General features: G+C 64.9%; 49 protein-coding genes (2 of these 49 only partly in view). 24 read left to right on the plus strand and 25 right to left on the minus strand.

Annotated features, from left to right (window positions below; all coding sequences use genetic code 11):
- Both K8U54_RS13190 and K8U54_RS13195 read right to left on the minus strand, forming a co-directional pair.
- On the minus strand, window positions 1-510 hold the 5' portion of the coding sequence (locus K8U54_RS13190; protein ID WP_070886109.1) for a response regulator. Its footprint begins 117 nt before the window's first position; only the first 510 of its 627 coding nucleotides appear in the window; it begins with the start codon at window positions 508-510; the stop codon falls past the left edge of the window.
- Window positions 507-1,880 carry a cache domain-containing protein gene (locus K8U54_RS13195; protein WP_249906292.1) on the minus strand — a complete coding sequence of 458 codons (1,374 nt, stop codon included), beginning with the start codon at window positions 1,878-1,880 and terminating at the stop codon, window positions 507-509. The genes K8U54_RS13190 and K8U54_RS13195 overlap by 4 nt, the downstream gene beginning before the upstream one ends.
- 248 nt (window positions 1,881-2,128) lie before the next feature.
- Between K8U54_RS13195 and K8U54_RS13200 the strand changes: the two genes are divergently transcribed.
- The 3 genes from K8U54_RS13200 (at window position 2,129) to yjiA (ending at window position 5,453) form a co-directional block, all read left to right on the plus strand.
- Entirely contained in the window at window positions 2,129-4,210 is a 2,082-nt protein-coding gene (locus K8U54_RS13200; RefSeq protein ID WP_249906293.1) for a carbon starvation CstA family protein, read from the plus strand.
- Entirely contained in the window at window positions 4,200-4,403 is a 204-nt protein-coding gene (locus K8U54_RS13205; RefSeq protein WP_249906294.1) for a YbdD/YjiX family protein, read from the plus strand. The genes K8U54_RS13200 and K8U54_RS13205 overlap by 11 nt, the downstream gene beginning before the upstream one ends.
- Window positions 4,404-4,487: 84 nt before the next feature.
- Entirely contained in the window at window positions 4,488-5,453 is a 966-nt protein-coding gene (gene yjiA / locus K8U54_RS13210; RefSeq protein ID WP_249906295.1) for a GTPase, read from the plus strand.
- A 212-nt stretch (window positions 5,454-5,665) separates the two neighbouring features.
- Here yjiA and rpoD read toward each other — a convergent pair whose 3' ends face one another.
- The 3 genes from rpoD to rpsU all read right to left on the minus strand — a co-directional run bounded on the left by rpoD (window position 5,666) and on the right by rpsU (window position 9,906).
- Window positions 5,666-7,513 carry an RNA polymerase sigma factor RpoD gene (gene rpoD, locus K8U54_RS13215; RefSeq protein ID WP_249906296.1) on the minus strand — a complete coding sequence of 616 codons (1,848 nt, stop codon included), beginning with the start codon at window positions 7,511-7,513 and terminating at the stop codon, window positions 5,666-5,668.
- Window positions 7,514-7,580: 67 nt separating this feature from the next.
- Window positions 7,581-9,560 (minus strand): DNA primase, encoded by a 1,980-nt coding sequence (gene dnaG / locus K8U54_RS13220; protein ID WP_249906297.1) that lies wholly within the window; start codon window positions 9,558-9,560, stop codon window positions 7,581-7,583.
- 130 nt (window positions 9,561-9,690) lie between these two features.
- Window positions 9,691-9,906, minus strand: coding sequence for a 30S ribosomal protein S21 (rpsU, locus tag K8U54_RS13225; protein WP_003290642.1), 216 nt, complete (start codon window positions 9,904-9,906; stop codon window positions 9,691-9,693).
- 203 nt (window positions 9,907-10,109) lie between these two features.
- Between rpsU and tsaD the strand changes: the two genes are divergently transcribed.
- The gene (gene tsaD, locus K8U54_RS13230) at window positions 10,110-11,135 is read left to right on the plus strand and encodes a tRNA (adenosine(37)-N6)-threonylcarbamoyltransferase complex transferase subunit TsaD (RefSeq protein ID WP_249906298.1); all 1,026 of its coding nucleotides are present in this window, start codon (window positions 10,110-10,112) and stop codon (window positions 11,133-11,135) included.
- A 217-nt stretch (window positions 11,136-11,352) separates the two neighbouring features.
- Here the strand turns inward: tsaD and plsY are convergent, their stop codons facing one another.
- Window positions 11,353-11,922 (minus strand): glycerol-3-phosphate 1-O-acyltransferase PlsY, encoded by a 570-nt coding sequence (plsY, locus tag K8U54_RS13235; RefSeq protein ID WP_249906299.1) that lies wholly within the window; start codon window positions 11,920-11,922, stop codon window positions 11,353-11,355.
- 74 nt (window positions 11,923-11,996) lie between these two features.
- Here plsY and folB point away from each other — a divergent pair, with 74 nt between their 5' ends.
- Together folB and folK are read left to right on the plus strand one after the other, a co-directional pair.
- Window positions 11,997-12,353, plus strand: a complete 357-nt coding sequence (folB, locus tag K8U54_RS13240; RefSeq protein ID WP_249906300.1) for a dihydroneopterin aldolase — start codon at window positions 11,997-11,999, stop codon at window positions 12,351-12,353.
- Entirely contained in the window at window positions 12,344-12,871 is a 528-nt protein-coding gene (folK, locus tag K8U54_RS13245) for a 2-amino-4-hydroxy-6-hydroxymethyldihydropteridine diphosphokinase (protein ID WP_249906301.1), read from the plus strand. The genes folB and folK overlap by 10 nt, the downstream gene beginning before the upstream one ends.
- Here the strand turns inward: folK and K8U54_RS13250 are convergent.
- The 11 genes from K8U54_RS13250 to K8U54_RS13300 all read right to left on the minus strand — a co-directional run bounded on the left by K8U54_RS13250 (window position 12,868) and on the right by K8U54_RS13300 (window position 27,379).
- Complete coding sequence (locus K8U54_RS13250) at window positions 12,868-14,103, minus strand: multifunctional CCA addition/repair protein (RefSeq protein ID WP_249906302.1); 1,236 nt, start codon at window positions 14,101-14,103, stop codon at window positions 12,868-12,870. The genes folK and K8U54_RS13250 overlap by 4 nt on opposite strands.
- A 70-nt stretch (window positions 14,104-14,173) precedes the next feature.
- Window positions 14,174-15,736 (minus strand): SpoVR family protein, encoded by a 1,563-nt coding sequence (locus K8U54_RS13255; RefSeq protein ID WP_249906303.1) that lies wholly within the window; start codon window positions 15,734-15,736, stop codon window positions 14,174-14,176.
- On the minus strand, window positions 15,733-17,004 hold the full coding sequence (locus K8U54_RS13260) for a YeaH/YhbH family protein (protein ID WP_070886121.1): 1,272 nt from the start codon (window positions 17,002-17,004) through the stop codon (window positions 15,733-15,735). Before K8U54_RS13260 ends, K8U54_RS13255 begins: the two co-directional genes overlap by 4 nt.
- Before the next feature lie 99 nt (window positions 17,005-17,103).
- Entirely contained in the window at window positions 17,104-19,026 is a 1,923-nt protein-coding gene (locus K8U54_RS13265; RefSeq protein ID WP_070886122.1) for a PrkA family serine protein kinase, read from the minus strand.
- A 454-nt stretch (window positions 19,027-19,480) separates the two neighbouring features.
- Complete coding sequence (gene glpE, locus K8U54_RS13270) at window positions 19,481-19,810, minus strand: thiosulfate sulfurtransferase GlpE (protein WP_249906304.1); 330 nt, start codon at window positions 19,808-19,810, stop codon at window positions 19,481-19,483.
- The gene (locus K8U54_RS13275; protein WP_249906305.1) at window positions 19,807-20,631 is read right to left on the minus strand and encodes a symmetrical bis(5'-nucleosyl)-tetraphosphatase; all 825 of its coding nucleotides are present in this window, start codon (window positions 20,629-20,631) and stop codon (window positions 19,807-19,809) included. Before K8U54_RS13275 ends, glpE begins: the two co-directional genes overlap by 4 nt.
- Before the next feature lie 267 nt (window positions 20,632-20,898).
- Entirely contained in the window at window positions 20,899-21,279 is a 381-nt protein-coding gene (apaG, locus tag K8U54_RS13280; RefSeq protein WP_249906306.1) for a Co2+/Mg2+ efflux protein ApaG, read from the minus strand.
- A gap of 14 nt (window positions 21,280-21,293) precedes the next feature.
- On the minus strand, window positions 21,294-22,106 hold the full coding sequence (gene rsmA, locus K8U54_RS13285) for a 16S rRNA (adenine(1518)-N(6)/adenine(1519)-N(6))-dimethyltransferase RsmA (RefSeq protein WP_249906307.1): 813 nt from the start codon (window positions 22,104-22,106) through the stop codon (window positions 21,294-21,296).
- Window positions 22,107-22,232: 126 nt separating this feature from the next.
- Entirely contained in the window at window positions 22,233-23,231 is a 999-nt protein-coding gene (gene pdxA, locus K8U54_RS13290; RefSeq protein WP_249906308.1) for a 4-hydroxythreonine-4-phosphate dehydrogenase PdxA, read from the minus strand.
- Window positions 23,232-23,325: 94 nt separating this feature from the next.
- Complete coding sequence (locus tag K8U54_RS13295) at window positions 23,326-24,627, minus strand: peptidylprolyl isomerase (RefSeq protein WP_249906309.1); 1,302 nt, start codon at window positions 24,625-24,627, stop codon at window positions 23,326-23,328.
- Window positions 24,602-27,379 carry an LPS-assembly protein LptD gene (locus K8U54_RS13300; protein ID WP_249906310.1) on the minus strand — a complete coding sequence of 926 codons (2,778 nt, stop codon included), beginning with the start codon at window positions 27,377-27,379 and terminating at the stop codon, window positions 24,602-24,604. Before K8U54_RS13300 ends, K8U54_RS13295 begins: the two co-directional genes overlap by 26 nt.
- Window positions 27,380-27,503: 124 nt before the next feature.
- On the opposite strand from K8U54_RS13300, the gene K8U54_RS13305 reads away from it, so the two are divergent.
- Genes K8U54_RS13305 through K8U54_RS13315 form a run of 3 tightly spaced genes read left to right on the plus strand, consistent with a single transcriptional unit; the run spans window position 27,504 to window position 29,955 of the window.
- Window positions 27,504-28,529, plus strand: a complete 1,026-nt coding sequence (locus K8U54_RS13305; RefSeq protein ID WP_249906311.1) for an aminoglycoside phosphotransferase family protein — start codon at window positions 27,504-27,506, stop codon at window positions 28,527-28,529.
- The gene (gene murU, locus K8U54_RS13310) at window positions 28,526-29,197 is read left to right on the plus strand and encodes an N-acetylmuramate alpha-1-phosphate uridylyltransferase MurU (RefSeq protein ID WP_249906312.1); all 672 of its coding nucleotides are present in this window, start codon (window positions 28,526-28,528) and stop codon (window positions 29,195-29,197) included. The genes K8U54_RS13305 and murU overlap by 4 nt, the downstream gene beginning before the upstream one ends.
- Window positions 29,197-29,955: a DnaJ domain-containing protein gene (locus K8U54_RS13315; RefSeq protein ID WP_249906313.1), complete on the plus strand. Its 759-nt coding sequence runs from the start codon at window positions 29,197-29,199 to the stop codon at window positions 29,953-29,955. The genes murU and K8U54_RS13315 overlap by 1 nt, the downstream gene beginning before the upstream one ends.
- Window positions 29,956-29,967: 12 nt before the next feature.
- Here K8U54_RS13315 and K8U54_RS13320 read toward each other — a convergent pair whose 3' ends face one another.
- Window positions 29,968-30,942 (minus strand): alpha/beta hydrolase family protein, encoded by a 975-nt coding sequence (locus tag K8U54_RS13320; protein ID WP_249906314.1) that lies wholly within the window; start codon window positions 30,940-30,942, stop codon window positions 29,968-29,970.
- A 136-nt stretch (window positions 30,943-31,078) separates the two neighbouring features.
- Here K8U54_RS13320 and K8U54_RS13325 point away from each other — a divergent pair, with 136 nt between their 5' ends.
- From K8U54_RS13325 to trpE, 13 genes are all read left to right on the plus strand, one after another.
- Window positions 31,079-33,481, plus strand: a complete 2,403-nt coding sequence (locus K8U54_RS13325; RefSeq protein ID WP_249906315.1) for a PAS domain-containing sensor histidine kinase — start codon at window positions 31,079-31,081, stop codon at window positions 33,479-33,481.
- Between the two features lie 12 nt (window positions 33,482-33,493).
- Window positions 33,494-34,123 (plus strand): response regulator, encoded by a 630-nt coding sequence (locus tag K8U54_RS13330; RefSeq protein WP_075932224.1) that lies wholly within the window; start codon window positions 33,494-33,496, stop codon window positions 34,121-34,123.
- A gap of 405 nt (window positions 34,124-34,528) precedes the next feature.
- Window positions 34,529-35,638, plus strand: coding sequence for an ABC transporter ATP-binding protein (locus K8U54_RS13335; protein WP_249906316.1), 1,110 nt, complete (start codon window positions 34,529-34,531; stop codon window positions 35,636-35,638).
- 44 nt (window positions 35,639-35,682) lie between these two features.
- Complete coding sequence (locus K8U54_RS13340) at window positions 35,683-36,717, plus strand: ABC transporter substrate-binding protein (RefSeq protein ID WP_249906317.1); 1,035 nt, start codon at window positions 35,683-35,685, stop codon at window positions 36,715-36,717.
- A 115-nt stretch (window positions 36,718-36,832) separates the two neighbouring features.
- Window positions 36,833-38,080 carry an ABC transporter permease gene (locus K8U54_RS13345; protein ID WP_249906318.1) on the plus strand — a complete coding sequence of 416 codons (1,248 nt, stop codon included), beginning with the start codon at window positions 36,833-36,835 and terminating at the stop codon, window positions 38,078-38,080.
- 17 nt (window positions 38,081-38,097) lie between these two features.
- Window positions 38,098-38,925, plus strand: coding sequence for an ABC transporter permease (locus tag K8U54_RS13350; protein WP_249906319.1), 828 nt, complete (start codon window positions 38,098-38,100; stop codon window positions 38,923-38,925).
- Between the two features lie 113 nt (window positions 38,926-39,038).
- Window positions 39,039-40,406 (plus strand): sigma-54 interaction domain-containing protein, encoded by a 1,368-nt coding sequence (locus K8U54_RS13355; protein WP_249906320.1) that lies wholly within the window; start codon window positions 39,039-39,041, stop codon window positions 40,404-40,406.
- A gap of 177 nt (window positions 40,407-40,583) precedes the next feature.
- Entirely contained in the window at window positions 40,584-41,732 is a 1,149-nt protein-coding gene (locus K8U54_RS13360; protein ID WP_249906321.1) for an iron-containing alcohol dehydrogenase, read from the plus strand.
- Window positions 41,733-41,817: 85 nt separating this feature from the next.
- Entirely contained in the window at window positions 41,818-43,191 is a 1,374-nt protein-coding gene (locus K8U54_RS13365) for a DUF3360 domain-containing protein (RefSeq protein ID WP_249906322.1), read from the plus strand.
- 59 nt (window positions 43,192-43,250) lie between these two features.
- Complete coding sequence (gene gabD, locus K8U54_RS13370) at window positions 43,251-44,705, plus strand: NADP-dependent succinate-semialdehyde dehydrogenase (protein ID WP_249906323.1); 1,455 nt, start codon at window positions 43,251-43,253, stop codon at window positions 44,703-44,705.
- A gap of 234 nt (window positions 44,706-44,939) precedes the next feature.
- A complete protein-coding gene (gene rpe / locus K8U54_RS13375; protein WP_070886142.1) occupies window positions 44,940-45,614 on the plus strand; it encodes a ribulose-phosphate 3-epimerase in 675 nt (224 codons plus the stop codon).
- On the plus strand, window positions 45,611-46,291 hold the full coding sequence (locus K8U54_RS13380) for a phosphoglycolate phosphatase (RefSeq protein ID WP_434059950.1): 681 nt from the start codon (window positions 45,611-45,613) through the stop codon (window positions 46,289-46,291). The genes rpe and K8U54_RS13380 overlap by 4 nt, the downstream gene beginning before the upstream one ends.
- Window positions 46,292-46,728: 437 nt before the next feature.
- The gene (gene trpE / locus K8U54_RS13390; RefSeq protein ID WP_249906324.1) at window positions 46,729-48,207 is read left to right on the plus strand and encodes an anthranilate synthase component I; all 1,479 of its coding nucleotides are present in this window, start codon (window positions 46,729-46,731) and stop codon (window positions 48,205-48,207) included.
- A gap of 297 nt (window positions 48,208-48,504) precedes the next feature.
- Here trpE and K8U54_RS13395 read toward each other — a convergent pair whose 3' ends face one another.
- Genes K8U54_RS13395 through K8U54_RS13415 form a run of 5 tightly spaced genes read right to left on the minus strand, consistent with a single transcriptional unit; the run spans window position 48,505 to window position 54,677 of the window.
- Complete coding sequence (locus tag K8U54_RS13395; protein WP_249906325.1) at window positions 48,505-50,238, minus strand: acetyl/propionyl/methylcrotonyl-CoA carboxylase subunit alpha; 1,734 nt, start codon at window positions 50,236-50,238, stop codon at window positions 48,505-48,507.
- Complete coding sequence (locus K8U54_RS13400; protein WP_249906326.1) at window positions 50,235-51,848, minus strand: 5-oxoprolinase/urea amidolyase family protein; 1,614 nt, start codon at window positions 51,846-51,848, stop codon at window positions 50,235-50,237. The genes K8U54_RS13395 and K8U54_RS13400 overlap by 4 nt, the downstream gene beginning before the upstream one ends.
- Before the next feature lie 9 nt (window positions 51,849-51,857).
- The gene (locus K8U54_RS13405; protein WP_249906327.1) at window positions 51,858-52,664 is read right to left on the minus strand and encodes a putative hydro-lyase; all 807 of its coding nucleotides are present in this window, start codon (window positions 52,662-52,664) and stop codon (window positions 51,858-51,860) included.
- Complete coding sequence (locus K8U54_RS13410) at window positions 52,661-53,431, minus strand: LamB/YcsF family protein (RefSeq protein WP_249906328.1); 771 nt, start codon at window positions 53,429-53,431, stop codon at window positions 52,661-52,663. Before K8U54_RS13410 ends, K8U54_RS13405 begins: the two co-directional genes overlap by 4 nt.
- A gap of 16 nt (window positions 53,432-53,447) precedes the next feature.
- Complete coding sequence (locus K8U54_RS13415; RefSeq protein WP_249906329.1) at window positions 53,448-54,677, minus strand: NRAMP family divalent metal transporter; 1,230 nt, start codon at window positions 54,675-54,677, stop codon at window positions 53,448-53,450.
- A gap of 282 nt (window positions 54,678-54,959) precedes the next feature.
- Between K8U54_RS13415 and K8U54_RS13420 the strand changes: the two genes are divergently transcribed.
- Window positions 54,960-55,622, plus strand: coding sequence for a GntR family transcriptional regulator (locus K8U54_RS13420; protein WP_249906330.1), 663 nt, complete (start codon window positions 54,960-54,962; stop codon window positions 55,620-55,622).
- Here the strand turns inward: K8U54_RS13420 and K8U54_RS13425 are convergent.
- Both K8U54_RS13425 and K8U54_RS13430 read right to left on the minus strand, forming a co-directional pair.
- Complete coding sequence (locus tag K8U54_RS13425; protein ID WP_249906331.1) at window positions 55,601-55,942, minus strand: pyocin activator PrtN family protein; 342 nt, start codon at window positions 55,940-55,942, stop codon at window positions 55,601-55,603. The two genes, K8U54_RS13420 and K8U54_RS13425, sit on opposite strands and share 22 nt — an antisense overlap.
- A 54-nt stretch (window positions 55,943-55,996) precedes the next feature.
- On the minus strand, window positions 55,997-56,653 hold the full coding sequence (locus K8U54_RS13430) for an XRE family transcriptional regulator (RefSeq protein ID WP_249910445.1): 657 nt from the start codon (window positions 56,651-56,653) through the stop codon (window positions 55,997-55,999).
- A 165-nt stretch (window positions 56,654-56,818) separates the two neighbouring features.
- Here K8U54_RS13430 and K8U54_RS13435 point away from each other — a divergent pair, with 165 nt between their 5' ends.
- Window positions 56,819-56,978, plus strand: the start of a protein-coding gene (locus tag K8U54_RS13435; protein WP_249906332.1) for a hypothetical protein. Its footprint extends 200 nt past the window's final position; the window shows 160 of its 360 coding nt (coding positions 1-160); its start codon is at window positions 56,819-56,821; the stop codon falls past the right edge of the window.

The following is a 56,978-nucleotide window of genomic DNA, read 5'->3' on the forward strand; positions in this document are numbered from 1 at the left end:
CGCCAGCTCGCGGGCCATGGCCTTGTTGTTCAGGCCCTGGGCCATCATCAGCAGCACCTGCCGTTCACGCGGGGTCAGCTCGCCTTCCTCGGTTTCTTCCTGGGCCAGTTTGTGGGCCACGTCGCCGCTGTAGAAGCGCCCGCCGACCGCCAGCACGTCGATCGCCGAGATGATGTCCTGGGACGGCGCCTCCTTGAGCACGTAGCCCGAGGCGCCCATGCGCAGCGAGCTGCTCACGTATTCCTGATTGTCGTACATGCTCAGGATCAGCACCTTGGTGGCCGGGTGGCGCTTCTTGATGATGCCGGTCAGCTCCAGGCCGTTGATGTCCTTGAGGCCGATGTCCATCAACAGGATGTCCGGCTGCTCGCGGGCCACCAGCTCCAGGGCTTCGCTGCCACTGCCGGCCTCGCCGGCGATCTCGAAATGCTCGACCATCGACAGCAGCGTGCGGATGCCTTCGCGCACCAGGATGTGGTCGTCGACGAGGGCGATGCGGATGGTCTTCATACAGGCTCGGTCCGGGATTGTGTCGCGTCCGTGGAGAGTAACAGGGCGACGCTCAGAACGGTGCCGGCCGATGTGGAGGTGATACCGAAGTCGCCGCCGAAGTGCTCGACCCGCTCGCGGATGTTACGCAGGCCGATGCCGCCGCTCTGCTCGGCCTGGCGTGGGCTGAAACCGCTGCCATCGTCGCTGATGCGCAGGTTCACCCGCCGCGGGTTGCCGGTCAGCTGGATGGTCACCTGGCCGGCGCCGGCGTGGCGCTCGATGTTGGTCAGCGCCTCCTGGAGGATGCGAAACAGCGCTACGTTCATGTCGTCGCTCAGGCGCGTGTCGCCCAGGCTGTTGTCGTAGGCGACGCGCAGCCCGCTGCGCTGCTCGAACTCGCTGGCCAGTTGGCCGATCGCCGAGGCCAGGCCCAGGGTGTCGAGCAGCGAGGGGTGCAGGTCATGGGAGATGCGCCGCACCTCGCCAATCGCCCCGGCCAGGCGCTCGATGCCCTGGCGCAGGGTCTGCGCGGCGCTGGCCTTGCCGGCTTCCAGCTCGTGGGCGGCCAGCTCGAACTTGAACTTGATCGACACCAACAGCTGGCTGATGCCGTCGTGCAGCTCTCGTGACAGCCGCGAGCGCTCCTCCTCCTGGGAGGTGATGATGCGCTGGGTCAGCTGCTGCTGCTTGCGGTCAGCCAGGCGGTGTTCGCTGACATTGAGGGTCAGGCCGCTGGCAGACACCAGCAGCACGGCGATCAGCGCAACGATGGCGATGGCCAGCATGGTGGTGCGGATGCCGCTGCCGACGTCGTGACGCACCTGGGCGATGGCGTTGTCGACGTCTTCCAGGTAGATACCGGTGCCGAGCATCCAGCCCCAGCGCTCGAGCATGGTCACGTAGGCGAGTTTTTCGGCGACCTGGCCGGTGGAGGGCTTCTGCCAGCCGTAGCGTTGGAACCCATCGCCTGCGGTGGCGCTGCGGATCAGGGCCTGGATCACCAGCAGGCCGTGGGGGTCGGTCATGTTCCACAGGTCCTTGCCCACCAGGGTGGCCTGGCGCGGGTGCATCAGGCTCTTGCCGCTGCGGTCGTAGACGAAGAAATAGCCATCGCTGCCGAAGTTGATGCGCTCGAGCAACGCCAGCACCTGGCGCTTGGTCTCGTCGTCGTCGCGGCCGCTTTCGTACAGCGGCGCGATGGTGCTCAGGGCCATTTCCACGTAGTGCTTGAGCTCGGCCTGCTTGCTGCCCAGGATGCTGTGTTCGATCAGCTGGGCCTGCTGGTTGCCCAGGCGCTGGTTCTGGATCAGCACCAGCAGGCACACCACGGCCACGGCCAGCAGCATCGGCAGCAGGCTCAGGGCGACGATCTTGTGCTTGAGTTGCATGGGTCCTCCGGGCGGCATTGCCGGGGCGGGCAGCCCCGTGGCGGGTGGACGGCGGGGCAGAGCATACACAAAGGCGCGGCGCCGGGTTGGCGAGAACCGCGCTCGTCTACGTAGTTCTACGTAGCGGACCGTGGGTAGTTTTGCGAATTACTGCAAAGCGTACTTATATGGATAGTTGCGGGGGCTCAACTGAGCACAACAATAACAATGAGTGTTGCAGGTCTTGACCTGCGACCGGAGATGTCCAAATGACCAGAATGACCAGTCATATCGCCTGGTTTGCGGTCGCGTTGCTGGGCGCCTTCGCGCTGGGCACCGTGGCGCTGAACCGCGGCGAATCGATCAATGCCTTGTGGATCGTCGTCGCTGCCGTGGCGATCTACCTCGTCGCGTACCGCTACTACAGCCTGTTCATCGCCACCAAGGTGATGCAGCTCGACCCCACCCGCGCCACACCCGCCGTGCTCAACAACGACGGCCTGGACTACGTTCCGACCAACAAGCACATCCTCTTCGGTCACCACTTCGCCGCCATCGCTGGCGCCGGCCCGCTGGTCGGCCCGGTACTCGCCGCGCAGATGGGCTACCTGCCGGGCACCCTCTGGCTGATTGCCGGGGTGGTACTGGCCGGTGCGGTACAGGACTTCATGGTGCTGTTCATTTCCACCCGCCGCAACGGCCGCTCCCTGGGCGAGCTGGTGCGCGAGGAAATGGGCCAGATCCCCGGCACCATCGCGCTGTTCGGCGCCTTCCTGATCATGATCATCATCCTCGCGGTGCTCTCGCTGATCGTCGTCAAGGCGCTGGCGGAAAGCCCGTGGGGCATGTTCACCGTGATGGCGACCATTCCCATCGCGATGTTCATGGGCATCTACATGCGCTACATCCGGCCCGGCCGTATCGGCGAGATTTCCCTGATCGGGGTGATCCTGCTGCTCGGCTCGATCTGGCTCGGTGGCGTGATCGCCGCTGACCCGGTATGGGGCCCGGCTTTCACCTTCACCGGCGTGCAGATCACCTGGATGCTGATCGGCTACGGCTTCGTCGCCGCGGTGCTGCCGGTATGGCTGATCCTGGCGCCGCGCGACTACCTGTCGACCTTCCTGAAGATCGGCACCATCATCGCCCTGGCCATCGGCATCCTGGTGGTCATGCCCGAGCTGAAGATGCCGGCGCTGACCCAGTTCACCGACGGTACCGGTCCGGTGTGGAAGGGCACCCTGTTCCCGTTCCTGTTCATCACCATCGCCTGTGGCGCGGTGTCCGGCTTCCACGCGCTGATCAGTTCGGGCACCACGCCCAAGCTGCTGGCCAACGAAACCCACGCCCGTTACATCGGTTACGGCGGCATGCTGATGGAGTCCTTCGTGGCCATCATGGCCATGGTCGCCGCCTCGGTGATCGAGCCGGGCATCTACTTCGCCATGAACAGCCCGGCGGCCCTGGTCGGCTCGGACGTTCAGTCGGTGGCCGCCACGGTCAGCAGCTGGGGCTTCGTGATCACCCCCGAGCAGCTCGAGGCGGTGGCCCGGGATATCGGCGAGAACACCATTCTGGCCCGTGCCGGTGGCGCCCCGACGCTCGCCGTGGGGATCGCGCAGATCCTGCACAGCGTGCTGCCGGGTGAGAACACCATGGCCTTCTGGTACCACTTCGCGATCCTCTTCGAAGCGCTGTTCATCCTCACCGCGGTGGACGCCGGTACCCGTGCCGGTCGTTTCATGCTGCAGGACCTGCTCGGCAACTTCGTGCCGGCCCTGAAGAAGACCGAGTCCTGGACCGCCAACGTGATCGCCACCGCCGGCTGCGTGGCCCTGTGGGGCTGGCTGCTGTACCAGGGCGTGGTCGATCCGCTGGGCGGCATCAACACCCTGTGGCCGCTGTTCGGCATCTCCAACCAGATGCTCGCCGGTATCGCGCTGATGCTCGGCACCGTGGTGCTGATCAAGATGAAGCGCGAGCGCTACGTGTGGGTGACGCTGATCCCGGCCACCTGGCTGCTGATCTGCACCACCACCGCAGGCCTGATCAAGCTGCTCGACCCGAACCCGGCCGTGGGTTTCCTGGCCCTGGCCAAGAAGTACCAGGCTGCGCTGGACGCCGGGCAGATCATCGCCCCGGCCAAGGACATCGGCCAGATGCAACACGTGATCTTCAACGCCTACACCAACGCCACGCTCACCGTGCTGTTCCTGTTCGTGGTGCTGAGCGTGCTGTTCTACGCGATCAAGGTCGGCCGCGCCGCCTGGCGCAAGGAGCTGCGCAGCGACCGTGAAGCCACCTATGAAGCGCTGCCTGCAGACGCGCCGGAGGTTGCCCGTGTTCAATGATCTCAGCCGGATGGGCAAGTACCTCGGTCAGGCTGCCCGGATGCTGGTGGGCATGCCTGACTACGACACCTACGTCGAGCACATGGCCAGGAAACATCCCGATCAGCCAGTGATGAGCTACGAAGCCTTCTTCCGCGAGCGTCAGGAAGCACGTTATGGTGGTGGCAAGGGGCGGCCGATTCGCTGCTGCTGATATCACCTGGCGGGCCCTGGGGCCCGCTTCAAGCACCATACGCCACGCCTCGTCGTGGCGTGTGTCTTTCAGAGGAATGCATTCATGTCCTTTTCCCCGATTCCGGTCACCGTGCTCAGCGGCTTTCTCGGTGCCGGCAAGACCACCCTGCTGCGGCATATCCTCAAGGCCGAGCACGGCCTGAAGATCGCGGTGATCGAGAACGAATACAGCGAGACGCCGATCGACAGCCAACTGCTCGGCAGCGAGCCGGTGCAGGTGATGACCCTGGCCAACGGCTGCGTGTGCTGTTCCATCCATGTCGAACTGGAGAAGGCGCTGTTCGTGCTGCTGGAAAAGCGCGACAGCGGCGAGCTGGATTTCGACCGCCTGGTGATCGAGTGCACGGGCCTGGCCGATCCCGCACCGGTGGCGCAGACCTTCTTCGCCACCGAGGAGCTGTGCGAGCGCTACGTGCTGGACGGCATCATCACCCTGGTGGACGCCGCCAACGCCGAGCGCCACCTGCAGGAAGCCATCGCCCAGGCCCAGGTCGGTTTCGCCGACCGCATCCTGCTGAGCAAGACCGATCTGGTCGATGAGGCTACCCGTGAGGCGCTCGCCGCACGCCTGCAACGGATCAACCGCCGGGCACCTATCCGGGTGGTCGAACATGGCCGTATCGATTTGAGCGAGCTGCTGGACGTGCGTGGCTTCAACCTCAATGCCGATGTGGCGACGAGCCTGCGGCCAGTGATGGCGGGCAAGAGCAGCGACCGCATCGCCACCCTGGTGCTGACGGGCGACCAGCCGCTGGATCTCGACCGGCTCAGCGGTTTCATGGAAGGCCTGCTGGAACAGCACGGCAATTCGCTGCTGCGCTACAAGGGTGTACTGAGCATTGCCGGTGAAGACCGCCGCATGGTGTTCCAGGGCGTGTTGCGGCTCTACGGCTTCGACTGGGACAGCGAGTGGGGGGCCGACGAGAAGCGCGAGAGCGTGATCGTGTTTATCGGCGACAACCTGCCGGAGGCAGCGATTCGTCAGGGGTTCGCCGAGCTGGCGGGCTGAGCTGGCGAACAGTCTGTTTCCGCCGCGTAGGTTTTTTACCTTTGCGCGGATTGCCCGGTGGCTTGCCGCTGGCTGCGTCGCTGGGCTCAGTTGTAGGGTGGATGACGCTCTTTTCATCCACCAATGCGCTGGCAAAAAAGCCGCTCTATGAGCGTTAAGCACAGGCGAAAAAAATGCCGGTCAGTGACCGGCATTTTTCATTCCGTGAACCCTTACTCGTCGAGGAACGAGCGCAGGTGTTCGCTACGGGTCGGATGGCGCAGCTTGCGCAGTGCCTTGGCTTCGATCTGGCGGATACGCTCACGGGTGACGTCGAACTGCTTGCCCACTTCCTCGAGGGTGTGGTCGGTGTTCATGTCGATACCGAAGCGCATGCGCAGCACCTTGGCTTCACGGGCGGTGAGGCCGGCCAGCACTTCGCGGGTGGCTTCCTTTAGGCTTTCCACGGTGGCCACGTCGATCGGGGACTGCATGGTGCTGTCCTCGATGAAGTCGCCCAGGTGCGAATCCTCGTCGTCGCCGATCGGGGTTTCCATGGAGATCGGCTCTTTGGCGATCTTCAGCACCTTGCGGATCTTGTCCTCGGGCATTTCCATGCGCTCGCCCAGCTCTTCCGGCGTGGGCTCGCGACCCATTTCCTGGAGCATCTGACGGGAGATGCGGTTGAGCTTGTTGATCGTCTCGATCATGTGCACCGGAATACGGATGGTGCGTGCCTGGTCGGCGATCGAACGGGTGATCGCCTGGCGAATCCACCAGGTGGCATAGGTCGAGAACTTGTAGCCGCGACGGTATTCGAACTTGTCCACCGCCTTCATCAGGCCGATGTTGCCTTCCTGGATCAGGTCGAGGAACTGCAGGCCGCGGTTGGTGTACTTCTTGGCGATGGAGATGACCAGGCGCAGGTTGGCCTCGACCATTTCCTTCTTGGCGCGACGGGCCTTGGCTTCACCGATCGACATGCGACGGTTGATGTCCTTGATCTCGGCCAGGGTCAAATCGCTTTCTTCCTGCAGGGCGATCAGCTTCTGCTGGCAGCGCTGAATGTCGGCTTGCAGGTTGCCGATGGCTTCGGCGTACTTGGATTTGCCCTTGGCCAGGCTGGCAGCCCAGTCCAGATCCACTTCGTTGCCCGGGAACAGGCGCAGGAAGTCGGCACGCGGCATGCGGGCATCACGCACGCACAGCTGCATGATGGCGCGTTCCTGGCCGCGCAGGCGGTCCAGGGCGTCACGCACGCGCACCACCAGTGCGTCGTACTGCTTGGGCACCAGCTTGATCGGCATGAACAGCTCGGCCAGCAGGCGCAGCTCTTCGATCGCCTGCTTGCTGTCGCGGCCGTGCTTCTTCAGGGCCTTCTTGGCGACCTCCAGCTGATCGGCTACCGCGGTGAAGCGGCGCAGGGCCTCTTCAGGATCCGGGCCGCCATCGCCTTCTTCTTCCTCGTCGTCGCTGTCGCCGTCTTCCTCGTCATCGTCCTTGTCTTCGGCCTTGTCGTCCGAAGAGGCTGGAACTGGCGCGGCGGCTTCGGCCGGCACGCTGCCGTCGTCCGGGTCGATGTAGCCACTGAGAACCTCGACCAGACGGCCGCCCTCGGTGGTGACGCGGGTGTATTCGGCGAGAATGCTGTCGACGGTACCCGGGAAATGAGCGACGGCGCTCATGACTTCACGGATGCCTTCTTCGATACGCTTGGCGATTTCGATCTCGCCTTCGCGGGTCAGCAGTTCCACGGTCCCCATTTCACGCATGTACATGCGAACCGGGTCGGTGGTGCGACCGATATCGGTTTCAACGGCCGCGAGTGCAGCGGCTGCTTCTTCGGCAGCGGCTTCGTCGGTGTCGGCTTCGGCCAACAACAGGGCGTCCGCATCCGGAGCACTCTCGAATACGTTGATCCCCATGTCGTTGATCATGCGGATGATGTCTTCCACCTGTTCCGGATCTGAAATATCCTCGGGCAGGTGGTCATTGACCTCCGCGTAAGTCAGGTAACCCTGCTCACGACCACGGCTGATCAATTCTTTCAAACGAGATTGCTGTTGCGCTTTTCCGGACATAACACCCTATCCACTTAAGGTCTTGGCGGGCTGAAAACAAGCCGAGGATTATACCTCAGCTCGGCGCTCAGGCGCCAGTTGGGGTCTTGCTGGGCGAGTTGAGGCTGCTGTAATGCTCGCGTAACAGCGCCTTTTCCTCGTCGGTGAGTTCGCTCGGGCTTTTCTGCATGATGCTGCGCAGAGCGGTTTCGCGTCGCCTGAGCGACTGGCTACGGGCAAGTGTAGTTATGGTGTCGAAAAACTGCCGTTCAAGGTTGTCGTGATCGATCAGCCATTCTTTTTCTGCCAGAACCTTGAGTAGGCGGCCCTGTTCGGTGCCGTGCCAACGGGCGATCAGTTGCAGCGAACGCAGGTTCGGCTGCTTCTGCAGGGTACCGACCAGGGCCACCAGCAGTTGGGCGTAGGTGTCGTCTTCGGCGGCGAAGTTGCTGACATCCTCGACCTTCTGCGCCAGTTCAGGATGGTGCAGCAGGCTGCGCAGGGCACTCAGGTGCGGCGACTCGACACTGACCGCGGTGCGCGGCGGGTGGTAGTCGTCGCGGCCTTTCTTCCACTTGCCGCCATCCTTCTTCCATTCGCCCTTGCCGGGTTTGCGGGCCGGGCGTTCGAACGCCTGCGCCGGCGCAGCATGCTCCTCGAAGCCTGGCGGCGCGTCGTAATAGGCGCTGTCCGGGATGGCTTCGAAGGGCGGCGCGTGGTTGTCGTGGCTTTGCGGGGCGGGCCCGCTCGGCTGGCGCGCGGGCGCCGCCTGCGCCTGGCCCATGGCGCTGGCGTCGAGGCCGGTGATCTGGGTCAGGCGCTGACGCATCAGTGCGCGGAGGGTGTTGCCGGGAATCTTGTCGATCAGCGGCGCAGCCAGGGTGACCAGATGCGCCTTGCCTTCCAGTGAGCGCGGGTCGGCCTCTTCGCTCAGTTGCTGGAAGAAGTAATCGGCCAGCGGCTGGGCGTGCTGGTGGATACGCGCCTGGAAGGCATCGGTGCCCTCGCTGCGTACCAGGGTGTCCGGGTCCTCGCCGTCGGGCAGGAACAGAAAGCGTGCGCGGCGGCCGTCCTGCAGGTTGGGCAGGGTGGCCTCCAGGGCGCGCCAGGCCGCATTGCGCCCGGCCTGGTCGCCGTCGAAGCAGAACAGCACGCTGGGCACCAGGCGGAACAGGCGCTTGAGGTGTTCCTCGCTGGTGGCGGTGCCCAGGGTCGCCACCGCGTTGCGCAGGCCTTGCTGGGCGAGGGCGATGACGTCCATGTAGCCCTCGACCACCATGATCTCGTCGAGGTTGCGGTTGTGCTTGCGTGCTTCGTACAGGCCGTAGAGTTCCTGACCCTTGTGAAAGACCGGGGTCTCGGGCGAATTGAGGTACTTGGGCTTGTCGTCGCCCAGCACCCGACCGCCGAAGGCGATCACCCGGCCGCGGCTGTCGTGGATGGGAAAGATCACCCGGTCACGAAAGCGGTCGTAGCGCTTGCCGCTGTCCGGGTTCTCCACCAGCAGGCCGGCATCGATCATCGCCTTGTGCTGCAGGCTGTCGCCGGCCAGGTGCTTGAGCAGGTTGTCCCAGCCCGGTGGGGCGAAGCCGAGGCCGAAGTCCCGGGCGATTTCACCGGACAGGCCGCGACCTTTCAGGTACTCGACCGCGGCGCGGCGCTGTGGATGGCTTTTCAGTGCCTGGCGGTAGAAGTCGGCAGCCGCCTTGAGCAGGGCGTACAGCGGCGAGTCGGTGGCCTGGCGGGGCTTGCCGCCGCGGCCGTTGTCCTCGCGCGGCACCTCCATGCCGGCGCGCTTGGCCAGCTCTTCCACGGCTTGCGGAAATTCCGTCTGGTCGTGATCCATCACGAAGCCCAGGGCGTTGCCGCCGGCGCCACAGCCGAAGCAGTAATAGAACTGCTTGTCCGGGCTGACCGTGAAGGAGGGCGTCTTTTCCTTGTGGAACGGGCAGCAGGCGCTGTAATTCTTGCCGGTCTTCTTCAACTGGATGCGCGAACTCACCACATCGACGATATCGGTGCGGTTGAGCAGGTCATCGATGAAGGATTGCGGGATCAGGCCGGCCATAGACGCTCAGGATATCCCAGATGGGTAACGGCAAAAACGCAAAAACTCCGCCATTTCGCCAGCAGGCGATGCGGAGTTCTTGGCGATGATGCCCGGGCGAGCCGGGCATTCGGGCTTTGCGTGTACGCTATTAGTACAGGCGAACGCTGCGGCGCTGTTCGCGCTGCACTTTCTTGGCGTGACGCTTAACAGCGGCAGCGGCTTTACGCTTACGCTCGGCGGTCGGCTTTTCGTAGAATTCGCGGCTACGAACTTCGGCCAGAACACCGGCTTTTTCGCAGGAGCGCTTGAAACGACGCAGAGCTACGTCGAAGGGTTCGTTCTCTTTAACTTTGACGGCTGGCATCCAGGGCTACCTTCTTTATTACCGGAGGTTTGTGTCTTCCTGGCAACGGCACGGAAAGATCACAGGTTTTTAAGGGTTGCGGATGTTACCGCCTCGTCAAGCGGAATGCAAAGCCTCTGATCGAAAAGCACTGGTCTGGGCCGCCGAGCGGCGATTATCATGCCGGCCTTTTACGCTGGGCAAGCGGCAGAGAAGGCGAAACCATGCTGGTTCTGGGATTGGAAACTTCGTGCGACGAGACCGGTGTCGCGCTCTATGACAGCGAGCGCGGCCTGCTGGCCGACGCGCTGTTCAGTCAGATCGACTTGCACCGCGCCTACGGTGGCGTGGTGCCGGAGCTGGCCTCGCGTGACCACGTCAAGCGCATGCTGCCGCTGATCCGCCAGGTGCTGGACGAGGGCGGTTGCGTGGCCACAGACATCGACGCCATCGCCTACACCGCCGGCCCCGGCCTGGTCGGTGCGCTGCTGGTGGGCGCGTCCTGCGCCCAGGCCCTGGCCTTCGCCTGGGACATTCCCGCCATTGGCGTGCATCACATGGAAGGCCACCTGCTGGCGCCCATGCTCGAACCCACGCCGCCAGCCTTCCCGTTCGTCGCCCTTCTGGTGTCGGGTGGCCATACCCAGCTGGTGCGGGTCGACGGCATCGGCCAGTACCAGTTGCTCGGTGAGTCGCTGGACGATGCGGCCGGCGAGGCCTTCGACAAGACCGCCAAGCTGATGGGCCTGCGCTACCCCGGTGGCCCGGAAATCGCCCGCCTTGCCGAGCGCGGCACGCCCGGACGCTTCGTGTTTCCGCGACCGATGACCGATCGTCCGGGCCTGGATTTCAGCTTCAGCGGCCTGAAGACCTTTACCCTCAATACCTGGCAGCAGTGCCAGGACAGCGGTGACGACAGCGAGCAGGCCCGCTGTGACGTGGCCCTGGCCTTCCAGCAGGCGGTGGTCGAGACGCTGACCATCAAGTGCCGCCGCGCGCTCAAGCAGACCGGCCTGAACAACCTGGTGATCGCTGGCGGGGTGAGTGCCAACCGGGCGCTGCGCACGTCGCTCGAAGACATGACGGCAGCGCTCAAGGGCAACGTGTTTTACGCACGTCCGGCATTCTGTACCGACAACGGTGCGATGATCGCCTACGCCGGTTGCCAGCGTCTGCTGGCCGGGCAGCATGAAGACCTGGCAATCACCGTGCAGGCCCGCTGGCCGATGGAGCAGTTGCCGGCGTTGTAAGGTGCGGGCGCGTTGGTGATGTGCGGAAGAGAGGGCGGCTAGAAAGCAGAAACAGTCGGTAAGCATGTAGGAGGGGCTTTAGCCCCGAGTTTTATTAGGGCGTAAAGAGCTCGAGGCTAAAGCCTCTCCTACAAAGCTCTGCTCACCGGCCGCTTCCGCCACCATGTCGCGGCTATTTATCGAGAGGTAAGCCTGCGCAGCCATGAGCAGGCCCTGATCAGAAATGCCGTTCGCGGCCCGCCCACAGATCACGTAGATTGCGCCGGTGCCGCCAGACGATCAGTCCGCTGAGCACGCACATCGGCAGCAGTGCCGCCGGGCGTTGCCAGGCCAGCAGCGGTAAGGTCATCGGTGCGGCGGTCAGCGCCGCCAGGGAGCTGGTGCGGGTCAGGCTGAAGGTCAGCAGCCAGGTGCACAGCGCCAGCAGCGCCGCCGGCGGGTAAAGCCCCAGCAGCATGCCGGCTGCCGTGGCGACGCCCTTGCCACCGCGGAAGCGAAAGTAGATCGGGTAGAGGTGGCCGATCACCGCCGCCAGACCCAGCCAGGCCTGCTGTTGCAGGGTGTAGTCGAGGTGGGCGGCGATCAGTACCGGCAGCAAACCTTTGAACAGATCGCCGATCAGCGTGAGAATGGCCAGGCGTTTGCCCGCCACCCTGAGCATATTGGTGGCGCCGGGGTTGCCCGAGCCGCTGGCGCGCGGGTCTGCCAGGCCGGTCATGCGGCTGAGCAGGATAGCGAAGGACAGCGAGCCGAGCAGGTAGGCGAGGATCGCCAGCAGCCAAAACATGGTATCCATTCCGCGCCGGGGGATGGCCGATTCTAACGAGGTACGGCGAGCTTGTCGTGCCGTGGAGAGCATGCTTGGACACAGTGTTTATCGCAGGGCTGGAAGTCGACACCGTCATTGGTGCCTACGACTGGGAGCGCACCATTCGCCAATGCCTGCAGCTGGATCTGTGGCTGGGCTGGGACAACCGGCCCGCCGCCCAGGACGATGACCTGAGCAAGGCCCTGGACTACGCCACGCTGTCGACGCGCATCCAGGCCTTCGCCAGCGAATCGCAGTTCATCCTGGTGGAAACCTTCGCCGAGCGCCTGGTGGCGCTGCTGATGGGCGAATTCAACATCCCCTGGGTGCGCTTGCGCGTGACCAAGCCCGGCGCCGTGCCGGCGGCCCGTGGCGGTGTCGGTGTGGAGATCGAGCGCGGATGTCGCTAACGCCAATCCTGCTGGGCCTGGGCAGCAATATCGAGCGTGAGGCGCACCTGTGCGCGGGCCTCGATGCCCTGGCCGAAATCGTCACCGACATGCGCTGCTCGCCGGTCTTCGAAAGCCTGGCGGTGGGTATCAAGAGCGGGCCGTTCTTCAATCTGGTGATCGCCGGGCGCACGGCCCTGCCCCTGACCGAACTGGACCGGCGACTGAAATTCATCGAGGCCGACAATGGCCGCTACGCACCGGATCGCAAGGGCCTGCCGCTGGATATCGACGTGCTGACCTATGGCAGGCTGGTCGGCAATTTCGATGGCCTGGTGCTGCCGCGGGCAGAAATCCTCAAGAACGCCTTCGTACTCAGGCCACTGGCGCTGCTGGTGCCGGAGGTCGAGCATCCCGAAGTCGGACGCAGTTTCGCGCAGCTGTGGACCGATGCGCGGATCGAGCAGCAGTTGTGGCCGGTGTCTTTCCAGTGGCGTGGGGTGGAACTGACGCCCCCTGAGCTCTTGCCCTCACCCTAGCCGGCTTTTTCGCGAGCCTGCTTGAAGCCCTTCAATACCGTCAGGCGCTCACGATTGAGCGCCTCGCCCAGCTCGGCGCCCTTGTAGCCGCGTTCCAGCAGCGGCTGCACGGCCACCTTGCGTACCGCCGCCATGGCATTCAGCAGATAGGCCGCTTGAGGGTACTCACGATCCTCCAGGCCATGACGACCACGGGCATCCATTTCACACGCCGCGACAAAGGCCTCGAAGCGTTGCGGGCGACGGAACACGTCGAAGCGTTGCATCAGTTCCAGCAGCGTCGAGGCGCGCAGCTCCAGGGCGCGGTGGGCGTGGGTATGAAATTCGCCCACCAGCTCGGCCAGCTCCTGACACTCTTTGGGCACCTTGCAACGGCTGTTGATGGCCTGAATCAGCGGGATGCCCCGATGTTCGTGGGCGATGTGTCGCGGCCAGTCCGTAGGGTCGGTTCTGCCCTTGCCCACATCATGCAGCAGGCAGGCCCAGCGCACGGGCAGTGGCTGCTCGTGCCTGGCGCACTGGCGCAGTACGGCCAGCACATGCTCACCGGTATCGATTTCCGGGTGATGGGCAGCGGGCTGCGGCACGCCGAACAGCCTGTCGACCTCCGGCAGCATGGCCGCCAGGGCGCCGCAGTCACGCAGTACTTGGATGAAAACGTCCGGGCGTGGCTCCATCAATGCCCGGGAGATTTCCTTCCAGCTGCGTTCCGGGGTCAGCGCATCCAGCTCCCCGGATTCGGCCAGTTGGCGCATCAGTTCGAGGGTTTCCGGCGCTACGCTAAAGCCCAGCGGTGCGTAGCGCGCCGCGAAGCGCGCCACGCGCAGCACACGAAGGGGGTCTTCGGCGAAGGCCGGCGAGACATGGCGCAGTTGCCTGGCTTCCAGATCACGCTGGCCGCCATAGGGGTCGATCAGCTTGCCGTGTTGATCTTCGGCAATGGCGTTGATGGTCAGGTCGCGGCGTATCAGGTCCTCTTCCAGCGTCACCTCGGGGCTGGCGTGAAAGGTGAAGCCGCCATAGCCGCGACCGCTCTTGCGTTCGGTGCGGGCCAGGGCGTACTCCTCGCCCGATTGCGGGTGCAGGAACACCGGGAAATCCGCGCCCACCGGGCGATAACCCAATTCCAGCATGGTTTCGGCGGTGGCACCGACCACCACCCAGTCGACCTCGGTCACCGGGCGGCCGAGCAGGCGGTCGCGCACGGCGCCGCCGACTTTGTAGATCTGCATAAGAGTCTCCGTCATGCGCAGAGGATACCCGCTGCATCGGAGCCTGTCGTTGCGCGGTGCCTCTGGGCAGCTAGAGCGGAGGCATATGCAGATCCAGGCGCGGATGATCGCCGTCCGGCGCGCCATCGCTCCTGGGCGGTACGTGCTGGGTATTGACGATGCGCTCGCCCTGCAGCGTCTGCAGGTGGATGTCGAACCCCCACAGGCGATGCAGGTGCTTGAGCACTTCTTCGGTAGAGCTGCCCAGCGGCTTGCGGTCGTGCTGGAAGTGGCGCAGGGTCAGGGAGCGGTCGCCGCGGCGGTCGATGCTCCAGATCTGCACGTTGGGCTCGCGATTGCCGAGGTTGTATTGGGCGGCCAGGGTTTCGCGGATGGTGCGATAGCCCGGTTCGTCATGGATGGCCGGTACGCTGAGTTCGTCTTTCTGGTCGTCGTCGAGAATGCTGAACAGCTTGAGGTCGCGGATCACCTTGGGCGACAGGTACTGCAGGATGAAGCTCTCGTCCTTGAAGCTGGTCATGGCGAATTTCAGGGTACTCAGCCAGTCGCTGCCGGCGATGTCGGGGAACCAGCGGCGATCCTCCTCGGTGGGCGCCTCGCAGATCCGGCGAATGTCGCGGTACATGGCAAAACCCAGGGCGTAGGGGTTGATGCCGCTGTAGTAGGGGCTGTCGAACGACGGCTGGAACACCACGCTGGTGTGCGACTGCAGAAACTCCATCATGAAGCCGTCGGTGACCAGGCCTTCGTCGTAAAGGTCGTTCATCAGGGTGTAGTGCCAGAAGGTCGCCCAGCCTTCGTTCATCACCTGGGTCTGGCGCTGCGGGTAGAAGTACTGGGCGATCTTGCGCACGATGCGGATCACCTCGCGCTGCCAGGGCTCGAGCAGCGGCGCATGTTTTTCCAGGAAATACAGAATGTTTTCCTGGGGCTCGGCCGGAAAGCGCTGATGATCGCTTTCATCGGCCTTGCTGGCGCTCTTGGGAATGGTGCGCCACAGGTCGTTGATCTGCCGCTGCAGGTGCTCCTCGCGATCCTTCTGGCGACGGCGCTCTTCCTCGGCGGAAATGGGGTAGGGGCGCTTGTAGCGGTCCACCCCGTAGTTCATCAGCGCATGGCAGGAGTCGATCAGGTCCTCGACGGCATCGATACCGTGGCGCTCTTCGCACTGGGTGATGTACTGCTTGGCGAACACCAGGTAGTCGATGATCGAACTGGCGTCGGTCCAGGTGCGGAACAGGTAGTTGCCCTTGAAGAAGCTGTTGTGTCCGTAGCAGGCGTGGGCGATCACCAGGGCCTGCATGGTGATGGTGTTCTCTTCCATCAGGTAGGCGATGCACGGGTCGGAGTTGATCACGATCTCGTACGCCAGGCCCATCTGCCCGCGGCTGTAGGATTTCTCGGTACTGAGGAACTGCTTGCCGTAGGACCAGTGGTGGTAACCCAGGGGCATGCCGACCGAGGCGTAGGCATCCATCATCTGCTCGGCGGTGATCACCTCGATCTGGTTGGGGTAGGTGTCGAGCGCATAGCGCTCGGCCAACCGGCTGATTTCCCGGTCGTAGTCGCGAATCAGCTCGAAGGTCCATTCCGAGCCCGTGGACAGGGGCTGGCGTTTCTTGCTGCTGCTCATGGGGTGAGCCTCCGCTGGAACAGTTCGCGGAATACCGGGTAGATGTCACCCGCCGACACCAGTTGCTGCTGGGCGAAGGTCTCGCCGAAGGCTTCCGCCACGCGCTCGTACTCGAACCATAGCGCCTGATGCTCGCGCGGGGTGATCTCCACGTAGGTGAAGTACTGCACGAAGGGCATGATCTGCTTGATCAGGATATCCCGGCACAACGGCGAGTCGTCGTTCCAGTTGTCGCCGTCCGAAGCCTGGGCGCCGTAGATGTTCCATTCGTTGGCCGGGTAACGCTCGGCCATGATCTCCTGCATCATCTTCAGCGCACTGGAGACGATGGTGCCACCGGTCTCCCGGGAATAGAAGAACTCTTCCTCGTCCACTTCCTTGGCGCTGGTGTGGTGGCGGATGAACACCACGTCGATCTTGTCGTAGTTACGCTTGAGAAACAGGTACAGGAGGATGAAGAAGCGCTTGGCGACGTCCTTGGTGGCCTGGGTCATCGAGCCGGAGACGTCCATCAGGCAGAACATCACCGCCTTGGAGCTGGGGTTGGGGTGCTTGACCAGCAGGTTGTACTTGAGGTCGAAGGTGTCGAGAAACGGGATGCGGTGAATGCGCGCGCTGAGGCGTTCGATCTCGGCCTCGAGCAGCTGGATGTCGCTGAAGTTGTCCGGTTCCTCGCGGCGCAGGCGCTCCAGCTCGGCCTTCACCTCGCGCAGCTTGGCCCGGCTGCTGCCGGATAGCGCGATGCGCCGGGCATGAGCCGAGCGCAGGGTGCGCACGATATTGATGCGTGACGGGTTGCCTTCGCTGCTGATGCCCGCGCGCACGGTCTTGAAGGTCTCGGCGCCGGTCAGGTGGCGCTTGACCAGGTTGGGCAGCTCCAGGTCCTCGAACATGAAGTCGAGGAATTCCTCCTGGGTGATCTGGAACACAAACTCGTCCATGCCCTCGCCGGAATTGCTGGCCTTGCCCGCGCCCTGACCACCTCCGCCACCTTGCGGGCGGGGGATCCGTTCACCGGCAACGAACTCCTTGTTGCCCGGGTGCACGACGGTCTGCCTGCCGCCGCGGCCGTGGTGCAGCACCGGCTCGTCGATATCCCGGCCGGGAATGCTGATCTGCTCGCCGTGCTCCATGTCGGTGATCGAGCGGCGGCTGACCGCGTCCTCCACCGCCTTCTTGATGTGGTCGCGGTAACGACGAATGAACCGCTGGCGGTTCACCGTGCTCTTGTTCTTGCCATTGAGGCGACGGTCGATCACGTAACTCATAAGCCCCTCCCGGGGCAGCTGCAAGCCGCAAGCTACAAGTCACAAGTGAAAAGCCAGGCGCTTTCGCTTGCAGCTTGAGGCTTGCAGCTTGCGGCTGCTTTATTGCGATTTACGTACGCGCAGATACCATTCCGACAGCAGGCGCACCTGCTTCTCGGTATAGCCGCGCTCGACCATGCGTTTGACGAAGTCGTTGTGCTTCTGCTGATCCTCCTTGCTGGCCTTGGCGTTGAAGCTGATGACTGGCAGCAGGTCCTCGGTGTTGGAGAACATCTTCTTCTCGATCACCACCCGCAGCTTCTCGTAGCTGAGCCAGGTCGGGTTCTTGCCGTTGTTGTTGGCCCGGGCGCGCAGCACAAAGTTGACGATCTCGTTGCGGAAATCCTTCGGGTTGCTGATGCCGGCCGGCTTCTCGATCTTCTCCAGTTCCTCGTTGAGGGCCACGCGGTTGAGAATTTCGCCGGTTTCCGGGTCGCGATATTCCTGATCCTGAATCCAGAAATCGGCGTACAGCACGTAGCGGTCGAAGATGTTCTGGCCGTATTCGCTGTAGGACTCCAGATAGGCGGTCTGGATTTCCTTGCCGATGAACTCGATATAGCGCGGCGCCAGGTATTCCTTGATGAAACGCAGGTAGCGTTCGCGGGTTTCGCCGGGGAACTGTTCCTGTTCGATCTGCTGTTCCAGTACGTAAAGCAGGTGCACCGGGTTGGCCGCCACCTCGTGCGGGTCGAAGTTGAACACCTTGGAAAGGATCTTGAAGGCGAAGCGGGTCGACAGGCCGTTCATGCCTTCGTCGACGCCGGCGGCATCGCGGTACTCCTGGATCGACTTGGCCTTGGGATCGGTATCCTTGAGGTTTTCGCCGTCGTAGACGCGCATCTTCGAGTAGATGTTGGAGTTTTCCGGCTCCTTGAGGCGCGACAGGGTGGAAAATTGCGCGAGCATCTTCAGGGTGTCGGGCGCGCAATGGGCGTTGGCCAGGGAGCTGCTGACCAGCAGCTTGTCGTAGATCTTGATCTCGTCGCTGACGCGCAGGCAGTACGGCACCTTGACGATGTAGATGCGGTCGATGAACGCCTCGTTGTTCTTGTTGTTGCGGAAGGTGTGCCACTCCGACTCGTTGGAGTGGGCCAACAGGATGCCGTTATAGGGGATCGCGCCCAGGCCCTCGGTGCTGTTGTAGTTGCCTTCCTGGGTGGCGGTGAGCAGCGGGTGCAGCACCTTGATCGGTGCCTTGAACATCTCGACAAACTCCATCAGGCCCTGGTTGGCCCGGCACAGCGCGCCCGAGTAGCTGTAGGCGTCGGCATCGTTCTGCGGGAATTCCTCGAGCTTGCGGATATCCACCTTGCCGACCAGGGCGGAGATGTCCTGGTTGTTCTCGTCCCCCGGCTCGGTCTTGGCGATGGCGATCTGGTTGAGGATCGAGGGGTAGAGCTTGACCACCCGGAACTGGCTGATATCACCACCGAATTCGGCCAGGCGCTTGCTGGCCCAGGGCGACATGATACTGCCCAGGTAACGCCGGGAAATGCCGTAGTCCTCCTCGAGAATCGCCGCATCCTCGGCGGCGTTGAACAGCCCCAGGGGCGACTCGAACACCGGCGAACCCTTGATGGCGTAGAAGGGCACCTTCTCCATCAACTGCTTGAGCTTTTCCGCCAGCGAGGACTTGCCGCCGCCGACCGGTCCCAGCAGATAGAGGATCTGCTTCTTCTCCTCCAGGCCCTGGGCGGCGTGGCGGAAGTAGGAGACGATCTGCTCGATGCATTCCTCCATGCCGTGGAAATCGGCGAAGGCGGGATAACGGCGGATCACCTTGTTGGAGAAGATGCGCGACAGCCGAGGGTTGTGGGAGGTATCGAGCAACTCCGGTTCGCCGATGGCCATCAGCAGGCGCTCGGACGCGCTGGCATAGGCGCTGCGATCCTGCTTGCACAGTTCGAGGTACTCCTGCAGCGAGTACTCCTCCTGGCGCGTCGCCTCGAATCGTTGTTGGAAGTGACTGAAAATGCTCATGACTTCACCTCGCTCGATGCTGGGAGCCGGCCGGGATCGGTCGAGCGGGTGCATGCAGACCCGGCGCTTGCGCGACCGAGGTGAATCCCCCGAACACCTCCTTTGGTCAGTCAGAACCCCATGGTCAGCTATCCGTCGCATGGCAGGTTGAGGACAGCCGCCTTGCGTCTCTCGCGCAAGGCGTATCGGCTGCCTTCTCCCGCCTGACCCTGTGTCGCGTGGCCCTGGCTGGCTGCTGAAGGTGAGTACCGATGGCCCGTTCGGCCGGTTGGCCGGCTACCTGAATTGGGATGGCCTACGACAAGGATAGTTGGTAATCGGCAAGGTCAAGGCGCAATTGCCGTGGCAGGCGTCATGGCGACGCCGCGCAGGCCGCCAAATCCAGTGTTGGCGGGGGGGCTGGCGCAGGGAAAATATTTGTGACCGTCCTCTCGGCGTAGCGGCAAGAGGGTCTTCAGTCCGCCTGGCTGGATTCGGTGTCCTGTGGGTAGGTGCTGCGCCACAGCTCGAAGCCACCGTCGAGGCTGTACACCTCGGAGAAGCCCTGGCCGACCAGATAAGCGGCGGCGCTCTGGCTGGAGTTGCCGTGATAGCAGGTGACGATCAGCGGCGCGTCGAGGTCGGCCTTGGCGATGAAGTCGGCCAACGAATAGTTGTCCAGGTGCTCGGCGGCACGGATGTGCCCGGCGGCGAAACTCTGCGGATCGCGGATATCGACGACCACGGCGCCTTTCTCGCGCAGGGCCTGGGCCTGTTCGGGGGCGATGCGTTTGAACTCGCTCATGCTGTTTCCTCGCTACAGTCGCAGCGATGGTACTCGCCGCTATCGATGTTCATCAGGGTCATGGTGCCGCCCCACACGCAGCCCGAATCCAGGGCGAACACGCCGGGCTCGTCGCAGTGCCCTTCCAGGGCCGCCCAGTGGCCGAAGATGATCTTCTGGGCACGGGTCTTGCGCTGCGGATGGCTGAACCAGGGGAGGTAACCGGCCGGTGCGGTGTCCAGGCCTTCCTTGCTTTTCAGGTCCAGGGTGCCATCGGCCTTGCAGAAGCGCATGCGGGTGAAATAGTTGGTGATCACCCGCAGCCGGGCGATGCCGTGCAACTCCTTGTCCCAGCGTGCCGGCTCGTTGCCGTACATGCCGTCCAGGAACATCGGGTACAGGGCATCGTCGCGTAGCGCGTTCTCGACTTCGGCGGCGCGGCGCAGCGCCTTGGCGATATTCCACTGCGGCGGTATGCCGGCGTGCACCAGGGCGGTGTCGCGCTGCTCGTCGTAATGCAGCAGCTTCTGCTGGCGCAGCCAATCCAGCAGCTCGTCGCGATCCGGCGCCTCGAGGATCTCGCGCAGGGTGTCGCCGCGCTTGAGGCGTTCGATGTTGCGCGAGGCGGCGAGCAGGTGCAGGTCGTGATTGCCCAGTACGCAGACCAGCGCGTTGCGCATGCCATGGAGAAAGCGCAGGGTCTCCAAGGATGCCGGACCGCGGTTGACCAGGTCACCCACCAGCCACAGGCGGTCATGGGTCGGGTCGAAGGCCACGCGTTCGAGCAGGCACTGCAGGGGTTTCAGGCAGCCCTGCAGATCGCCGACGGCATAGGTCGCCATTAGGGTCTACCCCCGTTTCGTCGTGAGCAGTGTTGCTGCGAAAAATTGCACCAGGTAAGGCGTGAGGCGCAGGTAATGGTCGCTCCCTTGCCAAGCCTCGCAACGCGGCATGGTGCAATTTTTCGCGCAACCCGAAGGGCCGGGCCATTTTTTGCGCGATGCTGCGTTATTCGTCGTTCATTTGGAATAACCAAACTTCTCTCCTCATGCCTTGCCTCGCGCAAAAAATGGCTCCGGCGCGGCCACGAACGAAACGGGGGTAGACCCTTAGTGCAGCGCCCCAGGGACGGCGAGGCGGAAGGGCGCGATGGGGGCATCGAAGCGCTGGCCATCGTCGGCCAGCATCTGATAGCTGCCCTGCATGGTGCCGACCTGGGTGGCCAGCAGCGTGCCGCTGCTGTAGCGATGGCTTTCGCCGGGGGCGATCAGCGGCTGTTCACCGACTACGCCCGCGCCGCGTACTTCCTGTACCTGGCCGTTGCCGTCGGTGATCACCCAGTGGCGCGCCAGCAACTGGGCTGGCAGCTCACCGGCGTTGTGAATGGTCACGTCGTAGGCAAAGGCGAAACGGCTCTGCTCGGGCTGCGACTGCTCCGGCAGGTAGCGGGTGACGATGGTGACGTCGATCTGGTAACGAGAGTCGGACATGGGCGCTCGATCAATCAGGTGGGCGAAGGCGCGGGTTGCTGGGCCAGCTGGTCGGCCAGGCGCACGAAGGCGGCCAGGTCCAGCTGCTCCGGGCGCAGGCTGCCATCGACGCCGGCCGCCTCGATCTCGCTGGCCGGCAGCAGCGCCTTGAGGGTGTTGCGCAGCGTCTTGCGGCGCTGGTTGAAGGCTTCGCGCACCACCCGCTCGAGCAGGCGGTGATCCTTGGCCGGGTGCGGCAGCACCTGATGGGGCACCAGGCGCACGATGGCCGAGTCGACCTTGGGGGGTGGGTTGAACGCGCCGGGGCCGACGTTGAACAGGTGCTCCACCTGGCAGTGGTACTGCACCATGATCGACAGCCGCCCCCAGTCGCCGCCACCCGGGCCGGCAGCCAGGCGCTCGACCACTTCCTTCTGCAGCATGAAGTGCATGTCGCGGATCAGGTGGGCGTTGTCCAGCAGGTGGAAAATCAGCGGCGTGGAAATGTTGTAGGGCAGGTTGCCGACCACCCGCAGACTGTTGGGCGCTGCCTGCAGGGTCGAAAAATCGAATTTGAGGGCATCGCCCTGGTTCAGGCGAAAGCGCGGCTGGTCGGCGAACTTGGCCTGCAGGATCGGGATCAGGTCCAGATCCAGCTCGATCACGTCGAGCTGTGCGCCGCTGTTGAGCAGGCCCTCGGTGAGTGCGCCCTGGCCCGGGCCGATCTCCAGCAGGTGCTCGCCTTCGCGGGCATGGATGGCGCGCAGGATACGGTGAATCACCCCGGCGTCATGAAGGAAGTTCTGGCCGAAGCGCTTGCGCGCGCGGTGTTGGTAAGGCTCGGACATCTGAAAAGCAGCTCCAGGCTTCAAGCTGCAAGCATCAAGCAAGCGCGTAAAGCGGTCAGGCGAAAACGCGCAGTTTAGCAGGGAACGCCTGTCGAGCGGCGCCGCTCGCCACTCCAGGCAAGTCGCTCACGGGAGCAGGCGGCTGTGCGCCATCTCGTAGGCGGTTTCCAGGGCGACCTGCAGGCTGCCGCACTCAATGCGCCCGGTGCCGGCAAGATCCAGCGCGGTGCCGTGGTCCACCGAAGTACGGATGATCGGCAGGCCCAGGGTCACGTTCACCGCGGCCCCAAAGCCCTTGTACTTGAGCACCGGCAGGCCCTGGTCGTGATACATGGCAAGCACCGCGTCGCAATGCTCCAGGTGCTTGGGCGTGAACAGCGTGTCGGCCGGCAGCGGGCCGACCAGATCCATGCCTTCGGCACGCAATTGCTCGAGTGCAGGCTCGATGATCTCGATCTCCTCGCGCCCCAGGTGGCCGCCTTCGCCGGCATGGGGGTTGAGGCCGCAGACCAGTATGCGCGGTGCTGCAATGCCGAACTTGTCGCGCAGGTCAGCGTGGAGGATGCGCGTTACCCGCTGCAGGCGCTCGGCGGTGATGGCGCTGGCCACGTCCTTGAGTGGCAGGTGGGTAGTGACCAGGGCAACCCGCAGGCCGCGGGTTGCCAGCATCATCACCACCTGGGGGGTACCGGTCAGGTCGGCGAGAAATTCGGTATGGCCGGAGAATGCCATTCCCGCCTCGTTGATGATGCCCTTGTGCACCGGGGCGGTGACCAGGCCGGCGAAGCTGCCGTCCAGACAGCCCTGGGCCGCTCGGGTCAGGGTTTGCAGAACGTAGGCGGCATTGGCTTTGTTGAGCTCGCCGGCGACCACCGGCTCGCCCAGCGGTGTATCCCAGATGTACAGGCTGCCTGCTGGGGCAGGCTGGGTCGGCCAGGCATCAGGCGTGGCGTCGATCAGGTCGATCTGCAGCCCCAGCTCCGCCGTGCGCGCCTGCATCAGTGCCCGGCTGGCGACGCAGATCAGCGCATGGGTCTGCCGCTGGCGGGCAAGCAACAGGCACAGGTCCGGGCCGATACCGGCGGGTTCTCCAGGGGTGAGGGCGAAGCGCAGACTGTCGGGCATGATCCGGTCTCGTGGTGGAGAGAGCGCGATTCTAGCCCAGGCCTGCATGAAAAAGCCCGGCGCTTGGCCGGGCTTTCATGAGCGTCAGGCTGGGTTACAGCTTGATCTCCACATAGGCTTCGTCGCGAATCTGACGCAGCCAGGTTTGCAGCTCTTCTTCGTACTTGCGGTTGCGCAGCAAATTCAGCGCCTGTTGCTCGCGCACCTGCTCGCTGCTGTCAGTGGCGCGACGGCCCATGACCTGCAGCACGTGCCAGCCGAACTGGCTCTTGAAGGGCTTGGAAACCTCACCGCTGGCGGTGTTGTTCATCACCTCGCGGAACTCCGGTACCAGAGCATTCGGGTCGATCCAGCTGAGGCTGCCGCCGTTGAGGGCCGAGCCCGGGTCTTCGGAGAAATTCTTCGCCAGCTCGGCGAAGTCTTCCCCGGACTCGATGCGTTGATACAGGCGCTCGGCCAGTACCTTGGCCTCGGCGTCGGTGCGGATTTCGCTCGGCTTGATCAGGATGTGGCGTACGTTCACTTCCTCGCGCACCGCCGCGGCCTCACCGCCACGCTTTTCCAGCACCTTGAGGAGGATGAAACCACCTGGGGTGCGGATCGGCTCGGTGACATCGCCAACGTTCATGGCGCTGATCATGGCGTCGAATGGCGGCGGCAACTGCGCGGCCTTGCGCCAGCCCATGTCGCCACCGTCCAGCGCCGTTTCACTGGCCGAGTTGGCGATCGCCAGTTGGCCGAAATCGGCGCCCTGGCGCGCTTGCTGGTAAATGTCCTGGGCCCGGCGCTCGGCAGCTTGCAGCGCATCGGGGGAGGCATCTTCCTGAACGGGGATGACGATGTTGGCCAGGTGGAACTCTTCGGACAGCTGCATCTTGCCCAGGTCGGAGGCGAGGAAGTTCTTCACTTCCTGCTCGGTGACCTGAATGCGCTCGGCCACCCGGCGCTGGCGCACACGGCTGATGATCATCTCGCGGGACACCTGGTCGCGGGCGTCGTTGAACGACAGGCCGTCCCTGGCCAGGGCGTCGCGGAACTGCTCGAGGGTCATGCCGTTGCGCTGGGCAATGGTGGCCATGGCCTGGTTGAGTTCTTCGTCGCCGATGCGAATGCCGGAGCGCTCGCCCATCTGCAGCTGGATGTTTTCCAGGATCAGGCGATCCAGCACCTGCTGGGTCAGCACGTTGGCCGGCGGCACCTCGGCGCCGCGCTTGGCGATGGTCTGTTGCACCTCGCGCACCCGGGCGTCGAGCTGGGTCTGCATGATCACGTCGTTATCGACGATCGCCACCACGCGGTTGAGAGGCTGTACATCGGCGTGCGCCGCGGTACCCAGAAACAGTGCGCCCAGCAGCAGCGGGCGCACGCACTCAGCGAGCTTGCTCTTCACGTTCACGGTAACCTTGAATGCCTTGGTCGAGGAATGTCTCAACGTTGTTGCCAGTCACGCCACCCAGGCCTTTGAGGACGATCTGCAGGAAGATGCCGCTGTCTGGTTCGTCGTTGCGCGAGGGGTTGAGGCTGACCTCGTCGTAGTCGATCCAGTAGCGGTTGATGACGCGCAGCTTCCAGCAGCAACTGTCGTACTCGAAGCCGCCAAAGGCTTCCAGGGTGCGGTTGCGACCGTAGTCGTACTGCCAGCGCGAGATCAGGCTCCACTGCGGGCCGATTGGCCAGATGACCGAGAAGTCATGCTGGCTGATCTTGTAGTAGTCCTTGATGAAGGTGCTTGTGCCCTCTTCACCGTAGTCGCTACCGAAGCCCCAGCGCCCGGTGCTCTGGTCGTAGTTGAGGGTGTCGTTGCGATAGCGATAGCCGGCATTGACGATCTTGCGCGGGTTGTCCGCTGGCTGATAATGGAACATGGCGCTGCCCGAACGCGTACGGTGGCTGTCCGGATCCCAGTTGAAATCCGAAGTGAAGCGCCAGTCCTGGTTGTAGCGGTACATGTACTCCAGGGCATAAGGCGATACCGACGATTGCGCCTCATCGCGGGTGCGGTAGTCGATACCCGGCATCTGCACCTTGCGGTCTTCGAAATAGAAGGCCTGGCCGATGCTGAAGCGCTGACGCTCGAAGCCGTTGGCCTCGATCCAGCGGCTGGTCACGCCGAGGGATATCTTGTTTTCGTCGCCGATACGATCCTTGCCGCTGAAGCGATTCTCACGCCACAGCGAGGCGTAGCTGAAGGTGCTCTCGCTGCTATCGAACACCGGGATATCGGTCTGGTCTTCTTCCGGTACATAGAGATAGAACAGACGCGGTTCGAGGGTCTGACGAGCTTCGCGGCCGAACAGCGAAGTCTGGCGATCGAAATACAGGCCGCTGTCGACGCTGAACAGGCCGACGCCACGGTTCTGGCTGCTACTGAATTCTTCACCAGCGACAGCGCCTCTGGCGATATCGTCTCTACCGCGCTGATCGATATCCAGGTCGTAGTTGGTCTGCAGGTACTTGATCTGCGGTTTGACGTAGCCCCAACTCCAGTCAAGCGGCAGGCTTACGCCTGGCTCCACATGCATGCGGGTGCCGTTGGCGCGGGCCAGGCCCAGGATATTCACGTCGTTCCACGGGCCTTCGACGTTGCCATTCTGATCGATGTAGTTGCCGTTGCGCAGGTCACGCTCGAAACGTACCAGCTCGGTGCCGTAGGTGAAATTCAGACCGCCCGGCTCGAACGGCAGTTGGCCGTCCAGGGTGATCTGCGGCAGGCGATCGTAAGGCGTCACGTCGGTAATGGTGGCCAGCTCGTAGGCGTGGGCATTGAGTCGCGCCGTATAGCTGTCACCGCGCCAGGTCAGCGTGCCACGCTGATCGACATAGCTGGAGGTTTCGATGCCCAGATCGGTCTTCAGATCCTGGAAGTAGTAGGGGTCGCTGATATCGGTGTAGTCGACCTCGGCCAGCAGGCGGTCGTTGAGGCCCTGCTTGTGCTGCCAGCTGTACATCCAGCGCTGGTCCTTGTAGCCGGACTGCAGCTTGCGCTCGTCCTCCTGGTCGTCCAGGTAGGCAGCGCCGAGCTGGCCTTCGCTGTTGCGGGTCAGGTAGCGGTACTCGCCTTCGAGCAGCAGGCCGCGCTTGGCCATGTAGGTCGGGTACAGGGTGGCGTCGAAGTTCGGCGCCAGGTTGAAGTAGTACGGAGTTTGCAGGGTCAGGCCGTTGCTGCCGGAGCTGCCGAAGCTCGGCGGCAGGAAGCCGGACTGGCGACGGTCGTCGATCGGGAAGTAGATGTACGGCGTGTAGAACACCGGGAAATCCTTGACCCGCAGCGTGACGTTGGTCGCGGTGCCGAAGCCGGTAGCCGGGTTCAGGGTGATGTTGTTACCGGTCAGGTGCCAGGCGTTGCTGCCCGGTTCGCAACTGGTATAGGTACCGTCCTTGAGGCGGATGATCGCGGTCTCTTCACGCTTGGCGTAGGCTGCGCTGCCGCGCGCGTGGGCGGCGTGCATCACGAACTCGGCGTTGTCGATGCGCGCTTCGCCGTTGTCCAGTTGCAGCTCGCCACGGTCGCCCACCACCAGGGCGCCCTTGTCGCGCAGGCGGACGTTGCCGACCAGCTCGCCACGGTTTTCGGCCTGGTGCAGGTTGGCCTCGTCGGCCTCGACCTGCATGCCGGCCTGGCGTACGACCACGTCACCGGCGAGGGTCGCGACCTGCTCTTCCTGCTGGTAGCGCGACGCCTTGGCCGATACGAACATCGGCGCTTCGCTCATCGGCGTGGTGTCGTTCATGCCCGGGCGGCTAGGCTCGATGTAGGCGCCGGAGCAAGCCGGGCCGATCTCTGCCAACTGCGCGCTGGTGAGCTTCTCGCGCGGCACCCAGTCCAGGTGGCTGTAGTCGGCGCTGCGCGAGGCCAGGGCACGGCCACCGGCTTCGGTCACTTGCGTCGGCGCAGCCTTGGTATCAGGCTGGGCGGCAGCCGTCGCGCCGGTACCCGCGCTGACCGAGTTGGCACTGTGGGTCGGCCGGCTCGGCAGGTTGGCGTTGCTGGATTTCGGTGCACAGGCCCAACCGCCGGTCGGCGATGCCTGGCAGTCGAATTGTTCGGCAGCGGTGGCGAATGGGCTGGCGAAGGGCTGCAGGGCCAACAGGCCACCCGTTACCAGAAGCGGGAATTTCTTGCGAAAAGCGGGGTATTTTACTGCCATCTTGTTTTCCGGGCTTCCTGTGCGCTTTTGGCCCAGGGGCCGCACGCCTCTCGATGGGCTGAAAAAGATGCTGGATAATAAAGCATGACCCGCGCAACGGCTAGCGCCGTCGGAGACCCTTGCAATGCCTGATCACGATGTACGTCTGCAACGCCTGCAGCAGTGGCTCGAGCCGCAGCTGCAGGCCCTGTTCGCTTCCAACGGCTGGGGGGCGGTGCCGGATGCCGTGCTGCAGCCGGCCAGCAGCGACGCCAGTTTTCGCCGCTATTTCCGCTGGGAGGCGGATGGGCGCAGCCTGATCCTGATGGATGCGCCACCGCCGCAGGAGAACTGCAGGCCCTTCGTCGAGGTGGCCAATCTGCTCGCCCGCGCCGGGCTTAACGTGCCGCAGATCCACGGGGCGGATCTCGAACAGGGCTTTCTGCTGCTCAGCGACCTGGGCCGCCAGACCTATCTGGAGGTGATCGACGGCGACAATGCCGGTCAGCTGTTCGCGCCCGCCATCGATGCCCTGCTGGCCTATCAGCAATTGCCGATGGATGCCGGCCTGCCGCACTACGACGAGGCCTTGCTGCGCCGCGAGCTGCAATTGTTTCCGGATTGGTACGTCGCCCGCGAGCTCGGCCTTACCCTGAATGGCGAGCAGCAGGCCGCCTGGCAGCGTATCTGCACGCTGCTGATCGACAGCGCCCTGGCACAGCCCAAGGTGCTGGTGCACCGCGACTACATGCCGCGCAACCTGATGCTCAGCGCACCCAACCCCGGCGTGCTGGATTTCCAGGATGCCGTCTACGGGCCGGTCACCTATGACATCACCAGCCTGTTCAAGGACGCCTTTCTCAGCTGGCCAGAGGCGCGTGTGCAGGGCTGGCTCGAAGACTACTGGCACAAGGCGCGCGCCGCCGGCATTGCGGTGCAGGATGAGCTGGCGGACTTCTTACGCGCCAGCGACCTGATGGGCGTGCAGCGCCACCTCAAGGTGATCGGTATCTTCGCGCGCATCTGCCACCGCGACGGCAAGCCGCGTTACCTGGCCGACGTGCCACGCTTCTTCGCTTATATAGAGGCGGTGCTCGAGCGGCGCCCGGAGCTGGCCGAACTCGGCGCGCTGATCGCGCAGCTCAAAGGCGCTGCGGAGGCCGCTCGATGAAGGCGATGATTCTTGCCGCCGGCAAGGGCGAGCGCCTGCGGCCGCTGACCCTGCACACGCCCAAACCCCTGGTGCGCGCCGCCGGCGTGCCATTGATCGAGTATCACGTACGGGCCTTGGCGCGCGCGGGTTTCAGCGAACTGGTGATCAATCATGCCTGGCTCGGCCAGCAGATCGAAGATTACCTGGGTGAGGGCGGACGCTACGGCGTGCGCATTCGTTACTCGGCCGAAGGCGAGCCACTGGAAACCGGCGGCGGTATCTTCAAGGCGCTGCCGCTGCTCGGCGATGAGCCGTTCGTGGTGGTCAACGGCGATATTTTCACCGACTACGATTTTTCGGCCCTGCGCAGGCCCTTTTCCGAAAAGGCTCACCTGGTGCTGGTGGACAATCCCGCCCATCACCCGACGGGGGACTTTGGCCTTGTCGAGGGGCGGGTAGCGGATGCCGCAGCGGATGCTGACAGCCTCACCTACAGCGGCATCGCCGTGCTCAACCCGGTGCTGTTCGCCAGCTGCCAGCCCGGCGCGTTCAAGCTCGCGCCCTTGCTGAGGCAGGCGATGGCAGGCCAGCAGGTGACGGGCGAGCGCTTCACCGGCCGCTGGGTGGATGTCGGCACCCACAAGCGCCTGGCCGAAGTGGAATCGCTGCTGCAGGGCGAGCGCTGATGTACTGGCCGCTGACCTTGGTGGGGGCGCTGGCCGGCTACGCCCTGGCAAGCATTCCCGGTCTGTTGCTCGGCGGCCTGCTCGGCCAGGTGCTGGATCGCCGCCTGGGCCTGCGCGGCTGGAAGGCCCTGGGCGAGCGACTGGTGGGCAGGTCCGCCGTGGGTGACGACGCCTTGCTGTTCGTCATGCTGGGGCGCCTGGCCAAGAGCGATGGCGTGGTGCAGCAGGCGCACATTCGTCAGGCCCGCGCCGAGATGCAGCGCCTGGCGCTGGGCGAGGCCGGCAGGGCGGCAGCCATCGAGGCCTTCGCGCGCGGCAAGACCGGCCAGGACAGCCTGCGCGGCCCATTGCAACGCCGCCGCAGCGAGGCCCAGGAGCTGTTGCGCGCCTGCTGGCGCATGGCCTGGGCCGATGGCAAGGTGGGCCAGGCAGAGCGCGAACTGATCCTGTTATGGGGCAAGTGGCTGGGCGTTTCCGCCGAGGCCCAGGAGGCACTGAGCGCCGGCTACTCGCCGCGTCGCGGCCCGCCGACCGCGGCCGCCGACGCCTATCAGCAGGCCCTGCGCCTGCTCGGCGTGACGGCAGACAGTGACGTACAGCAGATCAAGAAGGCCTATCGCCGCCTGCTCAGCCGCCACCACCCCGACAAGATGGCCGGCAGCGGTGCGGCGCCCGAGAAGGTGCGTGAGGCCACCGAAGCGACCCGCGAACTGCACAATGCCTACGCGCTGATTCGCCAGCGCCGCGGCTTCCGCTGAGCGGCCTGGCGCCTACCTGGCGCCGCCGGCGTGCTTGTCCAGCCAGCCGCGCAGACGACGGAACAGCTGTTCCTGGGCAACGTCGGGATTGCCCGGCAGGGCATCCAGGCTGACCTGCACCAGGGCAGGCTGTTTCTGCCGCTGACTCAGTTGTTTGCGTGCCAACGCCGCCTGCCGAGCACTGGCGCTGTCGCGGTAATAGAAATCGCCGACCTTGGCGGTGAGCTGCGCCAGCAGGTCATTGAACGGCGCGTCGAAACCCTCCGGCTGGCGGGTATCCACCAACACCAGATGGGTCACATTGGCGGGTTTGCGCTCGGCGATGTAACGCGCCGCCCAGTAGGCGCCGCTGCCATGGCCGAGCAGCACCACGACCTTGGCCTGCTGCTGGCCGGCAAAGGCGATGCCGGCATCGATACGCGCGAATACCCGTTCGACATGGGCCGCCCGTGCCGCCTCTGCGTCAGCCGACGGTGCTTCGCTTGGCGGGGCCGGGGTGGTCGGCTCTGGGGCCTTTTCTGCCGGGGCCTCGGCAGCTTTGCCGTCTCCGCTCGCAGGCGGCTCGGCGACCCGCACCGGCAGGTTGGCACCCTGGGGGTCCGGCAAGGTCAGGCTCAGGCTGTGCCAGCCGGCGTCTGGCAACCTGCGGCGCAGCGGGCCGACAGTGGGGGGCGCGTCGGCACTCTCTTCATCCCCGGGAATCAGGATCACCGCACCCATGGGGGCCGGGTCATTGGCCGGTCGCCAGAGCGCGAGAAATGTGGTGCCGGCGGCGTCGAGCTGCTGCTGCTCGGTGGCGGCCAGTTGGCGCTCTAGAGCCAATGCTTCGAGGTCGCTGCGCTCGGGCAGTGACGCCCGCTGTGCGGGCTTGGCCTCGGCTTTTTCGCCGTCTTTGACGGGTGGGCTCTGTTCGGCATGCACGGCCAGGGCACCGGCCAGCAGGGTCAGGCACAGGGCGTAGCGGGGCAGGTGGCGAAGGCGTGTCATGGCAGGGCCTGAAAGTATTCGATGCAGGGCAGCCTAATCACTTGTCGTGGATTTGTCAGATCCTGATGGTGCTTAATGCGGCCTGTGCCACCAGTGTCCAGCTTGGCGGCTTCCAATTCGTTTCTGGTGTTCGTGCATGATCCTGCGCTGGCTGTTTCTTCTGATCCTGAGCATCCCCGCCACGCTATGGGCGGATCAGCCGCCAGCGGCGCCGGCGGCCATCTTCGATGCCGCGCAGCAGCAATGGCTCGCCGCCAATCCATTGCTGCGTGCCGGCGTGGTGCTGCAGCCGCCCTACGCCCAGCTCGACCGCCGCCTGCACCGCCTGACCGGGGCCAACGTGGAGATCGTCAACACCCTGGCCGCGCAGATGGGCGTGCAGGTGCGCTGGCGCACCTTCCAGACGGCGGAGGAACTGGAACAGGCGCTGCGCAGCGATCAGCTCGATCTGGCCGCGGGCCTTAGCCAGACCCCGGCCGGGCTGAGACGCTGGGTGTTTTCCGATCCCTTTCTGCGTGTCTCGCACCTGCTGGTCGGCGAGCGTGACGGCGGTGGCGCGGTCGATCTGGAACAGCTCGACGGCCGCTCACCGGTTGCCCTGAAGGGCTCCGATGCGGTGCTCGACTACCTGCGCAGCAGCTACCCGAAGCTCAAGCTGGACATCACCAATTCCCCGCGCCAGGCGCTGCAGCGCGTCGTCAATCAGCAGGCCAGCTATGCGGTGCTCGATGAGGCGCAGCTGGGGCGCCTGTCCCGGGAACCGGAGTTTCTCGGCCTGGCCATCGTCGGTGATATCGGCTTCCCGCAGTTGCTGCGGGTGGCCACACGGCGCGACCTGCCGGAGTTGTCGGCGATCATCGACGTCGCGTTGCGCAACCTGTCGGCCCGCGAGCTCGATGACCTGCACAACCGCTGGCTGCCGCCGAGCTACCTGCAACAGGAAAGTTCGGCGAGCTTCTGGCGTGCCATCAGCCTGCTGCTCGGTCTGTTGCTGGTGTTCGCGCTGGCGCTGGCGCTGTGGCTGCGCCACCAGCGCGACACCCTGGAGTTTCGCCTGCTCGCCGCGCGCCACGAGGTGGAGCTGCGGGAGATCGCCCGCGACGCCTTGCGCCTGTCGCAGTTCTCCATCGATAACAGCACGGTGGGCATCCTCTGGGTCAACTGGGACAGCCACGTGCGCTACGCCAACCACGCCGCCGAAGCCATGCTCGGTTACCGCAGCGGCGCGCTGGTGGATCGGCCGCTGCGCGATTTCGAACCGGACATGAGCATGGACCGCTGGCTCAACCTGTGGCGCCTGGCGCGCAAGGGTGACGAACGGCCGCCGCGCTTCGAGTCCGAATGCCTGCGCGCCGACGGCAGCCGCCTGCCGGTGGATGTGTCGTTGAGCTTTCTGCAATACCGCGATACCGAATACCTGGTGGTGTTCATCACTGACGTGACCGAGCGCCGCCGTGCCCTGGCCGCCCTGCAGGAAAGCGAGTCGCGCCTGCAGGGTATCGCCGCCAACGTGCCGGGCGTGGTGTTTCGCCTGGAGCGCGTGCGGCCCGGCGATCCGGCGCTGTTCGCCTTTATCGGCGAGGGCAGCGAAAGCCTGGTCGGCTATCGGGCCTCCACCCTGCTGGCGCCCGACCATGGCCTGCGCAGCCTGGTCCATCCGGACGACAAGGCCGACTACCACCGCACCCAGGACCAGGCCTTCGACAGCGACAGCGACTGGCATTGGCAGGGCCGCATGCTCACCCAGGCCGGCGAATCGCGCTGGGTGGACATCAAGGCCATGGCCCGGCGCCTGGCCGACGGCCGGGTGATCTGGGACGGCGTGGTCTGGGACATCAGCGACAACAAGCGCAACGAGCTGGCACTGGCCGAATCCCAGGCGCGCCTGCGCGACCTGTCCGCCCACCTGGAAAGCGTGCGCGAAGAGGAAAAGGCGCGGATCGCCCGCGAGGTGCACGACGAGCTCGGTCAGGTGCTCACCGTGCTCAAGCTGGAAACCTCGATGTGCGAACTGGGCTTCGCCGACCTCGACCCCGGCCTGCGCGAGCGCCTGGACAACATGAAGAAGCTGATCGCCAACCTGTTCCAGCTGGTGCGCGACGTGGCCACCGCCCTGCGTCCGCCGATCCTGGATGCCGGCATCGCCTCGGCCATCGAATGGCAGGCCCGACGCTTCGAGGCGCGCACGCAGATTCCCTGCCTGGTCGAGGTGCCCGAGTACGTGCCGCCGCTGAGCGACGCCAAGGCCACCGGGCTGTTCCGCATCCTTCAGGAATCGCTGACCAACGTCATGCGCCATGCCCAGGCGCATACCGTAACGGTGCGCCTGGAACTGCTGGGCGACAGCCTGCGCCTGTCGATCAGCGATGATGGCCGCGGCTTCGACCCGGCTGCCATCCGTGCCGACTCCTTCGGCCTGGTGGGCATGCGCGAGCGGGTGCTGATGCTCGGCGGACAATTGAGCCTCGACAGCCGGCCCGGCGAAGGTACCCTGTTGCGCGTGCGGGTGCCGCTGAGCGAGTGCACATCCGATGACTAGGAGGTTGAGCCCGTGATCCGAGTACTGGTGGCCGAAGACCACACCATCGTCCGCGAGGGCATCAAGCAACTGATCGGCATGGCCCGTGACCTGCAGGTGGTCGGCGAAGCGAGCAACGGCGAGCAGTTGCTGGAAACCCTGCGGCATACACCATGCGAGGTGGTGCTGCTGGATATCTCCATGCCCGGCGTCAACGGCCTGGAGGCGATTCCGCGGATTCGTGCGTTGAGCCAGGCACCGGCGATTCTGGTCCTGTCGATGCACGACGAGGCGCAGATGGCCGCCCGCGCCCTGAAGATCGGCGCCGCCGGCTACGCCACCAAGGACAGCGACCCGGCGTTGCTGCTCACCGCGATCCGCAAGGTCGCCGGCGGCGGGCGCTACATTGATCCCGAACTGGCCGACCGCATGGTCTTCGAGGTCGGCCTGACCGACTCCCGGCCGCCCCATGCGCTGCTGTCGGAGCGCGAGTTCTCGGTGTTCGAGCGCCTGGTGCAGGGCGAGGGCGTCAACGAGATCGCCGCCCACCTGGCGCTCAGCAGCAAGACCATCAGCACCCACAAGGCACGCCTGATGCAGAAGCTCAACCTGCATTCGGTGGCCGACCTGGTGCGTTACGCGGTCGAGCACAAGCTGGTCTGAGAACCTGTTCAAAGTCTGCTGCGCGTCGGCACTGCGGCGTTAAAAAACAGGCTGGATTGCCAGCCCAGTCGGACTGCTCATTTACAGCTCGTAAAGTCGATCGCGACTCCGACCGGCCCTCGCCTGTTTTTGTGGGGCCGCCTAGGCCTTGCATTGCTCTAGCTCGCGAGCCTTTGAACAGGCTCTGAACACGCCACTTATCCATCTGCGACAGCCTGCGCCGCGCGGCGCTGCATGGCGTCGTGCTCGTCAGGCTGACGCTTATCCAATCGCGACATCTGTGTAGGGATCGCCCTACAAGCATCTTTCCGCCTGCCTTATAGCAAAGTGTCATTACGCCCGATTTCCAGGCTCCAACGTCGGTTCTAGTCTTGGCTCACGGTAGAACAACAGGCAGGTGCGGTGATGGGCGACACTTCTTCGAGCGACATCCTGGTCAGCTTTCGTGGCGTGCAAAAGAGCTACGACGGCGAGAACCTGATCGTCAAAGATCTCAACCTGGATATTCGCAAGGGCGAGTTCCTGACCCTGCTCGGGCCGTCCGGCTCCGGCAAGACCACCAGCCTGATGATGCTGGCCGGTTTCGAGACGCCCACCGCCGGTGAGATCACCCTGGCCGGCAAGCGCCTGAACAACGTGCCGCCGCACAAGCGCGACATCGGCATGGTGTTCCAGAACTACGCGTTGTTCCCCCACATGACGGTAGCCGAGAACCTGGCCTTTCCGCTCAGCGTGCGCGGCATGAGCAAGGCCGACGTCGGCGAGAAGGTCAAGCGCTCGCTGTCGATGGTGCAGTTGGACGCCTTCGCCGGCCGCTACCCGGCCCAGCTCTCCGGGGGCCAGCAGCAGCGCGTGGCCCTGGCTCGGGCACTGGTGTTCGAGCCGCAGCTGGTGCTGATGGACGAGCCGCTCGGTGCGCTCGACAAGCAGCTGCGCGAGCACATGCAGATGGAGATCAAGCACATCCACCAGCGCCTTGGGGTGACCGTGGTCTACGTGACCCACGACCAGAGCGAAGCGCTGACCATGTCCGATCGCGTCGCCGTGTTCCACCAGGGCGAGATCCAGCAGATCGCCCCGCCGCGCGAACTCTACGAGTCGCCGCGCAACACCTTCGTGGCCCAGTTCATCGGTGAGAACAACCGCTTCGCCGGTGAGCTGGTCGAGCGCACGGGCGACACCTGCACCGTGCAGCTGGCGCGTGGCGAAAAGGTCCAGGCCCTGGCCGTCAACGTCGGCCAGCCGGGCGATGCGGTGAGCCTGTCGATTCGCCCGGAGCGCATCCGCCTGAATGCCGCGGCCGAGGGCTGCGACAACCGCTTCTCCGGCCGTGTATCGGAGTTCATCTACCTGGGCGACCACGTGCGCGTGCGCCTGGAGGTCTGTGGCAAGACCGATTTCTTCGTCAAGCAACCGATCGCCGAGCTCGACCCTGCGCTCGCGGTCGGTGATGTGATCCCGCTCGGCTGGCAGGTCGAGCACGTTCGCGCCCTCGATCCGCTGTCGGCGGAATGATCGGCGTTTTGCGCTTTACCACAGCACTTGGAGCCAACATAAAAATGTCGAAGCTATTCTCCCTTTCCGCGCTGACACTGGGCCTGGTTTGCGCTGCACAGGTTCAGGCTGCAGATCTCACCGTCATCAACTTCGGTGGCGCCAACAAGGATGCCCAGGTCAAGGCCTACTACCAGCCGTGGGAAGCGGCGGGTAACGGCAAGATCATCGCCGGCGAATACAACGGTGAAATGGCCAAGGTCAAGGCCATGGTCGACACCAACAGCGTGTCCTGGGACCTGGTCGAGGTCGAGTCCCCCGAGCTGGCCCGTGGTTGCGACGAAGACCTGTTCGAAGAGATCGACTACGCCGTAGTCGGTGACAAGAGTGCCCTGGTACCGGGCGCTGCCTCCATGTGCGGCGTCGGCTTCTTCGTCTGGTCGACCGTGATGGCCTACAACGCCGACAAGCTGAGCACCGCGCCGACGGGCTGGGCGGATTTCTGGGACGTGAAGAAATTCCCCGGCAAGCGCGGCCTGCGCAAGGGCGCCAAGTACACCCTCGAGTTCGCCCTGATGGCCGACGGCGTTGCGCCGAAAGACGTCTACAAGGTGCTGGCGAGCAAGGACGGCCAGGAGCGCGCGTTCAAGAAGCTCGACGAGCTCAAGCCGTACATCCAGTGGTGGGAAGCCGGCGCCCAGCCGCCGCAGTACCTCGCTTCCGGTGACGTGGTCATGAGCTCGGCCTACAACGGCCGCATCGCCGCCACCCAGAAGGAGGGCAGCAGCCTGAAAGTGGTGTGGGACGGTGGCATCTACGACTTCGACGCCTGGGCCATCCCCAAGGGCGCTAAGAACAAGGATGAGGCCATGAAGTTCATCGCCTTCACCCTGCAGCCGGAAACCCAGAAGACCTATTCGGAAAACATCGCTTACGGCCCGGTGAACCCGAAAGCCGTCGATCTGCTCGATGCCAAGGTCGCCGCCGACCTGCCCACCGCACCGCAGAACATCGCCAACCAGGTGGCCATGGACGTGACCTTCTGGGCCGACTTCGGCGAAGTGCTGGAGCAGCGCTTCAACGCTTGGGCTGCCAAGTAACGGCCCGGCGTAATGCGGTGAACGCCACCAGCGCTCACCTGTTGCAAGGAGCGTCCGCGTGCGGGCGCTCCGGCTTTACCCCCGAATTCTTATCCGCTTCACCGGAGTTATCCCCATGGCCCTAGCAGTGCCCCATGCCGAGGTCGCCGGCCCCACGCTCAAGCAGCGCCTGGCGCGCGCCGAGCGGATGAATCGCCTGAAATCCCAGGCCCTTATCCTGCCGCTGGTGCTGTTTCTCGTGTTCACCTTTCTGGTGCCGATCGTGGCGCTGCTCAACCGCAGCGTGGATAACCCGGACGTGGTCGGCTCGCTGCCGCGCACCGTCGAGGCCATCGACGGCTGGGACGGCCGCGGCCTGCCCGAAGAGCCCGTCTACAAGGCGTTGGCCCTGGACCTGGCCGAGGCCCGCGAACAGCAGAAGCTCGGCGACCTGTCCAAGCGCCTGAACATGGAGCTGGCCGGCTACCGCAGCCTGCTGGCCAAGACCGGCCGCGCGCTGCCGTTCGAGGCCGAGCCTGCTTCCTACAAGGAGGCGCTGGAGTCCTTCGACGAGCGTTGGGGCGACCCCGCCTACTGGCAGGTGATCCGCCGCAACAGCAGTTCCTGGACCTCCTATTACCTGCTCGCCGCCCTGGACCATCGCGTCGACGACGCCGGTGCGGTGGTCAAGACCACCCCGGACCAGGCCATCTACCTGGACATCTTCGCCCGCACCTTCTGGATGGGCGCGGTGATCACCGCCATCTGCCTGGCGCTGGCCTATCCGCTGGCGTATCTGCTGGCCAACCTGCCGACCCGCCAGGGCAATCTGCTGATGATCATGGTGCTGCTGCCGTTCTGGACCTCGATCCTGGTGCGCGTGGCGGCCTGGATCGTACTGCTGCAGTCGGGCGGGCTGATCAACTCGGCGCTGATCAAGATCGGCATCATCGACCAGCCGCTGGAACTGGTGTTCAACCGCACCGGCGTGTACATCTCCATGGTGCACATCATGCTGCCGTTCATGATCCTGCCGATCTACAGCGTCATGAAGGGCATCTCGCCGACCTACATGCGCGCCGCGATCTCCCTGGGCTGCCACCCGTTCGCCAGCTTCTGGCGGGTGTATTTCCCGCAGACCCTGGCCGGCGTCGGCGCCGGTTGCCTGCTGGTGTTCATCCTGTCCATCGGCTACTACATCACGCCCGCGCTGCTCGGCAGCCCGAGCGACCAGATGGTCAGCTACTTCGTCGCCTTCTACACCAACACCACCATCAACTGGGGCATGGCCACCGCGCTGGGCGGCTTGCTGCTGGTCGCCACGCTGCTGCTCTACGTGGTGTACAGCTGGTTGGTGGGTGCGGGTCGGTTGCGTCTGGGTTAACGAGCGGAGATTAGAAAATGCTGAGTCCTTATATGTCTCCCGTCGAGCGCGCCTGGTACTACGGTTTGCGCCTGCTCTGCGGCCTGGTGCTGTTGTTCCTGGTGCTGCCGATCCTGGTGATCGTGCCGCTGTCGTTCAACTCCGGCACCTTTCTGATCTACCCGATGCAAGGGTTCTCGATGCGCTGGTACGAGGACTTCTTCGGCTCGGCCGGCTGGATGCGTGCGTTGAAGAACAGCATGATCATCGCCCCGGCGGCGACCGTGCTGGCCATGATCCTCGGCACCCTGGCCGCCATCGGCCTGACCCGCTCGGAGTTTCGCGGCAAGGCGCTGGTGATGAGCCTGCTGATCTCGCCGATGGTGGTGCCGGTGGTGATCGTCGGCGTCGCCAGCTACCTGTTCTTCGCGCCCCTGGGCCTGGCCAACGGCTACCTGTCGCTGATCGTGGTGCATGCGGTGCTGGGTGTGCCCTTCGTGATCATCACCGTGTCGGCGACCCTGCAGGGCTTCAACTACAACCTGGTACGCGCCGCGGCCAGCCTCGGCGCCTCGCCGATCACCGCGTTCCGCCGGGTGACCCTGCCGCTGATCGCGCCGGGCGTGATCTCCGGCGCGCTGTTCGCCTTCGCTACCTCGTTCGATGAAGTGGTGGTCACGCTGTTCCTCGCCGGCCCCGAGCAGGTCACCCTGCCGCGGCAGATGTTCAGCGGCATCCGCGAGAACCTCAGCCCGACCATCGCCGCCGCGGCGACCCTGCTGATCGGCTTCTCGATCCTGCTGCTGCTGATCCTGGAATGGCTGCGCGGGCGCAGCGAGAAGATGCGCACCCAGGTCAACGAATGACCTCTTCCGCGGCGTAGCCGTAACCGCCGCAGCCCCTCGGGTTGCGGCGGTTTTTTATGCCCGATCATCCAGCGAGTACACTGCCAGGTCTTCTGCCCGTACCTGGAAAGCCCATGGATTTCAACGATCCCAGTTTTCGCGAGTTGCTCGATGCGCTGCACGACGGCGTCTACATCACCGACGCCGATGGCATCACCCTCAAGGTCAACGGCGCCTATGAGCGGCTGACCGGCCTGCGCAGCGAGGATGTGGTCGGCCAGCACATGCAGGCGCTGGTGGAGCAGGGGGTGATCTCCCAGTCGGTGTCGCTGCGGGTGCTCAAGGAGGGCAAGGCGCTGTCGCTGATGCAGAGCGTCAGCCAGGGCAAGCGCCTGCTGGTCAGCGGTACGCCGATTCTCGATGCGGCCGGCCATGTGCGCTACGTGGTCAGCACGGTGCGCGACATGACAGAACTGCTGCGCATCAAGCACGAACGCGATGAACTGCAGCAGCTCAAGCAGTTGCGCAACAGTACCGCGAAGCTGCACGCCGGCCAGCGTGACGATTTGCTCGACGCCTCGCCGGTGGCCAACCACCCGGCCTCGGGGCGCCTGTTCGGCCAGGCCCGGCAGGTGGCCGCCAGCGACGTGAAAGTGCTGCTGCAGGGCGAAACCGGCGTCGGCAAGACATTGATCGCCCAGTACATCCACAAGCGCAGCCCGCGCGCGGCCCAGCCGTTCCTGGCGCTCAACTGCGGCGCGCTGCCGGAGAACCTGATCGAGGCCGAGCTGTTCGGCTACGTGGCGGGCGCCTTTACCGGCGCCGGCAGCAAGGGCAAGCGCGGCCTGCTGGAGCTGGCCCATCACGGCACGGTGTTTCTCGACGAGATCGGCGACCTGCCGCTGGCCCTGCAGGTCAAGCTGCTCAAGGTGATCGAGGAGAGCCGCTTCATTCCCGTGGGCGGCCTGGAGCTCAAGGAAGTGGACGTGCGCATCATCACCGCCACCCACCACGACCTGCGCCAGATGGTCGCCGACGGGCGCTTTCGTGCCGACCTCTACTATCGCCTCAACGTGGTGCCGATCCATATCCCGGCGCTACGCGAGCGGCCGGAGGAAATCCAGCCGCTGCTCGACTTCTACCTGGCCGAGTTCAACGCGCGCTACGGCCGTGAGCTGACCTGGGGGCTGGAAGCGCTGGATGCGCTCACCGACTACGCCTGGCCCGGCAACATTCGCGAGCTGATCAATCTGGTCGAACGCTTGGTGGTCACCTGCACCGGCGAGGCCGTGGAGCTGTTCGACCTGCCCGAGGAGATGCGTCTGTCGACGGCGGATGCGGGCAATGAAAGCCTGCCGCTGCGCAAGCAGGTCGAGCAGCTCGAGCGGCGGCTGATCCGCAAGGCCCTGGTGCAGCACAAGACCACCCGCGAGGCGGCCAAGGCGCTCGGTCTCAGCCAGGCGACGCTGGTGCAGAAGATGAAGCGCTGGGAACAAGGCTGATTGGAAAATGGATCAAATGGCAGGCCCTTGATCCATTTGCTGATCGGAAACCAGCGCCGCTGACCTGTGACAGATCGACGCAACCCGTCTACCACGAGGGTTTCGCCCGGCTGGCACAGGAATCGCTATGACAGGCCCGAACCCGTCCCGCAAGACAACGCATAAAAGGGCCTGATGATGACTACCTCCGCCTTCAAGATCGCCAACAAGCTGCTCACCGGCCAGGGCGCCGTCGAGCAACTGGCACACGAGCTGCCCCGCCTGAAGATCAACAATCCGTTGATCGTCAGCGACGCCATCCTGATCAAGTCCGGCACCGTGGATCACGTGCTCAAGCAACTCGGCGAGCGCGCCTACGGCATCTTCGATGGCGTGGAGCCGGAGCCGGAGATCGCCATCGTCGAGGCCTGCGCCAAGGTGTATCGCGACGGCGGTCACGATGGCCTGATCGGTGTCGGTGGCGGCAGCGCCATCGACATCGCCAAGGCAGTTGCCGGCTACGTCGGTCATGACGGCGCGCTGGAAGCGCTGTTCGGCGTCGACCAGATCAAGCGCAAGGGCCCGCCGCTGATCGCGATCCCGACCACCGCCGGCACCGGCTCGGAAGTGACCAACGTGTCGATCCTGTCGGACAAGCAGGCGCAGTTGAAAAAAGGCATCGTCAGCGATTACCTGCTGCCCGACGTCGCCCTGGTCAGCCCGGTGATGACCCTGACCTGCCCGCGCAGCGTGACCGCCGCCAGCGGCGTCGATGCCCTGGTGCACGCGGTGGAATCGTACCTGTCGGTGAATGCCTCGCCGATCACCGATGCCCTGGCCATCGGTGCCATCAGGCTGATCGCCAAGGCGCTGCCCAAGGCCTATGCCAACCCGGCCGACCTCAAGGCGCGGGAAGACATGGCCACCGCCAGCCTGATGGCCGGCATGGCCTTCGGCAACGCCGGGGTCGGCGCCGTGCACGCCCTGGCCTACCCGCTGGGCGGGCGCTTCAACATCGCCCATGGGGTCAGCAACGCCTTGCTGCTGCCCTACGTGATGGCCTGGAACAAGCTGGCCTGCGTCGAGCGCATGGCCGAGATCGCCGCCGCCCTGGGCGTGCAGACCCATGGCCTGAGCGACAAGGCCGCCGCCGACCTGGCCGTCGAGGCCATGGCCGAGCTGTGCGCCAGCGTCGACATCCCCAAGGGCATGCGCAGCTTCAACGTGCCCGAGGACGCCATCCCGGCGATGGCCGAGGAGGCCAGCAAGATCGACCGCCTGATGCGCAATAACCCGCGGCGCCTGACCGCCGGCGACATCGAGCAGATCTACCGCGCCGCCTACTGAATCACCTGCTGCACCTGATGAAAGCGCCCCGGTTCCGCCGGGGCGTGCTGGTTTACGAACGATACTAATAACACTGGTAATCCATATGTCCGAACTGCATCAACAAGGCCCGGAAGCGCCTTACACGCCCCTTGGGCCTTTCAAGCTGCGCCTGCCTTTCATCCACTACCGCTTCGAACTCTCCGACTACATGCAGGGCCTGCTCATGTGCGCGGTGGACCTGGCGGCGATCCCGCTGATGACCGAGTTTCTCGGCATGCCCTTCGAGGTGGCGCTGGCGGTGGTCATGCTCAACGGCCTGCTGTACCTGGTGCACCATCTGCTCGGCGACCCCGTGGTGCCGGGCTGGATCACCCCGGCCATCCCCATGCTCATGGCCTATTGCAGCCAGTTCCCGGAGGGCCCGGAGCGGGTGCATGCGCTAATCGCCTTCCAGCTGATGCTGGGGATATTTTCCATCGGCCTGGGCATGACCGGCATGGCGCGCAAGGTGGTGTCGCTGGTGCCCTCGGCGCTCAAGGCCGGGATCATCATGGGCGCCGGCCTAAGTGCGGTGGTCACCGTGTTCAAGGAAGGCGGTCGCTTCGACGCCTTTCCGTGGACCATTTCCATCGCCATCGGCGTGGCCTTCTACCTGGTGTTCTCCCTGCATTTCCAGGAACTGAAGAAGCGCAGCCGCTTCTGGTGGAATTTCGCCAAGCTGGGCATTTTCCCGATCATCCTCCTGGCAGTGATCGTCGCGCCGATCTTTGGTGAAGCGCCGTGGCCGAGCATCGAGTGGGGCATCAGCAAGCCGGACTTCGTCACCCTGTGGCAGGAATACACCGTGTTCGGTCTCGGCATGCCGCCGTTGATGATGTTCCTCACTGCCCTGCCCACGGTGTTGGCCGCCTACCTGGTGGTGTTCGGCGACGTGCTCAGCAACAAGGCGATCCTCGAGGAAGGCGGCAAGGTGCGCACTGACGAGAAGATCGATTTCAACCCCAACCGCTCGCACCTGATCTTCGGCGGGCGCAATGCCTTCATGAGCGTGTTCGGCCCGGACGTGGCCATGTGCGGCCCGCAGTGGGCGGCCATGCAGGTGGTGATCACCGAGCGCTTCAAGGGCGGCCCCAAGGCGATGAAGTCCATCTATGGCGGCGTCGGTTCGTTCCGCTGGGGCACCAACACCGGCCTGCTGCTGTTGCCGGTGGTCACCCTGGTGCAGCCGATCCTCGGCGTGGCGCTGGCGCTGACCCTGCTGATCCAGGGCTACGTCAGCGTGCGCCTGGGCATCATGGAGGCGCGCAGCCAGCGTGATCTGGGTATCGCCGGGGTGATCGGCGCGGTACTGGCGATCAAGGGCGCCGCCTGGGCATTCGCCATCGGCCTGGGCCTGTGCGTGCTGATCTACGGCACGCGCTTCTTCCGCGGCGAGAACGACCAGACCTTCAGCAAGGACCTGCCGCCGGCAGAGTGACCGCTTTCAACCTCATCAGTACCGCCGGGGCGCCAACGCCCCGGCTGGAGGAGTGACCTATGCAACTCAACGATCCCGATCTGCTGCGTCACCAGGCCTATATCGACGGCCAGTGGTGCGATGCACCCGATGGCAGCACCACGGAAATCTTCAACCCGGCCAATGGAGAGTCTCTGGGCCGGGTGCCCAACCTGGGCGCCGAGGAAACTCGCCGCGCCATCGAGGCCGCCCAGGCGGCGCAGCCGGCCTGGCGCGCGCTGACCGCCAGGGAGCGCGCCGCGCGCCTGCGCACCTGGTACGAGCTGATGCTCGCCAACCAGGACGACCTGGCGCAGATCATGACCGCCGAGCAGGGCAAGCCCCTGGCCGAAGCGCGGGGCGAAGTGCTCTACGCTGCCTCGTTCATCGAATGGTTCGCCGAGGAAGCCAAGCGCGTCTACGGCGACACCATCCCGGGCCATCAGGCCGACAAGCGGCTGATCGTCACCAAGGAGCCGATCGGCGTGGCCGCGGCGATCACGCCGTGGAATTTTCCGGCGGCGATGATCACCCGCAAGGCCGGCCCGGCCCTTGCCGCCGGCTGCGCCATGGTGCTCAAGCCGGCGCCGCAGACGCCGTTCAGTGCATTGGCGCTGGCCGTGCTGGCCGAGCGCGCCGGCATTCCGGCCGGCCTGTTCAGCGTGCTGCCGGCCGATGCCGAGCGCTCCCGCGAAGTGGGCGGCGAGCTGTGCGCCAACCCCATCGTGCGCAAGCTCTCGTTCACCGGCTCCACCGGTGTCGGCATCAAGCTGATGGAGCAGTGCGCGCCGACCCTCAAGAAGCTGTCCCTGGAACTGGGCGGCAACGCGCCGTTCATCGTCTTCGAGGATGCCGACCTGGATGCGGCGGTCGAGGGCGCCATGGTCGCCAAGTACCGCAACGCCGGGCAGACCTGCGTATGCGCCAACCGCCTCTACGTGCAGGACGGCGTGTACGACGCCTTCGCCGAGAAGCTCGCGGCGGCGGTGGCAAAACTCAAGGTCGGCGCGGGGACCGAGGCCGGCGTGACCACCGGCCCGCTGATCGACGCCAATGCCGTGGCCAAGGTGCAGAGCCATCTGGCCGACGCGCTGGAGAAGGGCGCCAGGGTGCTGCAGGGCGGTCAGGCGCTGGGCGGCAACTTCTTCGCCCCCACCGTATTGGCCGACGTGACGCCGCAGATGCGCGTGGCTCGCGAGGAGACCTTCGGCCCACTGGCACCGCTGTTCCGCTTCCGCGACGAAGCCGAAGTGGTGCGTCAGGCCAACGACACCGATTTCGGCCTGGCCGGCTACTTCTACACCCGCGACCTGGCCCGCGCCTTCCGTGTCGGCGAGGCGCTGGAGTACGGTATGGTCGGCATCAACACCGGGCTGATCTCCAATGAGGTGGCGCCGTTCGGCGGCATCAAGGCTTCCGGCCTGGGCCGCGAAGGCTCCAAGTACGGGCTGGACGAGTACCTGGAGATCAAATACCTCTGCCTCGGCGGTATCTGACGCACAGGTACGGGCTGTGGGAGGGCTTTGCCGCGATTGGCTGGGCGTACGCCAGTCGCTCGCCGCTAGAGCGGCTCCCACGGAGCGCAGGGTATAGCAGGGTGGCCCGGGTCGAGCGCAGGCTACGACTTTCCGGCTGAGGCATTTGCCCGCGCCGCCGTCAGGCGGCGCTGCCATCCGGCGCATCTGCCGCTACAATGCGCGCCACCGTGACCCAGCACTCAGAGGTGCGCCATGCAACCCTTCGCCATCGCCCCGTCGATCCTTTCCGCCGACTTCGCCCGCCTGGGTGAGGAAGTGGACAACGTACTCGCCGCCGGGGCGGACATCGTCCACTTCGATGTCATGGACAACCATTACGTGCCCAACCTGACCATCGGCCCGATGGTCTGCTCGGCGCTGCGCAAGTACGGCATCACCGCGCCCATCGACGCGCACCTGATGGTCAAGCCGGTGGATCGCATCATCGGCGACTTCATCGAAGCCGGCGCCTCCTACATCACCTTCCACCCGGAGGCCAGTGAGCACGTCGATCGCTCCCTGCAGTTGATCAAGGCCGGCGGTGCCAAGGCCGGCCTGGTGTTCAACCCGGCCACCCCGCTGGACGTGCTCAAGTACGTGATGGATAAGGTCGACATGATCCTGTTGATGAGCGTCAACCCCGGCTTCGGCGGGCAGAAGTTCATCCCCGGCACCCTCGACAAGCTGCGTGAAGCCCGCGCGCTGATCGACGCCAGCGGTCGCGAGATCCGCCTGGAAATAGACGGCGGCGTGAACGTGCAGAACATCCGCGAGATCGCCGAAGCGGGCGCCGATACCTTCGTCGCCGGCTCGGCGATCTTCAACCAGCCGGACTACAAAGCGGTGATCGACGCCATGCGCGCCGAACTGGCCCAGGTGCGTGGATGAAACCGCTGCGCGCGCTGTGCGGCGGTGAGCTGCCGCGTCTGGTGATGTTCGACCTGGACGGCACCCTGGTCGATTCGGTGCCGGACCTGGCCACCGCCGTCGACCGCATGCTGGTCGAGCTGGGCCGCGAGCCTGCCGGTGTCGAGCGCGTGCGCCAATGGGTCGGTAACGGCGCTCGCGTTCTGGTGCGCCGCGCCCTGGCCGGTGGCCTGGATCATTCGGCGGTGGGCGAGGCTGAAACCGACGAGGCGCTGGCGCGCTTTCTCGAACTCTATGCCGACTGCCACGAGTTGATCACCCTGTACCCGGGCGTGCACGAACTGCTCGAAGCCCTCAGCACCGCCGCCGTCGAACTGGCGGTGGTGACCAACAAGCCGGAGCGTTTCGTCGCGCCGCTGCTGGAGCAGGTCGGCCTTGGTGGTTATTTCCGCTGGATAATCGGCGGCGATACCCTGCCGCAGCAGAAGCCCGATCCGGCCGCCCTGCTGCAGGTGATGCGCCTGGCAGGCGTCAGCCAGGAACAGTCGCTGTTCGTCGGTGATTCGCGCAGCGACGTGCTGGCGGCCCGTGCGGCCGGCGTGCCCTGCGTGGCGGTGAGCTACGGCTACAACCATGGCCGCCCGGTGGCCGAGGAACAGCCGCAACTGGTGGTCGATAGCCTCGCCGAGCTGCTGTAGAGCGGATGGCGATTTATCGAATCACCGAGGCGTAAGGCGTCGTTCACCACGGCGGGCTAGAGACTCTTCTATTGTGGGAGGACCGGGGTGCCGGTCGCCAGGAGCGAGGCGAATAGTGCGCCAAGCCATGCCGATCCTGACGCTGGCAACGGCGAGCTGCTTCGCGAGGACGCCCGCTTTGGCGACGGCGCTGTAGGGCCGAAGAAGGTACCTACAACCGAAGCGCTGACGGCAATCGGTTGCTTGCGTCGAGCGGCTGCGCTACCTTGGTCGCTCGTTGTTTCCCCCTCTTCGAGATGCTCCCGTGGCGGTCACCTGCAAACTCTGGATGAAAGTCGTCAAGGCCCTGGCCCGTTGGCGCTGGCGCGCCTGACATTCTCTGCCGCCATGCGCGGCCCGTTTGCACCCGACCGATTTCTCACGCCACGAGGCTGATCATGATCCACGAAGAATTCCTGCGTTTGGCCGCCGAAGGCTACAACCGCATTCCGCTCGCCTGCGAAACCATCGCCGACTTCGACACCCCGCTGTCGATCTACCTGAAGCTCGCCGACGCGCCCAACTCCTACCTGCTCGAATCGGTGCAGGGCGGCGAGAAATGGGGCCGTTATTCGATCATCGGCCTGCCGGCGCGCACCGTGCTGCGCGTGCACGGCCACCAGGTGGTGATCACCACCGATGGGGTGGAAGTCGAGCGTCATGACTGTGCCGACCCGCTGGCCTTCGTCGAGGATTTCAAGGCCCGTTATCGGGTGCCGACCATCGCCGGCCTGCCGCGCTTCAATGGCGGCCTGGTCGGCTACTTCGCCTACGACAGCGTGCGTTACGTCGAGCCCAAACTGGCCGATGGAGTGAACCCCGACGCGCTGGGCACGCCGGATATCCTGCTCAACGTATCCGATGCGGTGGTGGTGTTCGACAACCTGGCCGGCAAGATGCACGCCATCGTGCTGGCCGACCCGGCCGAAGCCGATGCGTTCGCCCGTGGTCAGCAGCAGTTGCAGGACATCCTGCACAAGCTGCGTCAGCCGTTCACGCCGCGCCTGGGCGTGGATCTGAACAAGCCGGCGGGCGAAGAGCCGGCGTTCCGCTCCAGCTTCAGCCGCGAGGATTACGAGCGCTCGGTGGATGCCATCAAGGATTACATCCTGGCCGGCGACTGCATGCAGGTGGTGATTTCCCAGCGCATGTCGATCCCCTTCAAGGCCGCGCCCATCGACCTGTACCGTGCGCTGCGCTGTATCAACCCGACGCCGTACATGTACTTCTTCAACTTCGGCGATTTCCACGTGGTCGGCTCGTCGCCCGAAGTGCTGGTGCGCGTCGAGGACAACCTGGTCACCGTGCGGCCCATCGCCGGCACCCGCCCGCGTGGTGCCACCGAGGAGCAGGACCTGGCGCTGGAGGAAGACCTGCTGGCCGATGCCAAGGAAGTCGCCGAGCACCTGATGCTGATCGACCTGGGCCGCAACGACACCGGCCGCGTCTCGGAAATCGGCTCGGTGAAGCTGACCGAGAAGATGGTCATCGAGCGCTATTCCAATGTCATGCACATCGTTTCCAACGTCACCGGCGAGCTGAAACAGGGCCTGACCTCGATGGACGCCCTGCGCGCCATCCTGCCGGCCGGCACCCTGTCCGGTGCGCCGAAGATCCGTGCCATGGAAATCATCGACGAACTGGAGCCGGTCAAGCGTGGCGTCTACGGCGGTGCGGTCGGCTACTACGCCTGGAACGGCAATATGGACACCGCCATTGCGATTCGTACCGCAGTGATCAAGGACGGCGAGCTGCACGTACAGGCCGGCGCCGGCATCGTCGCCGACTCGGTGCCTGCATTGGAATGGGAAGAAACCCTCAACAAACGCCGGGCCATGTTCAAGGCCGTGGCCTTGGCGGAGCAGGGCTCGCTCTGATCCGAGCGAATAACAAGAAGGGCAGCCTAGGCTGCCCTTCTTGCTTTCGACTATCGCTGCGCCTAAACCCAAACCGTAGGGTGGACGGCGCTTTATCCGTCCACCATCAGTTCGGCATGGTGGATGAAAAGAGCGTCGGCTACGCGCCCCGATCCACCCTACGGCTGCCCTTTCTTTTCAGCACCAAACGCGAGTTGTCTCCATCCTGTGGGAGCGCGCCATGCGCGCGACATCACGGGCATGGCCCGTTCCCACGGGTATAGCCTGGATGGGGCGCAGCGATACCCGGGGCTTATCTCAGCCTTCCAGCTTGGCCAGCGCCGCCCCGGCGTCCAGATAGGCCCCGGCCTGCTCGCGGATGCGCAAGGTTCCGTCCGCTGGCGCGCTGACCTGGGTTTCCATCTTCATGGCCTCCATCACCGCAATCACCTCACCGGCTTTGACCTGGGCGCAGTCCTCGACCAGCCAGGCGTGCAGGTTGCCGGAGATCGGTGCGCTGACCAGGCCTTCTTCGGTAGCAGGCGCTGCGGCTTGAGGCGTGGGCTGAGTGTTACCGCCCAATGGCGCCAGGCCTTGTAGCAGCGCGCCCGGCAGGGCCAGTTCATGGCGCTTGCCGTCGATCTCGAAAAAGGTGCGCAGCACCGCATCGCCGGGCGCCGGCAGGGTGCGCGGCGCCAGGGTGATCTGCTCGGCGAAGTCGGTCTCGATCCAGCGGGTGTGCACGGCAAAGCGCTCAGGACCGGTGAAATCGTCGTGATCCATCACCGCCCGGTGGAAGGGCAGCACCGAGGCGATGCCGTCGATCTGGAACTCGGCCAGGGCGCGGCGCGCACGGGCGATCGCCTGTTCGCGAGTGGCGCCGGTGACGATCAGCTTGGCCATCATCGAGTCGAATGTGCCGGGCACCGTCGAGCCGCTTTCCACACCGCTGTCCAGGCGTACGCCCGGGCCGCTTGGGGCGCGGAATTCGCTGATCTTGCCAGGAGTGGGCAGAAAGCCCTTGCCGGCATCCTCGGCGTTGATGCGGAACTCGAAGCTGTGACCGCGCGGCATGGGTGTTTCGCTAAAGGACAGCGGCAGACCATCAGCAACACGCAACTGCTCGATCACCAGATCGACGCCGGCGGTTTCCTCGGTCACCGGGTGCTCGACCTGCAGGCGGGTGTTCACTTCCAGGAACGACAGGGTGCCATCGGCGCTGAGCAGGTATTCAACGGTGCCGGCACCGACGTAACCGGCCTTGGCGCAGATGGCTTGGGCAGATTGGTGGATGCGCTGGCGCTGCTCATCGGTGATGAACGGTGCCGGTGCCTCTTCCACCAGCTTCTGGTTGCGGCGCTGCAGGGAGCAGTCGCGGGTGCCGACCACCACCACGTTGCCATGGCTATCGGCGATCACCTGGGCTTCGATATGCCGTGGGCGGTCGAGGAACTGCTCGACGAAGCACTCGCCGCGGCCAAAGGCGGCCTCGGCTTCACGCACCGCCGAGGCGTACAGCTCGGCCACTTCGTCCATGCGCCAGGCGACCTTCATGCCGCGCCCGCCACCGCCGAAGGCGGCCTTGATGGCGATCGGCAGGCCATGCTGCTCGGCGAACGCCTGTACTTCCGCAGCTGTTTGCACCGGGCCTGGTGTACCCGCCACCAAAGGCGCGCCGACCTGTTGGGCGAGCTTGCGGGCTTCGACCTTGTCGCCAAGCACGTCGATGGTGTCCGGGTTCGGGCCGATCCAGATCAGCCCGGCGCCTTGCACGGCGCGGGCGAAGTCGGCGCGCTCGGAGAGAAAGCCGTAGCCGGGGTGCACGGCATCGGCGCCGGCGCGCTTGGCGATGGCCAGCAGTTTGTCGATGTTCAGGTAGGTGTCGGCCGGGCGCTCGCCATCGAGCCCATAGGCTTCGTCGGCGTGGCGCACATGCGGGGCGTCGATGTCGGCATTGGCATACACGGTTACGGAGCCCACACCGTAATCACGGCAGGCGCGGGCGATGCGCACGGCGATTTCACCACGGTTGGCGATCAATACTTTTTTCATGGGATCTCTTTCGCGTCGGCAGTAGAAAGGAGGGCGCTGGCCTGCAGTTCGGCGAACGGCTCAATGGGGTTGAAGCGAATCTGCGCGTTGATCGGGATCTGCCCGGCCAGGTCCAGATGATGGTTGGCCACCGCGGCGATCACCGGGTAGCCGCCGGTCAGCGGGTGGTCGGCGAGAAACAGCACCGGCTGGCCGCTGGCGGGCACCTGGATGGCGCCCAGGGATGTGCCTTCGCTGGGCAGCTCGTCATGGTTGCAGCGCTCCAGCGGCACCTCGCCTTCCAGGCGAATGCCGACCCGGTTGGATTGCGGGGTGACGCGCCACAGCTGGCTGCTCAGCCGCTGGATGGCGGCCTCGGTAAACCAGTCGCTGCGTGGACCCATCACCACATCCAGGGTGATTACATCCTTGGCGGTGGGCAGTTCAAAGGCAGGCGCCTCTTGCAGCGACACGCTGGCGTTACCGCTGATGGTGTCGAAGCCCAGACGGTCGCCAGCCTTCAGCGGTGGTGGGCCGACCTGAGCCAGGCTGTCGTAGGCCAGGCTGCCGAGCACCGGCGCCACCTGAAAGCCGCCACGAATCGCCAGGTAGCTGCGCAGCCCGGCCTGGGGCGCGCCGAGGCTGACGCGGTCGCCGTCATCCAGTTCGATGGGCTGGTAATTGCCCGGCTGCCATTGCAGGCCGCTGGCGGTGGTCACGGTGATTGGCGTCTGTGCGCCGGTGATGGAGATGAGGGTGCGGCCATGGCAGACGAAGCTCAGGCCGCCGAGCACCACTTCCAGGCAGGCGGTTGCCGAGTCGTTGCCCACCGCGCGGTTGGCGGCGCGCAGGGCGCCGCGATCCAGTGCGCCGGACATCGACACGCCCTGGTCGGTATGGCCGGCGCGGCCGAGGTCCTGCAGCACCGTTTGCAGACCGGGGCTGAGAATTTCCAGGTAGGCACCTGCCGGCAGCTCACTGGCCGTCGCTTGCTCATGGGCAGGCAGGCCACCGGCCGGCAGTGGGCCGGCATCCTGGAAACGCACCTTGTAGCCGGGGCGCAGCAGGGCTGGCTCGTCACGGCCCAGGTCCCACATCTGCAGCGGTGTGACGCCGATGATCTGCCAGCCACCGGGACTGGCCTTGGGGTAGATGCCGCTGAAGTTGCCGGCCAGGGCCACGGCGCCGGCCGGGATACGCGTGCGCGGGGTCTGCCGGCGCGGCACCTGGAAGTCGGCGCCGCCGGTCAGGTAGCCGAAGCCGGGGGCGAAGCCGCAGAAGGCCACTTCGTAGTCGGCGCCGGTGTGGCGGCGCACCACTTCCTCGCGGCTGATGCCGAGCAGCCCGGCGACCTCGTCGAGGTCCTCGCCGTCGTAGTGCACGGGGATTTCCACGCGGCGGCTTTCCCGGGCGCTGCGCCGGCTCAGGTCGCGGTGGGCGAGATTATCGATCAACACCTGGCGGTCGATGGCGCTGGGCCGGTACTGGATCAGCAGGGTACGGGCCGCCGGGACGATTTCCTCGACGCCGGCGATGGGCCGGGCCTGCAGTGCGTCGAACAGTGCCAGGGTTTCGTCGAGGTCCTGTAGTTCGACAAGCAACGTATCGAGGTTGGCGGGGAGAAAACGCAAGACCACCTCCTAGACGTGATAGGTGCTGTCAGGCACGTCGGTGATAAACATATGGCCCGGCGAATGGGTGATCGCGAAGGGCACGCCGGAGGCCATGACCGCCGCCTGGGGCGTCACGCCGCAGGCCCAGAACACCGGCACTTCGCCGGGCTCGATGCGCACCGCATCGCCGAAATCCGGCGCCTGCAGGTCTTCGATGCCCAGGCGTTGCGGCTCGCCGATATGCACCGGGGCGCCGTGCACCGAGGGGTAGCGCCCGGAAATGCCGGCCGCCTCGGCGACGCGATCCGCCGGGATCGGGCGCATCGACACCACCATCTCGCCATGCAGGCGGCCCGCCGGGCGGCAGGCGCAGTTGGTGCGGTACATCGGTACGTTGCAGCCGTCGGCAATGTGCCGCACCTCGATGCCGGCCTCCTGCAGGCCGGTCTCGAAGGTGAAGCTGCAGCCGATCAGGAAGGTCACCATGTCGGCGTGTTCCGCCCAGGCGGCGGTGGCGTCGCTGACTTCCTCGGCCAGCTTGCCATCACGCCAGATGCGGTAAAGCGGCAAGTCGGTGCGCAGGTCGGCGCCTTCGGCCAGTACCGTGTACGGGCTGCCGGCGTCACTCACGTCGAGCACCGGGCAGGCTTTGGGGTTGCGCTGGGCGTAGAGCAGAAAGTCATAGGCCCAGTCGCGGGGCAGGGCGATCAGGTTGGCCTGGGTCATGCCCGGCGCGATACCGGCCGTAGGCGCGACACGGCCGTTGCGATACTCGGCGCGGGCCTGGCGGGCGGCGGCAATGGCGGCCTGTTGGGCGCGTTGGATGGCGTTCATCGGGCGGCTCCGGCGAAGGATTGCAGGGATACGCCGGACTGCTCCAGCAACTGGCGCACCTCGCGGGCCATCTGGATGGCGCCGGGGCTGTCGCCGTGCACGCAGATGGAATCGGCTTCGATGCGGGTGACGCTGCCGTCGATGGCTTCGACCTCGCCGGTCCGAACCAGGCGCAGCATGCGTTGGGCCACCTGTTCGGCGTCGTGCAGTACGGCACCTGCCTCGCGGCGCGACACCAGGGTGCCTTGCGGTGTGTAGGCGCGGTCGGCGAAGGCTTCGGCGATGCAGGTCAGGCCTTCGCGGCGGGCCAGCTCGATGAGCGGCGAACCAGCCAGGGCGACCAGCACCAGGCGTGCATCCACGGCGCGAATCGCCGTGATCACCGCCAGGGCCTGGCGCGTGTCGTGGGCGATGGTGTTGTACAGCGCACCATGGGGCTTAACGTAGCGCACCGCGGTGCCGGCGGCAGTGGCCAGGGCTTGCAGTGCGCCGATCTGGTAGATCACGTCGGCGGTCAGCTCATCGCTGGCCACGTCCATGTTGCGGCGGCCGAAGCCGACCAGATCCGGGTAGGCGACGTGGGCGCCGATGGTCACGCCCTTGGCCGCAGCGGCCTTGAGGGTACGCAGGATGCCGGCCGGGTCACCGGCGTGAAAGCCACAGGCGACGTTGGCACTGCTGACGATGTCGAGCATCGCGGCATCGTCACCCATGGACCACTGGCCGAAGCTTTCGCCCAGGTCGCTGTTGAGGTCGATGGTTGGCATGTCGGGTCTCCTAGAGTCAGGCGATGAAGGCGAAGATCGGGCCGATGGATTTGGCGGCCATGTACCAGGTCAGCACGCAGGTGAGGGCACCGAGAGCCAGCAGCCAGCGTGGGTAGTGGTAGCCCTCCATGAGGTCGGCGCGGCGCCAGCCCACGTAGATGAAGATGGTCAGGCCGATCGGCAGGATCAGGCCGTTGAAGCCGCCGGCGAACAGCAGCAGGCCAGCGGGCGGGGTGCCGAGCATCAGGTAAACGCCCAGGGATATGGCGATGAACACCACGGTCGCCAGGTTGCGGCCGCGTTCGGTAATCGACTTGTTGAACACGGTGATGAACGACATCGAGGTGTAGGCCGCGCCGATCACGCTGGTGATGCCCGCTGCCCAGAGAATCAGGCCGAAGGCGCGCAGGCCGAGTTCACCCGCCGCGGCCTGGAACGCCTGGCCGGCAGGGTTGGCGCCCTGGCCGGAGGTGTCGATCACTACGCCGCTGGCGACTACGCCAAGAATCGCCAGGAACAGGATGTAACGCATCACCCCGGTGACCATGATGCCGCTCAGCGCCGCCTTGGAAACCTCGTCGATGTTCTCGACGCCGACCGTGCCGCGGTCCAGCAGGCGATGAGCGCCGGCGTAAGTGATGTAGCCGCCGACGGTGCCGCCGACGATGGTGGTGATGGTCGCGAAGTTGATCTCGTCCGGCCATACGGTCTGGCGCAGCGCTTCGCCCAGCGGTGGGTTGGAGGCGAAGGTCACGAACAGCGTGAGGCCGATCATCATCAGGCCCAGGACCACCATGATGCGATCTACCGCGATACCGGCGCGGTGCGACATGAAGATACCGATGGCCACCAGGGCGCTGAGTGCGCCGCCCCATTTGGTGTCCAGACCCATCAGCGCATTCAGGCCCAGGCCAGCACCGGCGATGTTGCCGACGTTGAACACCAGCCCGCCAAAGATCACCAGTACCGCCAGCAGGTAGCCGCTGCCGGGAATCGCCGCGTTGGCGATGTCCGATGCGCGCATGCGGGTCAGGGTGACGATGCGCCAGACGTTCAACTGCACCACGAAGTCGATCAGGATCGACGCCAGGATACCGAACGCGAAAGCCGCGCCCATGGTGGCCGTGAAGGTGGCGGTCTGGGTAATGAAACCAGGGCCGATGGCCGAGGTGGCCATCAGGAAGATGGCCGCGATCAGCGATGAGCGGCGTGAGCGGGCGAAGTCGCCGGTGGTCTGGGCCTGCATGGAACACTCCTGGGACGGGGTAACGGGTGCAGGTATGTAAGGCAATCAACATGCCATATGGCAGTGAAAGTGTTCGATCTGTTGATTCTAGACACTTTTATTGTTCAACAATCTAATTTGTATTGATGATCTAACTGCACTGTTTTGTTACTTCGATACCCAGCGGTGTTTCACCATGGTGCGCGTGGTGACAGCCTGGCCACTTGCCTCGAGCGTGCCGCTCGGTGACCATCGCTGCATTCGGCTCTGTGCAGAGCCCGGCCCTGGCCTGGTGGATCGATGATGAACAACGACGTATCTGACAACCCGCGCACCCTCGGCGAGACCGTGACCGCGGAAATTCGCCGCAAGCTGGTCGAGGGCGAACTGGCGCCGGGGCAGCGGCTGTCCGAGGCGGCGCTCAGCGAAAGCCTGGATATCTCGCGCAATACCCTGCGCGAAGCCTTTCGCGTGCTGACCCAGGAAGGCCTGCTCAAGCACGAACCCAACCGTGGTGTGTTCGTGTCGGTGCCGGACATGGCCTCGATCATCGAAATCTACCGGGCGCGGCGTTTCGTCGAATGCCAGGCGCTGGCCCAGGCCTATCCCAAGCACCCTGGGGTCAAGCGCATGCGCGAGGCGGTCAAGGCGGCGCAGCGCAGCGCCGGGGTGCCCGACTGGGGGGCGGTGGGTACGGCCAACATGGCGTTCCATGCTGCCATCGTCGAGCTGGCCGACAGCCAGCGCCTGAATACCTTCTACCGGCACCTGTCCGCTGAGCTGCGCCTGGTATTCGGCTTGCTCAACGACGCCGAATTCCTGCATGCGCCCTACATCGACATGAACGCGGCGATTCTCGAGCACCTCGAAGCCGGCCGCCCGCACGACGCCGCCAAGGCGCTGGACGCCTACCTGGTGCAGTCCGAGCGCACCATCCTGGCCGCTTACGCGCGACGCGGCTCCTGAGCCCGCTCCACTTGGTAGTTGCCTGGAGTTTCGGCGCACAGGCTGCCTTCGCCACTGGCATCGGCAGCTTTGGCGCAGCTGTCGATATAGGCGGCCAGGTGGTGCAGCTCGATGAACTTGGGCGCCTTGGCGCTGCTGTCCAGCGTGGTGATCGGCAAGTTAAGACGCCCGGTGGCGATGGCGCGGATGAAGTTGTCGGCGCTCAGGTGGCGGAAATACACCGTGCGCACGCGGTCGATAGGCACCAGCACATCGCCGTGGGTGCGGAATAGGAGCTCCAGCGTCTGGAGCGGCAGGTGCGGCTCAGGCTGAGTGTTCATGATTGGGCTCGGTATGGGGTCAGGTCTCGCAGTCTGGGTTCATTTGGCGCGTGATCATTCTTCGGTGAAGCGCGACGATTTGAGGATGCCGCCGACCAGGTGAATCTTGGTGACGTTGTCCTGGTGGATATGAATGGGCGGGTGGTTCTGGTTGACGCTGTCGAAGCGGTACATGCCGTCGCGCAGGTAGATGTATTCCTTGATCATCGCCTGGCCGTCCAGGGTACGGACCATCACCTCGTCGCCGGCGTGAAACGGCTTGTTCGGTTCGATCAGCACGTATTCGCCGTTCTTGATCCGCGGGTGCATGCTGTCGCCGTTCACCCGCAGCCCGTAGGCATTGGGGTCGTCGCTGTGAATGCGCAGATAGCCGTCGCCATGCCCGACGGGAAAGTCGATTTCCTCGAAGTAACCCTGGGTGCCCAGTTGCGCATGCCCCACCACTGGCACCGCACCGCCGCGGGCGTGGCCGACGGACAGGGTGTCGGCAGGTGGTGCTTCCGGCAGATCATCGGTGCCGGCCAGCTCGGCGAGGCTGACGCCCAATGCGGGGGCGAGCAGCAGCAAGTCCGAAAGAGCAGGTTCGCGCAGGTCGCTTTCGTAGTTGCCGATGCGCGATTGGGATGACCAACCGCAGGCCTCGGCCAGTTGCTGCTGGCTGAGGCCCTTGCTCTTGCGCAGGCGTTTGATGCGTTGCCCCAGGGTTTCCATCATGGCTCTCCGGTAATCACGTAGTGAAATATTTATAGCGCAGTTCTCGACTTGAATAAAACACGTTTCGTGATTATTTTTGAAATGGCGATAACCGGTAAGGCGCGTGGCGCGACTTGCCGACAGGTCATATCAAACGCCATCGGGGATGGCAGGAGGCAGGCAATGATTTCCTATATAGACGAGGCACTACAGCGTTGGGGCGAGGCGCAGCAGGCCGGCGAAACGGAGCGAGGCTCGAACATGGGCACCAGCGTGATCGCGTCATTGATGGCATCACAAGGTGTGCTTAATCGCGCTGCCCGTGGCAGCCGTGTGCTGGTGG

The sequence above is a fragment of the Pseudomonas fulva genome (genome assembly GCF_023517795.1).
In the GTDB taxonomy this organism is placed as follows: domain Bacteria; phylum Pseudomonadota; class Gammaproteobacteria; order Pseudomonadales; family Pseudomonadaceae; genus Aquipseudomonas; species Aquipseudomonas fulva_D.

Bases quoted from the DNA above. Each gene is read 5' to 3' on its own strand.
- K8U54_RS13300 (WP_249906310.1), bottom strand. From the start codon at position 27,379: ATGGCAGTAAAATACCCCGCTTTTCGCAAGAAATTCCCGCTTCTGGTA.
- K8U54_RS13340 (WP_249906317.1), top strand. From the start codon at position 35,683: ATGTCGAAGCTATTCTCCCTTTCCGCGCTGACACTGGGCCTGGTTTGC.
- apaG (WP_249906306.1), bottom strand. From the start codon at position 21,279: ATGTCCGACTCTCGTTACCAGATCGACGTCACCATCGTCACCCGCTAC.
- murU (WP_249906312.1), top strand. From the start codon at position 28,526: ATGAAGGCGATGATTCTTGCCGCCGGCAAGGGCGAGCGCCTGCGGCCG.
- K8U54_RS13405 (WP_249906327.1), bottom strand. From the start codon at position 52,664: ATGAACGCCATCCAACGCGCCCAACAGGCCGCCATTGCCGCCGCCCGC.
- rpe (WP_070886142.1), top strand. From the start codon at position 44,940: ATGCAACCCTTCGCCATCGCCCCGTCGATCCTTTCCGCCGACTTCGCC.
- glpE (WP_249906304.1), bottom strand. From the start codon at position 19,810: ATGAGCGAGTTCAAACGCATCGCCCCCGAACAGGCCCAGGCCCTGCGC.
- K8U54_RS13355 (WP_249906320.1), top strand. From the start codon at position 39,039: ATGGATTTCAACGATCCCAGTTTTCGCGAGTTGCTCGATGCGCTGCAC.
- K8U54_RS13360 (WP_249906321.1), top strand. From the start codon at position 40,584: ATGACTACCTCCGCCTTCAAGATCGCCAACAAGCTGCTCACCGGCCAG.
- K8U54_RS13305 (WP_249906311.1), top strand. From the start codon at position 27,504: ATGCCTGATCACGATGTACGTCTGCAACGCCTGCAGCAGTGGCTCGAG.
- K8U54_RS13345 (WP_249906318.1), top strand. From the start codon at position 36,833: ATGGCCCTAGCAGTGCCCCATGCCGAGGTCGCCGGCCCCACGCTCAAG.
- K8U54_RS13250 (WP_249906302.1), bottom strand. From the start codon at position 14,103: ATGCAGATCTACAAAGTCGGCGGCGCCGTGCGCGACCGCCTGCTCGGC.
- tsaD (WP_249906298.1), top strand. From the start codon at position 10,110: ATGCTGGTTCTGGGATTGGAAACTTCGTGCGACGAGACCGGTGTCGCG.
- gabD (WP_249906323.1), top strand. From the start codon at position 43,251: ATGCAACTCAACGATCCCGATCTGCTGCGTCACCAGGCCTATATCGAC.
- rpsU (WP_003290642.1), bottom strand. From the start codon at position 9,906: ATGCCAGCCGTCAAAGTTAAAGAGAACGAACCCTTCGACGTAGCTCTG.
- K8U54_RS13365 (WP_249906322.1), top strand. From the start codon at position 41,818: ATGTCCGAACTGCATCAACAAGGCCCGGAAGCGCCTTACACGCCCCTT.
- K8U54_RS13350 (WP_249906319.1), top strand. From the start codon at position 38,098: ATGCTGAGTCCTTATATGTCTCCCGTCGAGCGCGCCTGGTACTACGGT.
- rpoD (WP_249906296.1), bottom strand. From the start codon at position 7,513: ATGTCCGGAAAAGCGCAACAGCAATCTCGTTTGAAAGAATTGATCAGC.
- K8U54_RS13430 (WP_249910445.1), bottom strand. From the start codon at position 56,653: ATGGAAACCCTGGGGCAACGCATCAAACGCCTGCGCAAGAGCAAGGGC.
- K8U54_RS13325 (WP_249906315.1), top strand. From the start codon at position 31,079: ATGATCCTGCGCTGGCTGTTTCTTCTGATCCTGAGCATCCCCGCCACG.
- K8U54_RS13255 (WP_249906303.1), bottom strand. From the start codon at position 15,736: ATGAGCAGCAGCAAGAAACGCCAGCCCCTGTCCACGGGCTCGGAATGG.
- trpE (WP_249906324.1), top strand. From the start codon at position 46,729: ATGATCCACGAAGAATTCCTGCGTTTGGCCGCCGAAGGCTACAACCGC.
- pdxA (WP_249906308.1), bottom strand. From the start codon at position 23,231: ATGCCCGACAGTCTGCGCTTCGCCCTCACCCCTGGAGAACCCGCCGGT.
- K8U54_RS13410 (WP_249906328.1), bottom strand. From the start codon at position 53,431: ATGCCAACCATCGACCTCAACAGCGACCTGGGCGAAAGCTTCGGCCAG.
- K8U54_RS13415 (WP_249906329.1), bottom strand. From the start codon at position 54,677: ATGCAGGCCCAGACCACCGGCGACTTCGCCCGCTCACGCCGCTCATCG.
- K8U54_RS13425 (WP_249906331.1), bottom strand. From the start codon at position 55,942: ATGAACACTCAGCCTGAGCCGCACCTGCCGCTCCAGACGCTGGAGCTC.
- K8U54_RS13315 (WP_249906313.1), top strand. From the start codon at position 29,197: ATGTACTGGCCGCTGACCTTGGTGGGGGCGCTGGCCGGCTACGCCCTG.
- K8U54_RS13265 (WP_070886122.1), bottom strand. From the start codon at position 19,026: ATGAGCATTTTCAGTCACTTCCAACAACGATTCGAGGCGACGCGCCAG.
- K8U54_RS13335 (WP_249906316.1), top strand. From the start codon at position 34,529: ATGGGCGACACTTCTTCGAGCGACATCCTGGTCAGCTTTCGTGGCGTG.
- K8U54_RS13195 (WP_249906292.1), bottom strand. From the start codon at position 1,880: ATGCAACTCAAGCACAAGATCGTCGCCCTGAGCCTGCTGCCGATGCTG.
- K8U54_RS13380 (WP_434059950.1), top strand. From the start codon at position 45,611: ATGAAACCGCTGCGCGCGCTGTGCGGCGGTGAGCTGCCGCGTCTGGTG.
- K8U54_RS13395 (WP_249906325.1), bottom strand. From the start codon at position 50,238: ATGAAAAAAGTATTGATCGCCAACCGTGGTGAAATCGCCGTGCGCATC.
- K8U54_RS13260 (WP_070886121.1), bottom strand. From the start codon at position 17,004: ATGAGTTACGTGATCGACCGTCGCCTCAATGGCAAGAACAAGAGCACG.
- rsmA (WP_249906307.1), bottom strand. From the start codon at position 22,106: ATGTCCGAGCCTTACCAACACCGCGCGCGCAAGCGCTTCGGCCAGAAC.
- yjiA (WP_249906295.1), top strand. From the start codon at position 4,488: ATGTCCTTTTCCCCGATTCCGGTCACCGTGCTCAGCGGCTTTCTCGGT.
- K8U54_RS13275 (WP_249906305.1), bottom strand. From the start codon at position 20,631: ATGGCGACCTATGCCGTCGGCGATCTGCAGGGCTGCCTGAAACCCCTG.
- dnaG (WP_249906297.1), bottom strand. From the start codon at position 9,560: ATGGCCGGCCTGATCCCGCAATCCTTCATCGATGACCTGCTCAACCGC.
- K8U54_RS13420 (WP_249906330.1), top strand. From the start codon at position 54,960: ATGAACAACGACGTATCTGACAACCCGCGCACCCTCGGCGAGACCGTG.
- folK (WP_249906301.1), top strand. From the start codon at position 12,344: ATGTCGCTAACGCCAATCCTGCTGGGCCTGGGCAGCAATATCGAGCGT.
- plsY (WP_249906299.1), bottom strand. From the start codon at position 11,922: ATGTTTTGGCTGCTGGCGATCCTCGCCTACCTGCTCGGCTCGCTGTCC.
- K8U54_RS13320 (WP_249906314.1), bottom strand. From the start codon at position 30,942: ATGACACGCCTTCGCCACCTGCCCCGCTACGCCCTGTGCCTGACCCTG.
- K8U54_RS13200 (WP_249906293.1), top strand. From the start codon at position 2,129: ATGACCAGAATGACCAGTCATATCGCCTGGTTTGCGGTCGCGTTGCTG.